Genomic DNA, 57,234 nt, shown 5'->3' with positions numbered 1-57,234 from the left:
CGTCCGCGCAGCGCGGGGTGAGAGGGATGATCCGGACCTATCTGGAGTGGGTCGTGAAGCACCCGGACCGCGCCCGCTTGCTCCACGAGCTGCGGCGCAGCGGGGAGCTGACCGGTGGCCCCGGCCAGTGGGAAGAGGCGAACGCGGAGGGCTTCGCGGAGCTCCGGCGGTGGGTGGAGCGGAGGACCGAGGCCGGGGAAATGCGGGCCATGCCGTTTCCGGTCTGGATGGCGCTGGTCTTCTCGCCGGCGCTGTCGCTCACCCCGCGCTGGGTGAAGCAACCGCGACCGGCCGTCGCTCCCGGGGTCCGTGCGGCGCTGGAGCACGGCGCGTGGATGGCGGTGGCGCCTGAGAGGCGCACTTAGCCATCGATGAAGGCGGCAAGGAGGTGCGCATGTACGTCGTGAATGTCCACCGGAGGCTCTTGCGTGCTTCCCCCGAGCGTGTCGGCGCGCTCATCGATTCACTGGCATCGCTGGAGGACGCGCTGTGGCCGCGCCACGCGTGGCCGCGGATGGAGCTCGACCGGCCGCTCGGCGTGGGCGCGGCGGGCGGCCACGGGCCGATCCGTTATTTCGTGGCGGATCACGCGGAGGGCCGGCGCGTTCGATTCCGGTTCACCGGGCCCCAGGGCTTCGACGGCTGGCACGGCTTCGATGTGCTGGCCGTCGCGCCTGAGCATTGCGTGCTGGAGCATCGGCTGGAGATGCGCGCCGGCGGCGCGTCGATGGGCATGAAAGCCCGTGTCTGGGACGTGCGTTCGGGGCTGCGCCCCTCGCTCAGGGAGCCGGCGCCTCCAGGGGCATGAAGGCCTGGGTGCGGAACGTGCGCTTGCTGAGCTTCCAGCCGGAGGGCGTCCTGACCGCGTCGTTCTCGTAGGTGCCGTGCGCCACCTGGACGCCGCCCAGCGGGTCGGTGATGTGCGTCGCGATCAGGTACGAGGTGATCTTCGCCTGGTTGCCGCCGGGGAGGATGTCGATACGGATGTTGCTGATGAGGTGCTGCGTGCTGACATAACCGGAGTCGGCGAAGAGCACGTCGATGAAGTCGGCCCAGGCCTCGGCGCTGGGCACCGAGACGACGGGCGGATCGCCCGGATCGGCGCCGGCCTCCCAGATCAGGACCGGGGCGTTCGGCGTGAAGCACTCCGAATAGATCTGCTTGCCCTTCACCAGATCGCCGCGGCCGATCGCGTCGGTCCCGGCCGCGTAGCAGTACTCGAGCTGCTCGATCTCGTGCAGCGCCTGGAGCTCCGGCAGGCCGCCAGGGGGCGTGCCCTCCGCCGGTCGCGCGAGCATCACGGTGACGGCGCCCGCCAGCGCGAGCGTGGAGACAACCGGAAAGACACGACGCAGAAAGCTGCTGAAACGACCGCTGTACGCGCTCATGGAAACCGCCTCCTTCGTTGGCGCCCCCCGTGTCGTCAAGGACCAAAGAGATACTATAAATACACGAGCGAGCCCCGTCAAGCGCGGCTACTGGGCCTCGCGGCTCATTGTTTCATCGTTTCATCGTTTCATTGTTTCATCGTTTCATTGTTTCATCGTTCGGATGCAGTGCTCGAGGCCCTGACGCAGCGTCGCGCGCGTCTCGAGCGACGTGAGGTCCACGCCGAGCCCGACGATGGTCTGGGCGATCGCGGGGTTGATCCCTGTGATGATCACGTCGGCCCCGAGGAGCTTGACGGCCCTGGAGAGCTTCAGGACGTGGTCCGCCGTCGCGGTGTCCATCACCTCGATCCCGGTGAGATCGAGGATGATGTGGCGCGCCTGCGTCCGGACGACCTCGCGGAGGACGCCTTCCATCACGTCGGCGGCCCGCACGCTGTCGAACGTGCCCACCAGAGGCAGCGTGAGCACGCGGTCCCACACCTGGATGATCGGCGTCGACAGCGAGCGGATGACCTGCTGCTGCCTCTCGATGAGATCGAGCTTCGCGCGGAGCTCGTGCTCGGTGCGCTTCGCCGCCGTGACGTCGAGGGTGATGCCCGCGACGTGGGTGACCTCGCCCCGCTCGTTCTGGATCGGCAGATACCAGGCTTCCCAGTGGACGCCGTGGACCTCGTTCATGAAATAAGACATCTTGCCCGCGAGCGCCTTGCGCAGCTCCACCGTGCCCTCCGGGGGGTAGATGTCGAACAGGTTGAGGCCCAAGAACTGCCCCGGCTTGAGCCCGGCCGACGCGAGCCCCTTGCCGTCGTGGAGCACGAAGACGCCTCGCTCGTCGATCGCCCACAGGCAGACAGGGAGGTTGTCGTTGATCGCCTTGAGGAGCTTGAGCTGAATCTCGTGCTTGAGCCGCTCCTCGGCGTCGCGGAGCGTCCCATAAACCTCTTCCCTCTCGGGCACCCACCGCGCCGTGCACTGGAAATGCTTGAACGAGCCGTCCGCCGTCTTCAGCCTCAGATCGAGGACCATGGGCTCCGCCGCGGCGCGGAGGCGCCTCCACGCCTCGTCGAACGAGCCCCTGTCGTCGGGGTGCACCAGCGCGGCGAGCCCCGCTCGCTGGGCCGCGTCGTGGAGCTCGGCGCTCATCGCTCGCGTGAGGGCGCGGCTCACGCGGAGCAGCGCGCCGCTCTCTCGCGCCATGAACACCATATCCGCACAGTGCAGGAGAAAGTCGTCGATCGTGCTACTCGAGCTGTCGGGCTGAGTCATGTCCAGGCTGGCAGGTTACATCGCTTGAGCCTTCGGTGTCGAGATGTGGAGCGCCTCGCTTCGCGATCGCCTCCTCCCGAGTTCGCCCCCTGCGCGGCGGCCGCGATCCACGTCGAGCGCCCGGCGAAGCGCCGCGTTCCACCGCGTCGTCGACGAGGGACGCGGGAGAGGGCTTGTCGTCGAGCGACCGTCATCGCAAGGGCGAGGAGGAGAACGGGAGCAGGTGTGACACGCGAGGGGACAACGTCGGAGGCCACGTCCGGAGGAGCGGGGCAGGGGCGCGGGCGCCGGCCCCGGCGCGCGCTCGTGCGGCGGTCGTCGCGCGAGCCGGCCGCCCCTTGCAAGCTGGGCACTCGAGGACATCGACCGCAAATGTGCGGCGCAAGAGCTCGGGCCACGGTCGATTGCCGCCACGCTTGCGTTTCGGAGCGGCGCCGCGCGAGGCGGGCCGTCGCTGCCTCAGCTACAGCTCATACGGTTCAGTGGCAGCCGGGCGACCAGTTGTGGAATCCCCGCGTGCTGCAGGGGCCCGCCGTGGTGGACTGCCACGAATCATTGTAGATCGCGTCCCGCTGGAGCTCGGCGTCGTCATTGCAGTTGTGCTGGTTTTTGCCGCTGTCCCAGCCGTATTCCGTCGAGCAACCGCCGCTCACCTGGCTCGTCGAGCCCGAGGGTTCGGAGTAGAAATAGCGCGTGTGCGTGCCGTCGTCGGTCCGGAACCCGCTCATCGTGCAGTGCGTGTTCATGGAGGACGCGCCGGCGCAGGCGCCGTGATTGCAGCTGGCCGCGGTGAAGACGACGTTGGTCGACGACGACCAGCCGCGGAGCAGGACCGCGGTGTGGTCGCCGAGGCCGAGCGCGACACCCTTGTTCCGGATCTGGTAATCCCAGTTCACGACCGCGCTCCCGCCGAACTCGAGCCCCTGCGGAGCGAGGGCGCCCCCGCCGATCACCGGCGCTTCGTTCGCGGGGATCTCGGCGCCCGGCTTCTCGGAGAGGCCGTCGACGCCGAGGCCGATCTCGATGCCCGCGAGCCGCAGCTCTGCGAGGCCCTCAGCTCGCGCTCGCTCCGGTTGTTGTCCAGTGGCAGCCGGCCGTCGTCGATAGTGCAAAAAGACGTGATCGTGGTCGGCGATGGCGACCGAGAAGTGCCCCCGGCGGCACGCCCCTGGATTCTGCACCAGCACGCCTGTTGCATCGGTGGCGCTCACGGCCGCGTGCGCGATCGCCTCCTGCCGCATCGCCGCGATCACCCTCACGGCGGACTTGTGGCTATCTGGGCGCGAAATGCATTGCCTTCGAGACGCGCTGCCGCCGTCCTCGGCGGCCTTCTGAGCGCGGGGCGCTCCGGCCGCCGATTCAGCGAAGTTGCAGCAGCAGCGCCTCGCGCTCCCGGGCCAGCTGACCCCGAGGGAACTCCATGGCGTGCATGTCGAGCAGGCGTCGGGCCTCGACGTCAGCCCTGGCGTTGTAGGCTTCGATGGCCTTGCGCGCCTGGAGGATCAGGTCCTTCTCGCGCTCGCTCGCGACCGTGCGTACGGCGCGTACGGGCGGCGAGGAACGCGAAGCTGTTGCGGCCCGCGAAACGGGCATGCCGTTCATCGCGGCCGGTGGTTGCCCGCCGGGCCGTGCGACCTCCTGCACTAGGGGCTCAATCGTGGGAGCCGCTGGATGCACGTCCGGCTGACTGACGGGCGGCGCGGGGTCCTGCTCCAGGGGCGTGGCCGCGCCGACGTGGACCGCTGCCGGCCGTACCCGCGGGGTCGTACTGACCGAGCTTGACGAGCGTGGAGCTGTCGCGACGACGGCGCCTGCCAGCACGACGAGCGCCGCCTGCGCGAAGACCGTCGCCCCGACCTTCTGCAGGTGCAGCGCGGTCGTCCACCACGAGCGACGGAACAGGCCGAACGCCACCGGAACGCAGGGCTCCTTGTCCCAGCCCCGGAATTCTTGCTGCGCCATCCAGCGCCGCTTCGCCTCGTCCAGCTGCTCGCGTGCCCTGCGGAGCTGGCTCCTCACGGTGTCCAGCTTGAGCCCCAGCTTGGCGGCGATCTCGGCGAGCGACTTCTCCTCGATCTCGTGCTCGACCAAGAGGTCGCGGTACTTGGGGTCGACCTGCTCGATCAGGTCGCGCATGGTTGCTTCCCGCTCCTGCCTCCGGAGCAAGGCTTCCGGGCTCGGTTGGTCCCCGTGAAAGTCGTGCTCGTCGAACGGGGTGAGGACCTCACCCCGACGGCTCGCATCCCGCAGGTGACTGCGGGCGAGGTTCAAGGCGATGGTGACGGAGTACGGCGCTGGATCCACGCCCGGCTCGAGCCGCCCTCTCGCCTCCCAGTCCCGCAGGAGCGCTTCCTGCGCGAGGTCCTCGGCGTGTCGCGCGGGGACACCGACCCGTCTGATGAGGCGGCGGAAGCGCTCGAAGTGGGGGGGAGTTCGTGCTGGCTTGCCCACAGCTGGTAGCACCCCTGAGCTGGCCGGAAGGGTTCAAGAAAGAGCAGGGTGGGTCAACTTTGGTAGGATAATGTGCGCTTCGTGATCTGCGTACCTGGGCGGCTCCACTGCTCGGAGGGGTCGACGGGCGCCTTTACGTCGTCGGGCCGATCTTTGCCTGGCAAAACGTCCACTCCATGCGAATTTGTCGCGGTTGACGCCGCGCGCCGGGCGTAAGTACCTTCCGCGCATGCGTGACGTTGCGCCTTCGTTGTTGTTCTGCCTGATGCTTGGCGCCGCTGGTGTCTACACGAGCCCTGCCAGCGCCGAGGACATCTATTCGACGCTGGAGCGAAGTGGCAGCTCGACGGTGAAGGACCATGTTCGCCGTGCGCAGATAGCCCGTGACGCAGGTCGGTGGACCCAGGCACACGCGGCCTACAACGCGGCGCTCGATGCGACAGACCCGGCGTCGAACACGGAGAAGGAGCGCGCCGAGATCGCCGGAGAGCTCGGCCTGTGTGAGCTCGAGCTGCGCAAGTACCGTGATGCTGCCGAGCATCTCGCCTGGAGTCTCGAGCAGCGCAACGTCCTGCCCCTTGAACTACAGCTGCGGTTCGAGGCCGGGCAGCGCAAGGCTGCGCCGCATGTCGCGACCCTCTACCTGTCTGTCGACCCGCCCGATGCCGAGGTGCTCATCGACGGCAAGCCCATCAGCGCGCCAGCGCGGACCTACCGGCTGTTCTTGGACCCCGGGCAGCACATGGTGCGGGCCCGGTTGGCGGGTCATGAGGAGGCGTTCGCCTCGTTCGACGCGCAGGCCGGGAAGTCGACGACCCTCTCGCTGCAGGTACCGCGCGCCGCAGCGCCGGGCGCTCCTTCGAAGGAAACCTCGATGCGGAGCTCAGCGCTACCGGTGCAGGCGTCGTCCTCCGTGGAGCCGTCCTCCACGGCGTCGAAGCTGCGCATCGCGGGCGCGGTCGTGGCGGGGGCAACCATGGCAGCCGGCGGCGGGTTGCTGATCTGGAGTGCCTACACAGAGGATGAGCTCCACGATCGAGCTACCGCGCTGCGTGGCGCAGACGGGGACGCGAGCCGATGTGCCCGCCCGAACGCACCGCGCGCGTGCTCGGAGCTGCGCGACCTGCAAGGGAAGCGGGATCTCCTGAAGAAAGCCGGCTGGGTGACCCTTGCGTCCGGCGGCGCGATCGGTGTGCTGACGCTCGCGTCTCTGCTCGTGGGCCAAGCCTCGCCGCCCAGCGATGGCGTGCGTGTCGTTCCGACGGTGAGCGGACAGCACGCGGGGCTGATAATAATCGGTGCATGGTGACGAACGTGGAGCTCCGGGACATGGATACCTCATCGAAAAGTCGGCGCGGGGTGGCTATCATGGTGCCCATCGCGCTCGCGTACGGAATCGCTGCCTTCTTGTGCGGGTGTTCCTCCGGTCCGGATAGGGTACCCGTCTGCGACGATGACCCCTTGGTGAGAACGCCGGAAGACGGATGCGGTATTTTCGTCAGCTCAAGCCTGGGAGACGACGCGAACCCCGGCAGCCGCGCGGAGCCGGTGAAGACCTTCTCGAAAGCCCTCGATCTTGCAGACATGGGCAGTCACCGCGTCTACGCGTGCGCGGAAACTTTCGAAGAAACGCTTTGGTTCTACGGCATAAGCATCTGGGGCGGGTTCGACTGCACGAACGGCTGGCGGCACCTCGGTGCCAGCGCGAGGACTGTCGTTGCTCCAGAGGGGCCCGTCCCGCAGGTGGTGCGGTTTGGCGGACAGGGACTTACGTTTGCCAACCTGCGGTTCCTGGCCCCCGACGGCAACGATGTGGACCACGTCCAAAAAGGCTCCATCGGGATAGCAACCCTCGAAGGGGTCCAGCTCAAGCTCATGGCGAGCGAGGTCATCACCGGGCGTGGTGGAAAGCCGGGCGGAAGCTCGATTCCGATCTACCTCCGTGATGGCAGCGAGATCGAAGTGATCGACAGCCGCATCGTCGCTGGAGACGGAGCAGACGGCGAGCCTGGAGCCGCGGCTGAGGGCGCGGCAGCATCCGACGGAACGCCAGGACGCCCGGGGGCAGACGCGTGTACGGCGGACGCCATGGCAGGGACGCCGGCCGTTACAACCGAGTGCGACGACGGGCGATCGGTCAGCGGCGAGGGCGGCCTCGGGCTCGTGGATCAGGGCTCCGGAGCTGGGAACGGGGAGCCTCTCCCAGATCCCAACCCGACCGGCGCCGGTGCCGGAGGCGTGGGCCAGCTGGGAAGTACGGCGTGCAGCGATGGGCAGCGCGGCCTCGACGGTGCCGTTGGTGCGCAGGGGCAAGGAGGGAGGCGCCCAGGCGCCGTCAGGTGGGGTGTTACTCTGGGTAAGGGACAGGACGGCAAAATCGGGCGCCCTGGCCAGGGGGGCGGTGGGGGCGGTGGCGCGAGGGGGGGTTCCATGGCTTGCGGTGCAGGCCCGATCGGGGGTGCATTCGGCGGTTCAGGCGGCTCTGGCGGTTGCGGCGGCAAGCCGGGGAAAGGTGGCTTTGCCGGGGGCGCGAGCATCGGTATCGCCACGAGGGGGTCCAAGATCAAGATCCGCGGGACGACGATCGAGACGGGACGCGGCGGCCGGGGTGGGGCGGGCGGGGCGGGGCTGCCGGGGGGTAGCGGAGCCCCCGGCGGCGATGGCGGACGAGCGGTGCCTGACACACTTCCAGGGTGCCGCGGCGGCGATGGCGGCAACGGGGGGCCCGGAGGCGGCGGAGGCGGTGGGCTCGGCGGCCATTCGGTCGGCATCGCGTATCTAGGGGCCACGGAGGTGACGCGGGAGGAGGTCGAGGCGACGTTCGCGCTCGGAACCGCGGGCAAGGGTGGACCTGGTGGCGACCCAGACGCCACCGAGAGCGCAGGTGACGATGGCGTGGTAGCCGAGTTTCTTCCCTTCGTTACCGACGATCCGAACGACCCAAACCCCGCTGCGCCAGAGTAAGTGGCATCGATACGAGGAGAGAGGATGATGAGCTCACTGTCGAGGCGCAACCGGTGGCACGAAGCGTCCGAGGAATGGCCTCGGCTGCTTGTTGTCGCCATGTCTGCGGGGATCGGGACGCTCGGGTGCAGTGCTGATCCGGGAGCGTGGGAACCTTGCGAGGAAACGCTCACGTGCACACCGGTGGTAGACTGCAATGCCGATCACGGTATTCCCAGCCGCCCAGTCGACTGCGAGGGTATCTACCTAACCGTGGATGGCCGTGACGATCGTCCGGGCACGCGAGACAAACCCGTGGCCACCTTCGCGCGTGCGTTCGATCTCGCCCGCGACCATGGAATGCGCGTCTACGTGTGTGCCGATAGCTTCAACGTAGAAGTGCGCGTGCCAGCAGGTATGGAGGTATGGGGTGGGCTCAATTGTCGCGATCCCCGTAAACATTGGCCGCTGCATCCGCTCGGCGAGCTCACCACGATCGCTCCAGGACCGAACCGGATCCCGCTCACGGTTGCGGACGACGCGGCCGAGTCCGAACCCCGAAGCTCCGTCGCCACGACGCTCACCAGGATGCGGATGGTCGCGCACGACGCGACGGTTCCGGGCGGCTCTTCCATCGCCATGCGCGCCCTGCCGGGGGTGACGGTGGACGTGCGCCTGAGCGAGATCGTCGCCGGTGACGGCGCGGATGGGGCCGCTGGCGCTGACGGAAGCGCCGAATCAGCACGGGAGGGCGCACCAGGGAACCCGGGAGCCGTGGCGTGCTCTGCGGACGTCGTGACGGGAGGGGCGCGGGTCACCACCGCATGTGACGACGGCGTTTCCTCAGGCGGGATGGGCGGCGTCGGTACCAAGGGCGATGGTAGCGACGGCGAAAGTGGCGACCCTGTGCCAGTCACCAACCCGATGGCGTACGGCTTGGGTGGAACTGGGCAAGACGTCATGTCCTGCACAGATGGAACGCGCGGCTTGGTGGGGGATGACGGCGCGAACGGTAACGGTGCGTCAGGGCAGGGGAGGCTCACAGACACAGGGCTAGAAGGCAGCGCTGGCGAGGATGGCCAGACGGGGCAGCATGGCTACGGCGGCGGCGGTGGGGGCGGCTCGCGCGGCGGAGCCATGTTCTGCGGCACAGGAGCGGCACAGGGCGGCGCTTCGGGCGGTTCCGGCGGTGCTGGCGGCTGCGGCGGCAAGCCCGGCAAGGGCGGCGGTCCAGGTGGATCCAGCATTGGGATTCTGTCTTACCACGCCAGCGTCCACGTGAGTAAAACCAGCATCAACACGGGTCGGGGCGGCAATGGCGGGCGAGGCGGAAAGGGCCAGTACGGCGGCGTCGGTGGGTACGGCGGCACTGGCGGAGGCAACAGGGCCGGGTCGCAGCCAGGCTGCCGTGGTGGTGATGGCGGGAAAGGCGGCAACGGCGGTCGGGGCGGTGGAGGCCACGGAGGACACTCTCTTGCCGTGGCACATACCGCCGACCTGGGCCCCAACGTCGAGCCCGACTCTCCTATCAAGTTCGGCATCCCTGGTGACGGTGGAGGCGCCGGCGATCTGAACGCGAACCCGGGCAAACCCGGCGCCGCAGCTGTCTCGATGGGCTTCCAAGACTAGGGGCTTCCAAGACTGGGCCAATGGCATCCCCAGCATGTCGGCGGCGTTTACCTCCGCGCCGCGCCGAAAGGACCGTCGCCGGTCACGATCCCGCCAGAGGCGATCCTCGCCGAGAGCGGGCTGATCTCCGAAACGTCCCTCCACGTGCAACTGGCCAACGCCTCGCGGCTCAGCCGCGGGGACGTGCGTAGCGCGGCACCGTCGGCCTGCAGCCGCTTGTTAGGCCGCCGTCTAACACCAACGCGATCGACATCCATCTTCGGGCCTACCGCTTCTTCCCCCCGACACCGGGCACGGCCGCGACCTGAATCATCCATGCCGCGATTTGGCGTTCGTCGAGGTCGTCCACTGATTTAAGCTCCACGCCCCGAGTAGATTTGCCCATCGCTACCGGCGTCACTGGCGGTACCGGCTGGAGCGCTGCACCGTTCACGAACATCAGCTTGACGTGGTCGGCGAATCCGCCGCAACAGAAACACCAGCCGTCGCCGACGCCATAGTACGACATGCCCCATTTCACGGAGCGCTGCAGGCCGGGAAGCGTCCTGGCCGCAAGAGCATCGACGCGTTCCGCGATGCTGCGCTGCGGCTGCGGCAGACTGGCGATGTATGCGAGGACCGGCTTGTCGCCGACCGCAGCCTTTGCGGGGCTTGCCTTGCCGGTCACCATGGATTCCGGCAGAGTCGTAGCAGCCTTGCCTGTTGCCGCAGTGCGCTTGGCCGGCTTCCGGCCTGTGAGCTTGGAAGTCTTGTCAGTCTTAGGGGCGGGCATGTCGGTTGCCTGTACCGCAGAAGTGTGTCGGCCTAACGTCGCAATCAGTTGCGTCGCAGGGCCTAGCGGCCGGTTATAGCATGTAGGCGGCGAGGCGCCGCGGCCAATCTCCGTATTCCCGCGAATAGGTCGCGACGCTCTGCGGCATATCTGCGTATTCCCGTGAATAGGCAGCGACTTCCGCGACCTATCTGCGCATCTCCGAAGATAGGCTGCCGCTGCGGAGACCCGGCGAGGGGGGGATCGGCAACCCCGCGGATCCTGCTACCGTCATGCTTGGAGTCCAGAACGTTCGCGAAGATTGACAACGAGACGTCCGTCTCGTTGTCAGAAACCCGGATGGTGCAACGCGGTTGTCGCCGATGCTGAATATCGATCGCTCTTTTGGTGCCGAGCGCGTAAGCTCGGCGGACGAGTAAGGCGCCGCCCGCGGGGGCTGGTAACATCCCGGGCGGAGTGGCCGAACCCCGATCATGCGAGGTTCGACATATCCGTTGTATACTTATGCCCCCTGGTGGGCCAAGGAACCGAGCTGCCTTCAGGGCGGGCCCATCGTCCGTCCGCTTCCTGTTCCGTAGAGTGGCCAGCCGGCCTACGGCTCTCCCTCTACTGCGGCTCCTGCTGCGGCGTGTACACGCGAACCCTGCCCCGCTGGATGATCCAGAGCTTCCCCTCGATGCTGGACTGGGCCAAGGCGTCGATGAGCGTGAGCACCGAATCGGTCAGGTCCTTGGGGCTCGGCCTTGGGGGGAGTCGCAGCACGGCGATGCCGGGGTAGTCGGCAGGTCTGAACCGAACCGGGTTGCTGAAGTCGAGGTCGAGCGTGACCAGGCACCGGCCCTCAGCCTTGCAGACATCGATCACGGTCGGGTCCGAGGCGGAGCACAGCCCCTGCTCGGGCACGGTAGCGACATCGTGCCCGGCTTTTCGGAACAGGTCGGCCGCTCGCCTACCGAGGTTCTCGTCAAGCTTGAACTTCATGCATCCTGTGGCACCCCGACGTCGGCGAACCGCGCCATCTCGGCGCCGTAGGCGATGCAGGCGAGGACGTCGGCCTCCTCGATCCCGTACTCGGCCATCACCTCCTGGACGGACATGCCGCTGGCAAGGAAGTCGAGGACGAGCGACACCCAGATCCGGTGCCCGCGGATGCAGGCCCGGCCGAAGCAGACGTTCGGGTCGATGGAGATCCGGTCCAGCAGCTCGTCGCGGTTCATCGCGGCACCACGGGGAAGGATGTCCCCGGAAGTCGTCAGGTCACACGCAGGTCACACAAAAAGCAGAAGACACGGCTCTCGCCGTGTCTTCTCGGTGGAGGCGCCGGGAATCGAACCCGGGTCCGCAAGGCATCCAGTCTACCTTCGTTCACGTGCGTAGTCGCCATGCGCCGGCGACGGCGTTCGTAGATTCGGCTGCGACCTATCCCTCACTGAATCTCGGCCGCGTTATCGAGGGCGTCCTCACGCGACCCAGCCCTGTGGTTGACACCCTTAGAGTACTAGGACGACCTTCTCCTCGGATGGCTTAGCGGTTATTAGGCCGCGACAGCGTATGCGTTGTCGTTCGCACTTGTAACGTCCCGCTTGATAGGCGGAGCAGGAGCCGCCAGCACGCAGACAGACCTTCAGTCCCCACGTCGAAGCCGATCGCCCCCTCGTGGTTCGTTCAGACGGACCGAATATTGCTAGAAACCGTGCCGCCGTCAACCCTTCGGTGTCAGATCGTTCCGTCGCTGACGCCGTCGCGGACGGCGCCGTGCGCCGGCCGGGGCCGATTCGTCCGACTCTTCCATCTTTCCTGCCTCCTGCTGCCTCCTGCTGCCTCCACGCGCCTCCGCCGGCCTTGCCCGGCTCCAGCTGCCCCAACCTGGTGCCGTCCGCTCGCCCGCCTGGTCTGGTCGGGCCGCTACCTGGTCGCCCCCCCCCCCCGTGGTCGCCCCCCCTCGCTGACCTCGCCTGCGCGCCTGCCGCTCTCGACGGCTCCTCGCAGCTCGGCTAAGAAGCCCGCGAAAAGGAAAAGGAGTCGGGCAACTTATGGCGAGGATGGTCCAGTGCGTGAAGCTCGGCCGTGAGGCGGAGGGGCTGGAGAAGCCGCCGCTGAAGGGCGAGCTGGGCAAGCGGATTTTCGACAACGTCTCGAAGGAGGCGTGGCGGATGTGGCTCGAGCACTCGAAGATGCTCATCAACGAGTACCGCCTCGACCTCATCTCCGAGGCCGGCCAGCGGATCTGGATGACCGAGCTCGACAAGTACTTCTTCACCGGCGGGGACGAGGCCGCGCAGCTCCCGCCCGACTACGTCGCGCCCAAGGACAAGCCGGAGTAGCTGATCGCGACCGCGGTCCCCCCGCGACCGCAGTCCCGCCGCCCTCCATCGGCCCGGCGGCGCTCCCGCCCACCCCATCCGGGAGCGCCCCGGCCCGCTCGCCGCGTGCCGCTCGGCTCGCTCGGCCCGTTCGGCCGCCTGGCCTCGCCCTCCGTCTCCCTCCGCTCACCTCCGCTCGCCCTCACCCCCGCCTCGCCCGCCGCCCCTCAGGGCAGCGGCCCCGGCGCCGGCAGCGCTCCGCCGTTGCGCACGTACGCGATCAGCGCCGCCGCCATCTGCTTGTCGACCTTCTCGCACTTCGCGGTGACCGCCCCCATCGTCGCGCCCTTGCACTCCCTCTTCCGCTCGATGATGAGCTTGCCCGTCTTCTCGTCGGCCAGGAACGCGTCGCGCGTCTTCTGATCGAGGCTCTTCCACGGGATCGCCGCGAACTTCGGCTTCGGCGGCACGTGCTGCCGGACCTCCTCCGCCATCAGCGTGGCGCACGTCCCGTCCCATCGCAGGACCTCGTATCCGCCGCCGGCGCCGCTCACGACCATGCCCCCGGTCTCCGGCTCCCGGTGATAGAGGATCAGCACCTCCTCATCGAAGACCAGCTTGTCGTTCGAGGACGACCCGCCAGAGGCGTTCACCGCTTCGGTGTCCCGCGTCAGGTACCCGCGCGTGAACGGCGACCCCTTCGCGAACAGGGTGAGCGCCACGTCCGGGTGGAACCCGCTGCAGAGCCGCTTCACGAACGCCACCGGCGGCAAACACTCGTTGCCCCGCTGCTCGCACGTCGTCGGGATCTGCCGTGACGCCTCGGCCGCCGCGTCCTCCTCCTTCTTCCCACCTTCACCCTCCGCCGCCTCACCCTCCTTCGCGGCCGGCGCCGCAGCAGCCACCTCGGCCTCCGCACGATCCGGCTCCGACGGAGGAGGCGCCGCGCCACCGCAAGCGGCCAGGGTACCCACCAGGACAAGCGCAAACGAGCTCTGGACAGATCGCATGGCCCACGAACCTACCGGAGCCGGCCCGCCCCTCCGCATGGAAAAATAACGCCGGTCCGCGACGCAATGCGCCAGCACGGCGTCAAAACACGCGCTGCATTGGCAGAAGGCCCGCCGCTGCCCGCGACGCAATGCGCTGCACGCCTCGAATGGTTCAAATTTCCGACAGCGCTTGACATCAGCATCCCATCAGCAGAGTCTGAGCTGATTCCGGCAGGAGGTGGTCGTGCTGGATCTTTCTTCGTAAGCATCCTCGTCATCGCCTGTTGGTGGTTCGCGTAAGTGCAAGTCTCACACGGGGGCTCGTCAATGCGACAGTGGGTGATCGCTGGTCTCGTAGGGTGTGCGATGGTCGTCTCCTGTGCGCTCCTCGCGGGCTGCAGCGCGGCCGGGGAGCAGTTCGATCCGCCGGCGAGCACCGGTGACGTGCTCACGGGCGCGGGCGGCGGCTCCGCCTCGGGCGTCTGGACGAGCTCGTCGGGCTCGCCGGGCGACCCGGGCGAAGCCGGCGGCGGCTGGCCGTCAGGGAAGCTCGGCCCGCCGTATCCCATCGTGTTCGCTCACGGCTTCTTCGGATTCGAGGACTTCGCGGGCGCGGGATACGTCAGCTACTTCTACAACGTCAAAGAGACCCTCGCCGAGAGCGGCGAGACGATCTTCACGCCTGCCGTCGACCCCTTCAACAGCTCCGAGGTCCGCGGCGCGCAGCTGCTCGCGCGGATCGAGCAGATCCTGGACGCGACAGGCCACGAGAAGGTGAACATCATCGCCCACTCGCAGGGGGGGCTCGACGCGCGCGTTGTCGCGCACGACAGGCCCGATCTCGTCGCCTCCATCGTCACCGTCGCCACACCCCACCTGGGCTCGAAGGTCGCCGACGTGGCGCTCGAGCTCGTCGCCCACGAGCGCCTGCAGGACATCCTGGACGATCTCATCAACGCGATCGGCGCGCCGCTCTACGATCAGATAGGCAACGAGACGAGCGTCTTCGCGGCGCTCGAGCAGTTCTCGACGCCGGGCATCGCGGAGTTCAACGCGAGGTTCACCGATTCCCCCGGGGTGTTCTATGCCTCCTTCGGCGGGCGGACGAACCGCGCGCGCGGCGGCAGGGACTGCGCGACGCTCACCCCCGCGCCCTTCGTCGCGCAGTTCGACGACGGGCTCGATCCGGTCCACCCGCTGCTGTCGCTGACCGAGACCCTCCTCGACGGCGGCATCGGCGAGTCGTTCCCGAACGACGGCCTGGTGCGCGCGCGGGACGCGCGGTGGGGGGACTTCTGGGGCTGTATCCCGGCCGACCATTTCGACGAGATAGGCCAGCTCTTCGGACAGAGTCCGGGCGACGGGAACCCCTGGCTCTATATCGACTTCTACCGCTCCGTGATCGCGCGGCTCCGGCAAGAAGGCTTCTGACGAGCCCGCGCTCACCCGCGCTCACCCGCGCTCGATTCATCGAAAACCGCCCCGAGCGGCGCCCTCTCCACTACCATCACCCGCCGATGCCCAAGGCGCCGCTCACCTGCTCGCTCCCGCTGCTCGCCCTGCTCAGCGCGGCGTGCAGCGGCGACGTGCGCCGGTTCCCCCTGCGCGATCCGGTCTGGCGCGACGCCGACCTGAGCCCCGTCTCGCTGCCCTGCCGGCCCGATCCCGAGGCGCCCAGCGACGATCCGCAGCACCGCCTCTGCTCGCCCGCGCCCTACGAGTCCTCGTTCGCGTGGGACGCCGCCGACAACCTCGTCTTCCGCCCGGTGACGCGGTTCTTCGCCGTGGATCCGGGGGGCGAGGCGGCCAACGTGAACAGCGTCGACGAGGTGCCGGACTCCAGCTGGTTCACGAACCGGATCGGCAAGCGGCCGCTCTCCGTCGAGGAGCTGGTGCGCGGGCCGTGCGGCGACAGGACGCTGGATCCCGAGGCGCCGGACGGGTCCTGGGTCATCGACATGGGCAAGCCGAACGGCGCGAACCCCGGCTTCCGGATCAAGGTCGAGGGCGTCGGCAAGTTCATGCTCAAGGCCGACCCCTCGGACCAGCCCGAGCGGGCCACCGGCGCGACCGCCATCGCGGCGCGCCTCTACCACGCCGCCGGCTTCTGGGCGCCGTGCGACAGCGTGGTCTACCTGAAGCCGTCGATCCTGAAGCTGTCGCCCGGGCTCACCGTGACCGACAACAGCGGCGTCGCCAGGCCCTTCGATCAGGCGGCGCTCGACGGCGTGCTCGCCAAGGCCTCGAAGCGCGGCGACCGGGTCCGCATGGTCGCCTCGCGCTGGCTCCCGGGCCGCGCCCTCGGCCCGTTCAGGTACGAGGGGACGCGGGAGGACGACCCGAACGACGTCATCCCGCACGAGGACCGGCGCGACCTGCGCGGGGGGCGCCTGCTCGCCGCCTGGCTCAACCACTTCGACTCGCGCGAGCAGAACTCGATGGATGTCTGGCTCGCCGAGGACCCGGAGGACAAGGACGCGTCGCCGGGCCACGTGCGCCACTACACCATCGATCTCGGCGACTGCTTCGGCAGCGAGTGGGAGTGGGAGGAGATCTCGAAGCGCCTCGGCCACGCCTTCTACTTCGACGCCGGGTACGCGCTCCTCGACCTCGTGACGCTCGGCATCCCCGAGCGGCCCTGGGACCGGGCGAGCCACGATCCGCAGGGCGACATCTTCGGCTTCTTCAGCGATCGCGATTTCCGGCCGGAAGCCTGGCGCGGCGGCTACCCCAACCCGGCCTTCGGGCGGATGACCGAGCTCGACGGCGCCTGGGCCGCCCGGACGCTCGCGCGCTTCACGCCGGAGCTCGTCGAGGCCGCCGTGCGGACCGGCGACTTCACGGCGCCGCGCCACACCGCCTTCCTGATCGGCAAGCTCCTCTCGCGACAGCGCGCGATCATGGCGCGGTACCTGACGCGCCTGTCGCCCATCGCCGACGTGGCCCTGGCCTCGCCGGCGGCGCTGTGCGGCGTCGATCTCGCGCGGCGCACCGGCGTCGCGCGCCCGCAAGACCTCCGCTACGAGGCCGCGATGTACACCGGCGAGGCGCTCGCCCTGCGCGCCAGGCCGGTCGTGCGCCCCTCGCCGGACGGCCGCGTGTGCCTCTCGCTCCCCCACATCGCCGCGGACGGCGGCGCGCCCGACGACGCGCCCTCGCGCTACGCCATCGTCGATGTCCTGAACGGGCAGGCGCCCGGTCCGCTGCGCGCCCACCTCTACGACCTCGGCCCGCGCCGCGGCTACAAGCTTGTCGGCATCGAGCGCCCCGACGACGCCGAGCCGCCCGACTGAGGTCCTCACCCTGAGAAATCCTTCATTTGGGGTGAGAAATTGAACAGGGAGGCATGGAGACGGGGAGATTTTTGGGATTTTACTCCCCGTCTCCCCGCCTCCCTGTGAATTTCCCTGAAAAGTTCGAGGGGATGCTTCAGGTCCCCGCAGGACATTCGCAGCCGCTCGATCAAAAGCCGTGGGTCGCGCCCACCATGAACCGCAGCTCCTGCAGGCCGGCTCCCTGCTCGAAGGTCTCCGTCGCCGAGCCAATCAGGACATCGATGGAGTGGTCTCGCTCACCGCTCGTGCGCAGGCCGAGCACGAACGACATGCGGAGCAGGTCGAGATCGAAATCGCGGAGGTGCTCGCCGAACACGTTGCCCGCGGCGACCTGCACCGTGCCATCGACGAACGCCCAGACAGGATAACGGTACTCGAGCGTCGCCGCGGCGGCGCTCCGGCCGCGGAGGCGCCCTTCGCGGAAACCCCGCATCGGCGCGTCGCCGCCGAGCTCGGCGAGCTCGGTGAAGGGGACCTCCGCGGCGCCGAGCGGGTCGGCGAACGCCGCCGAGAGGACGAGGCTCACGATGCGGTCGTGCCCGGTGAGATCGACGAACCCGCCCAGCGAGCCGCCGTAGCGGATCCACCGGCTCTCCAGCGGCCGCTCCAGGTCGGCGGCGTGCTCTCCGGACAGCTCCAGCCGGACGCCGTGGCCCCGCGCCGGGCGCGGCAGGCGCGAGTCGAGGCCGGCACGGCCCCCGATCCGGTAGGCCGTGGTTCCCGTGTCGTACGACGGCGGCATCGGATAATGGCCGCGCGCGACCCGGAAGCCGACCGTCGGCTTGCAGCAGATGTCGTGGAAGTCGACGGTCTTCGCGCCGGTGGTCGCCTCGACGAAGCTGAACGCGCCGAAATCGGCGTGGAGCGTCGCGGTCCCCTCGACGCTGCGGGCGTTGTAGCGGGCCCAGCTGCGCTCCAGCGAGCGCGGGCCGATCCCGGAAAACAGCCAGTCAGGCCGGGTGTCCGCCTCGCCGCGGAGCTTCAGGTGAGCGCGCCCGCCGAGGGGGATCCTGTCGGCGATCGTGAGCCTCCACCAGTCGACCCCGCCGGTCGCGGCGTGGACGCGGAGCTCGTTGCCGGGGACGAACAGGTCATCATAGAAGAAGTAAACGCCGACGCTCGCGCGAAAGCCGAAGTCGAGGAGCGCCGTCGGGACGACGCCGATGCTGTTGTTCGGCCCGAAGGTGAAGATGTCCTTGAGCTCCTTGATCCACTCGCCCTGCTCCGCCGCGACGGTGAGAACGCCGAGCGGCCGCCGGACCAGGTACTCGCTGGCGAGGTAAGCGGGGAAGAGCACGACGCGCGGCACCCAGAGCAGCGCGTCGCCGGTGCTCGTCGCCTCGTCCGGGCGACCGTCGTAGTCCGGCACAGGGCGCTTCGCGCTGGGCGAAAGCGGCGCCGCGGCGGGAGGCCGTGGCGGCGTAGCAGGCTCTGCCGGCGGCGCCTCGCGCGCCGGCAGAGCCCCCGGGACCATGGGCGGCGGCGCGCCAGCCCCCGCCTGAGGCGCGGCCTGTGCCTCGGCGCACAGCGACAGCGCGGCGCAGCCCGCGAGCGCGGCCGCGCGCCGCCGGAAGGCCGTGCCGAGCGCGCGCGTCGGTCCCTCCTCGTTGGTGCCCAATCCGCCTCGCCTCTCGCACGGAAACACGTCGCGGCGCGGGAGCATAGCGGAGTTCCCGACCCGAGAGACGCCTGTCTGCGCGGCGCGCCTGTCGAGCGTCCACGCGACGGCGCGCCACGCGACGGTGCGGCGGTTCACACGCCCCGCGGCGAGAGGGAGGTTGCCGGCCGGGACCAGGCTCGATAGCCTCCCGCGTTCGGCATCGGTCCTGTGCCGGTGCCGCCAGAACAGCGGTATTCCGGGCATGGAGCGGCGGGTGGCGAGCACAGGCGAGAGCGAGACACGGGCCCGGGGCGTGCTTCACAGGCTCCTTGCGATCTTCGCCGAGGTGAAGCCGCGCGAGGTCTTCAGCGTCCTCGTCCTCACGCTGAACGTGTTCCTCCTGCTCACGGGCTATTACCTCCTCAAGGTGGTCCGCGAGCCGCTGATCCTCGCGGGCGGCGGGCTCGAGATCGGCGGGCGGCGGCTCGACCTCGACGGCGCCGAGGTGAAGGCCTACGCGGCGGCGGGCCAGGCGCTCCTCCTCGTGGGCGTGGTCCGCGCCTATGGCGCCCTGGCCCGGCGCTTCGGGCGCATGCAGCTCACCACGGCGCTCACGCTCTTCTTCGCCGCGAACCTCGTCCTCTTCTTCCTCCTCGCGCGCCTCGGCGTCCCCCTCGGGGTGCCCTTCTATCTTTGGGTGGGCTGCTTCAACCTCACCGTGATCGCGCAGTTCTGGTCCTTCGCCAACGATGTTTACACGCCCGAGCAGGGCAAGCGGCTCTTCGCCATCGTCGGCATCGGGAGCTCGCTCGGCGCCATGTTCGGCGCGCAGATCGCGAAGCGCGTCTACGTGCCGATCGGCCCCTACAACATGATGCTCCTCGCGGCGGGTGTGCTGCTCGCCTGCCTGGGGCTCACCTACCTCGTCCACCGCGACGACCTCGCGGGCTCGAAGGGCGCCGCGGACAAGGCCGACGCGCCGCCCGGGGGCGCGGCGGGCGGCTTCAAGATCATCGCGGGTGACCGCTATCTGCTCCTCATCGCCGGCCTGACGCTCGTCCTCAACTGGGTGAACTCGACAGGCGAGTACATCCTCGATCGCACCCTGATCGAGTCCGCCACGAGCGCGCTCGACCCGGGGAGCGAGCAGCGCGGCGCGCCGGACGCGGACCCCGCCGGCGCGGCCCCGGGCGCGCCGCTCGCGGCGGGCGCGCCGGTCTACCTCGTCGATCCACAGGCGTCGCGCCTGCTCGAAGGGACGATCACCGCCGTCGAGGGCGGCGCGTTCGACGTCGAGGCAGGCGGCAAGCTCGTCGAGGGCGCCGGGGCGGGGCTCGTCCACCCGCGCACCGAGAAGGGGAAAAAGGCGGCGCTCGGCGCGATCATCGGGACCTTCAAGGGTGATTTCTTTTACTGGGTCAACACGTTCGGCGTCGTCCTGCAGCTCTTCTTCGTCTCCCGCATCTTCAAGTACCTCGGCGTGCGATTCGCCCTGTTCATCCTCCCGGCCATCGCTCTGCTCGGCTACGCGTCCCTCGCCGTCCTGCCGGCGCTCGCCGTCGTGCGCGTCGCGAAGATCGCCGAGAACAGCGCCGATTACTCCATCCAGAACACAGCGCGGCAGGCGCTCTTCCTGCCGGTCGGCCGCGACGCCAAGTACAGCGCCAAGGCGGCCATCGACACCTTCGTCGTCCGCGCGGGCGACGTGCTCGCCGCCGTAGGGGTGATCGCCGGCCAGGTGCTCGCGCTCTCCACACGCCACTTCGCGATGGTCAATATCGCCCTCGCGCTCGTGTGGCTCGGCGTCGTGGCCGGCATCGCCCGGGAGCACAGGCGGCGCGCCGCGGACGAGCCGGCGGCGCCGAAGTCCGACGACCTCGAGGCCGCGTAGCCTCAGGGCCGCGCGGCGTTCGCCTTCCAGCCCTCGTAGGCGTCCATCAAGGCCAGGTACAGCCAGCGGCCGATGACCTCGGCCCCCGCGCCCGACGGGTGCGCGAGATCGGCGCCGCCGAGCCCGCGCCGGACCCAGATCCCCATCGAGCCCGAGCCGCCCATCGCGCCGAAGGTGTCGAAGTAGCCGCAGCCGACCTGCCCGGCCACCCTGCGCTGGATCGCCGCGAGCTTCGGGATCACCGGGCGGCTCCGGTACACCTCGCCCTTCTTGTCGGCGCGGTCCATCGGGCCCACGAGCAGGCACGACGACCCGGGCAGCGCCGCCGTCACCTGCTCGAGCACCGCCTTCATCGTCGACTCGTATTGATCGAGCGGGAACAGCTCGCCGTCCTCGCTCTCGTTCATGCCGTAGTGGAACACCGTCAAGGACGGGCTCCGCGCGCGCAGCTGCTCGGCGAAATGGGCGTCGTCGCTCTTGTCGAGGAAGCGGATGCGGCAGCCCTGGATGCCGATGGCGTCGAGCACCACCCCCGGCGTGTCCCGCTCCATCCACACGCCGAACGCCCGCACCCCCGGGCTGTGCGCCCGCACCTCGATGGAGTGCGGCCCGTCCGGGACCTCGTAGGTCGCGATCGCCGAGCCGGCCGCGTCGGCGCGCGTGTCGATCATCTCGCGGCTCTCGCCGTCGATCTTGACCTCCATCCGCCCGCCCTCGGGGTGCTTCAGGTAATCGACGGCGAACCGCGAGACCGCGCGCCCGTAGGTCCCGGACTCCGCGGTGGCGAACCGCGAGAACACCCCCGCGCCCTGCGAGCGGAACGACACGCCGCCGAGCCCGTAGAGCCCGTCCTTGGCGAACGGGCCCACCACGCGGCTCACCTGCCAGCCTGGGCCGGCGAAGCGGACGACGTCGTTGTGGAAATATCCCGGCCAGGCGTTCGCCATCAGCATGAACCCGTGGCCGGCGTCCCCGAACCGCTTCTGCAGCTTGCGCCGCAGCGTCGCCGTCACGAAGTCGCTCGCCACGATGGAGTCGCCGAAGTAGGTGATGCGCGCGATCGACTGCGGCGCCTTGCGCTCCACCGCCGCGAGCGCGCGGAAGAACGGCGTCATCGCCTTGCCGCTCGGGTCCTCGATCGGCCGCGGCGGCTTGCCCTCGGAGGCGACCGCCGCCGGCATGAGCTCGGCGGCCGCGGCCGGCAGCGCGACCTCCTCGGGCTGGCGCAGCTCGGCCTGCTCGGTGGTCTCGGTGACGAGCGTCGTCTCGCCGACCGACGCCACCGGCGCCGGCGTCGGGACCACGACGAGCCCCTCCCCCTCGGGCAGCGGCGTGAGCACCCGCAGCCGCGACAGGCTCGGGTGCGCGTAGGGGACGAGCACGAGCAGGGCGAGCGTCGCCATCGCCCGGGCAGCCGGCGAGGCGAGCCCGTTCCGCGCCGGCGAGCTCACGGTCACGGAGCCTCCATCGCGCCCAGCCGGAGGCCCATCACGCCCGCCCGGCGCGGGCGCCTCGTGGACGTGCGGGACGCGCGCCTCGCGGGCATCCGGCGCGTGGACGGCCGGCTCGTGAGCCCTGGTGCTGCTCCTGGAGGTCATCGACGCACGTGGGAAAGAAGGATGAAGCGGCGGCTACAGGCCCTTCTTGTCGAGCTTGTCCAGGGCCGCCGTCGCCTTGTCGCGGCAGACCGCGTCGCCCTGGTGGATGCAGATCGCGCGCAGCAGCTTGATCTCGCTGGCCGACGCCTTCCCGTTCCAGACCTTGGGCTCGAGCGCCCGCCGCTGCGCGGGGTACGAGCTCGAGTCGAGGCCAGAGCTCGCCGGCGCGGCGCCCGAGGCCGAGGGCGCCGGCGCCGAGGCCGAAGGCGCGGGCACAGGCGCAGGCGCAGGCGCGGGGTGCGGCAGCCAGGGCGCCGGCGAGCCGGCGTGCTGCGGCACCGGCTCCGGCTCCGGCTCCGGCGGCGCCTCCGGGTCGACCTGCCGCCGCACCTCGGCCACCCGCGCGCGGAGGGCCGTCGGGACGCCCGTCGTCTTCGCGATCTCGTTGAGCAACGCGAGCTTGTCCTCCTTGGTCGCGGCCTGCTCGACCTGCCGGAACATCCCCTCCGCCCAGCGCTCCTCGATCTCCTTGAAGCGCGGCGTCTCCCGGACAGGCGACGTCTCGGCGATCTCCTGCAGCTTCCGGTGCGCGGCGTCGATGTCCCCCGAGCGGAGGTGCTCCTGCGCCGCGTCGAGCATCTTCGCGTCGTCGCCCGCCGGCGCCGCCACCACGGGCCTCACGTCCGGCTCGGGCGTCGTGGACCCGTGCGACCGGGCGCGCGTGGCCACGATCACGGCGATGACGACGAGCAAGGCGACCGCGAGCAGGAGCCCCATCGCCTTGCTCGCCCCGCCGAGCGAGCGGGACGACTGCGCGGAGGGGGCCACGCTCCCGTAGGCGCCCGGCGCCACGCCCGGCCCGCCGTCCGGCCCCGCGCGAAAGATCTTGCCGGCAGCGACGAAGCGGAGGCGGACGTCGCCGAGCTCGAGCGCGTCGCCCGCCTCGAGCAGGCCCCGCTTGAGCTCGACGCCGTTGATGCGCACGCCGTTCGCGCTCTGCTTGTCGACGACCTCGTAGCGGCCGCTGCCGAGGCTGATGAGCTCGGCGTGCAGGCGGCTCACGGAGCTGTGGTTGATCGAGATGGTCGCGTCCTCGGAGCGCCCGATCGTGAAGCGCTCGCCGTCGAGCGGGAACTCCGCGCCGGGGGTCGGGCCGACGACCATGACGAGCCGGTTCGGGCGGGTGTGGAGCGGCAGGTGCGCCGTGCTGCGGCTGCCCGGCGGCGGCGTCGGGCTCGTCACGGCGGACGAGAGCGCCTCATCGACGATCTCGATGCGGTAGTCGCCGAGCTGCACGAGGTCGCCGTGGCGCAGGTGCTGCTCGCCGTTGACGCGCCCGCCGTTGACGTACGTGCCGTTGTAGCTGTCGAGATCCCGGATGACCCAGCCCTGGCCGTTCTTGGCCAGCGTGGCGTGGGTGCGCGAGACGTTGCGATCGGTCAGCCGGATCGAGTTCGACTCTCCGCGTCCGAGCGCGTACTCCTCATGGGCGAGGGGGAGCCCCGTCTGTTTCCCCTCGTCATCCTCGATCGTCAGCTTCCACATAGCGGGTTCGGGGTACTCGGGCGGGGCCAGGCTCGCCCCGCGAGCCCCGGTGGATCCGTGGCACCCACCGCTCGCCGTGCGAGCCTCCTCAGCGAGGCGGGACTACTTTAGCGAGTCCGCCTCCGGGAAGGCAATGACGGCGCGCCGGCCCATGGCGGACGGCCGGGACCGCGCCGTCGCCAGCGCCGAAATCCACGAGCGCGTCTCGGAGCGTCGCGCGCGCCGGGCAACCACCGGGCGGGCCAGGCAGGCCGCCCGCCGGCGCGGCGATCCAGGAAGGCCTGGTCGGACCGCCGGCGGCACGAGCTAGTGGCCTCCGCCCACGGGCCGGAACGGATGGAGGAACGCCGAGAGCGCCCCCGGGTTCCGGGTCTGCAGCCAGAGCCTCCCGTGCCCCTGGAACTCGCAGACGAGCCCCTCGCCGGACAGGAACAGGCCCTTCAGGCCGGCCAGCTTGCGCACCTGGTACCTCAGGCCCTCGGTGAACGCGAGCAGATGGGTGTTGTCGCAGAGATATCCCTCGTGCTGGCGGCCGACGTCGATCGCGTGGATACCGCCGTAGCTCGAGAACCAGATCAGCCCTTCGCCATACGCCCGGAGCAGCGACAGGCCGCCGGCGAAGAAGCCCTTGGCCCCCTGCCACGTCGTGTCGAGCGTGATGCCGGGCGTGGAGGCGAGATAGGCGCCCGACTGGAGGAACACCTCCATGCCCGAGCGCAGCACGAGGCGCTCGATCGAGCCCTCGGGGGCCGGCGCGAGCCGCATCGACTGCATGGGCGCCGTCGCCGTGAAGGTGCTCTGGAAGAGGCTCTCTCCGGCCGTCATCCTGCGCTTGAGCGCGCTGGCGAGCCCGCCCTGCAGGCTGGTCTTCATGTCGATGGCCGCGTCGCGCGCGACCATCGCGCCGCTCTCCGCCACGATCTGCTCGCCGGCGTGCTCGAAGGTCACGTGGAGCACGCCGAACTCGGGGTTGCCTCGGATCTCGTCGCGCACGCCGTCCCCCCCGATCTCTAGGGCTGCCGCGGGGCGAGCCGCGCGCCGATCGCCGCGCCGTACCTGCCGGCGTTGCGCGACTGGACCCACAGGCTGCCGCTCCCCTCCACGTGGCAGACGAGGCCCTCGCCCGAGAGCCACGTGCCGAGCCACGTCGACGTGCTCTTGCCGATCCGGCAGGCGAGCGTCGACTCCCACGCTGCGATGTGCCCCGTGTCGATGACGACGTGGCCTCTCACCTCGAGCTCCTCGAGCGCGCCGAACGCGCCGATGATCATCCGCCCCTGCCCCGCCGTCTCCAGCGCGAAGAGCCCCGCCCCCGAGAAGAAGCCGCGCAGGCCGGACGAGCGCGTCCTCACCTCGACATCGGGGCTGGACGCGACATAGGCGCTGCTCTGGACGCACCATTGCCGGTCGCCCACCTCCAGCACGGCCATGTCCCCGGACAGCGGTGTCGCGAACAGCACCTCTCCGCGCCCGCCCTCCGCGGCGAACGCGTTCCTGTAGAAGGACTCTCCGGCCAGCATCCGCTTCAGGCCCGACATGATGCCGCCCGACTGCGTCTCCACGCGCACGTTCGTCGACATGCCCACGAGCGCGCCGCTCTCGGCGAACACGCGCTCGCCCGGGTCGAGCCAGCACTGCGCGAGGGCCTGGGAGGGACGGTAGAGGAGATTCACCTGCATCGGACGTCTCCGCCGCTCCCTCAGGGCGGGAGCAGCGGCGCGAGCCACCCCACGAGCGCGCCGGCGCTGCGCGACTGGATCAGCACGCGGCCGCGGCCCGAGAGCTCGCACACCACGCCTTCGCCAGAGACCATGAGGCCCATGAGCCCGCCGCCAGGGCTCCTGATCGTGAGCGCGAGCGACGCGTCGAACCCGACGAGGTGCCCGCTGTCCACGACGAGCGAGCCGTCGCAGGGGAGCTCCTCGATCGCCCCGTAGCTCGTGATCCAGAGATCCCCGACGCCGGAGGCCTCGATGAAGAAGACGCCCTCCCGGGCGAGGATGGCGCGCAGCCCACCCCAGCGCACCTTGACGTCGACGTCGCCCGCGCTCGCGAGGTACGAGCCCGCGCCGAAGAGCACCGTCTCTCCCTGGAGGCGCACGTGCTTGATGCCGCCGCTGAGCGGCGGGGCGAGCCACACCCACCCGCCCTCCGGCGCCTCGATCCGGTTCACGAAGAACGTCTCGCCCCCCGCGAGCTTCCGGAGCAGCGCGACGAAGAACGCCTTGAGCCGCCCGAGGAGCCCGGCCCCGCGGCCCGCGTTGAGCCGGACCTCCGTCCGCAGGCTCGGCGACCGCGCGACCATCGCGCCCGCCTCCGCGAGCAGCGCCTCGCCCGGATCGAGGCTCACCTCCAGCAGGGAGGACGACGGCTCATGCTTGGTGCGATGCTGCATTCGTCCACCCGCGGAGCGCGTACATATAACGGAGCGACGCCAGGAGCGGAAGCGGGAAGAAGGTATGTCGAGGTGAGCAGGACGCGGCGAATTTCATGTTTTCTGTCCGGTGGTTCGCACGCGCTGACTTCTCCCCTTCAGCGTGGGTAGACTGAGCGGGTGAGCGACAGGCGACTTACGGCCTCCGAGCCGACGCCCCGCAGCGAGCCGAGCCATGGGTCTGGCTTCGTCGCGGCGCCTCAGCGCATCGCCGGGCGCTACGAGATCCTCGGCCTGCTCGGCAGCGGCGGCATGGGCAGCGTGTACCGCGTCCGCGACGTGGAGCTCGACGAGGTGGTCGCCCTCAAGATGCTCCGTCGTGATCTCGCTGACTCCGCCGGCATGCTCGAGCGCTTCCGGCAAGAGGTGAAGCTCGCGCGCCGCGTCACGCACAGGAACGTGGCGCGGACGTTCGACTTCGGCGACCACGACGGCGAGAAGTTCCTCACGATGGAGTGCGTCGAGGGCGAGTCGCTGCACAGCGTTCTCGCGCGGACGGGCCCGATGCCGTCGCAGCAGGCCATCGGCATCGGCTGCTCGCTCTGCGACGGGCTCGGCGCCGCGCACGCGGCGGGCATCGTGCACCGCGACCTCAAGCCCGAGAACGTCCTCATCGACAGGAACGGGCGCGTCGTCATCACCGATTTCGGCATCGCGCGCACCTCGTCCGGGCCGAGCGCCGGCGAGTCGCAGGGCTTCGTGCTCGGCTCCCCCGCGTACATGTCGCCGGAGCAGCTGACCGGCGAGCCCGACCTCGACGCCCGCACCGACATCTACGCGCTCGGCATGATCCTCTTCGAGTGCCTCACCCACCGGCGCGCGTGGCCGGGCGCCGGCGCGATCGCGGCCGCCATGTCCAGGCTCAAGTCCCCGCCGCCCGACCCGCGCTCCGTCCGTCCGGACGTGCCCCTCCCCGTCGTGGACGTCGTCCTGAGGTGCATGGCGATCCGCCGTGAGGACCGCTACGCCAGCGCGGCCGAGGCCCACCGCGCGCTCCTGCTCGCGCGCTCGCGCCTGTCGATCGCCCCGCAGCCGGCCCAGTCGCTCGTGTCCGCCATCGCCGCGTCCTCCGCCATGGCCGCGCCGACGGCGCCGCAGCCGATCGAGCAGAACCCGACCCGGGTCGCCGCGTCGCCGCCGGTCGAGGCGGTGACGGCGCCGCAGCGGCGCCTCAACTCGCCCACGCTGGCGGCGCCCGCGCCCGCGTCGGCGCCCACGCCCGCGCCCACGCCGACGTCGTCGCTGAAGACGGTCGCCGTGCTCCCGTTTCGCAACGTCGGCGCGCCGGACGACGAGTACCTCGCCGACGGCTTCACCGAGGACCTCACCGACACCCTGTCGATGACCGCCGGCCTCAAGGTCCGGCCGCGCGCAGCGGTCTCCCGGGTGCGGCTCGACGGCCGCGATCCCAGGGATGTCGGCCGCGAGCTCGGCGTGCAGGTCGTCGTCGAGGGATCGATCCGCCGCACCGGCGGCGGCGGCTACGCCCCGGATGGGCCGCGCTCGCAGCCCTCCGCGCCGTACTCGCGGCCGGCGTCGCGCGTGCCGCCCGGCGGCGTGCGCGTCACCGTGCGCGTCATCGGCGTCGAGGACGGGTTCCAGCTCTGGGCGAAGCGGTTCGACAGCTCGCCCGAGGCGCTGCTCACGGTGAGCGACGACGCGGCGAGCGCGATCGCCGCGGCGCTCACCGTCGACGCCGCCAGCCGCGAGCGAGAGTCGCCGAGCGACCCGCGCGCGATCGACCTGTACCTGCGCGCGCGCCACCAGATGCGGCGCCTCTGGTACGGGGACGCCGCGCCGGCCGTGGCGCTGTTCGAGGAGGCGCTGTCGTTCTCCCCGAACGATCCGAGCATCCTGTCCGGTTACGCGATCGCCTTCGCGCGGCTGATGGGCGCCCGGGGCGAAGGCGCGGCGCAGTTCGCGAAGGCGCAGCAGGCCGCCGAGCGGGCGATCGCGCTGGCCCCCACGCTCGGCGAGCCGTGGGTGGCCCTCGCCACGGTCCGCTTCAGCGCGGGCGATCCGGTCGGCGCCGTCCCGGCGCTGCGCAAGGCGCTCCAGTGCGCGCCGAGCCTGGCCAAGGCGCACGAGCTGCTCGGCCGCATCCTCCTCGAGGCGGGGCTCGTCGACGAGGCGATGTTCCGGCTCGACACGGCGCTGGCGCTCGATCCGAGCGAGCCGTTCCCGCGCTGGGAGCTGGCGCGCGGCCGCGCGCTGCTCGGCGACTGGCCGGCGGCCGGCGTGCTGCTCGACCTGCCGGCGGAGGACCCGTCGAGCCGCTTTCACAAGGCGGTGATGCGCGCCCGCTTCGGGCTGTGGCGCGGCGCCGCGTTCCCCATCGACGATCTCTCGCTCGCGACGGAGACCATCCCGATCCAGTACGCGCGCATCTACCGCGACGTGCTCGCGACGTCGCGGCTCTCGGACGAGCAGCGGGCGTTGCTGAGCGCGAAGGCGGACAGCTCCGAGCCGGGCAGCCGCCTGCGCCCGCTCTTCTTCCAGATGTACGCCGAGATCCTCGCCTTCCTCGGCGAGGACGACGCGCTCTTCCGCGTGCTCGCCGGCGCGGTGGACGCAGGGCTCTTCGACGCCTTCTGGATGCAGCGCTGCGCGGTGCTCGACCGCGCGCGCGCGGACGCGCGCTTCGCCCCCCTCCGCGTGCGCGTCGAGGAGCGGGCCGCGGCGATCATCGCCGCGTTCCGGGGCTGAGCGCCGCGGCGTCGCGGCGCGCGTCTCGGCGCGCGGGGCCTGCGAGCTCCTCGCGCGCCGCGCTCAGCTCCTGCGCGCGTTCTTGGCCGCCTTGGAGACGGCGGGCATCAGCAGGTCGCCCTCCACGTGGCCGGAGACGTCCAGGATGGTGCGCCCCTCCGCGTCGCGCCCGGGGCGCTCCCGCGTGTAGCGCTCGGCGGGCGCGGCGAGCACCACGCCGAGGTCGCGCGCGGCGCCGGTGAGCTCGGCCGAGAGCGCCTCGTCGACGAGGCGGGCCCGCTCGCCGCTCGACGAGCCGGCGGGGATGGCGACGGCCACCGAGCCCGCGACGACCCCGTCCTTCGCGAGCAGCCCGTGCGGCGAGCCGGTCGTCTGCGCGAGCTTCAGCGCGACGCGCGCCGCCTCGCAGCGGTCGCGCGCGGCGGCGAGCGACGCCGCGCCGCGGCGGAGGATCTCGCGCGCGTCCTCCGCGGGAACGCCGCGGTACGCCTCGGCGAGCTGCGCGTTCTCCTCCCTGATCCGCGTCACCTCGGCCTCGGCGGCCGCGACGTCGGCCTCGTACTGGGACAGATCGATCGAGCTCATGGCGTGTCGTCACCCTCGGTTCGTGAACAGGAGGCTCCCTGCGAGCAGCGCGCCGGCCGCAGCGGCGCCGTAGAGGCAATAGCGCGCGAGCGCCGCCTGGCCAGCCAGGTACAGCTCTAGCCCGGCGAAGCCGGCGGCGATCGCGAGCGCCGCGTAGATGAGCTGGCGCACCCCCGTATAGACGAGCGACGCGGCCTGGGCGAGGCCGCGGATCTTCACCTCGGCCTCGCCGCGGTTGGCGCGCGTGAGGTACTTGCGCAGGTCGTCCGGGATCGTCAGCGCCTTGATCCCCATGTCCTTCGCCGCCTCGAGGGCGATCTGGGCCCAGTCGCGGCTGCCGAGGACGAAGTCCTGCAGGTAGGGGCGCACGACGTCCATCGGGTTCAGGTCCGGATCGAGCTGCGTGCAGACGCCGGTCAGGAGGAGGAGGGTGCGCTCGAGCAGCACGAAGTCGCGCGGCACGTGGAACGCGCCGGAGAGCTCCTTCAGCCCGATGTTCATGCGCCGGAGGTCGATCAGGCTCTCGATGCCCTTCTGCGGGTCGAGCTTGATGTCCTTCAGGTTGAACGACTCGAGCTTCACCTCGTCCTGGAAGCGCTGGTGGAAGAACTCGACGACCTTCTCGCTGACGTCGACGGCGTCCCGCCGCGAGAGGAAGCGCATCTTGCGCAGCGCCTTGATGATCCCCTCCGTGTCGCGGCGGATCACGGCCTCGAGGAACTCGGGGATGCCCTCGCGCATCTCCTGGGAGAGCTCGGCGACCGCGCCGAAGTCGAGCAGGACGAGCTCCCCGCCCGGCCCGACCAGCATGTTCCCCGGGTGCGGATCCGCGTGGTAGATGCCGTCGATGAAGATCTGCTGGCAGAAGACCTGCACGATCTGCCGCGCGAGCGCCTTGCGATCGACGCCGTGCGCGTCGAGCGCCGCGACGTCGCCCACCTTGATGCCCTCGACGAACGTCGTCGTCATCACCCGGCGCGTGCAGTAGGCCTCGATGGGCCGGGGGAACCGGACCTGCGGCTGCTTCGCGAAGTTGTCGGCGATGCGCACGATGTTCCTGGCCTCGCGCACGAAGTCGAGCTCCTCCAGGATCATCGAGCGGATCTGGTGGTGGTAGGCGTCGAGCCCCTGCACGGGGACGAACTGCGCGACGATCGCCATGATGCGGCGGATGGTGCGCAGGTCGAGGCGGACGATCTCGTCGATGTCGCGGTGCTGCACCTTCACGGCCACGCGCGTGCCGTCCATGAGCCACGCCTCGTGCACCTGGCCGAGCGACGCGCTCGCGAGCGGCTCCCTGTGGAAGCGGGCGAAGACCTCGCCGATGGGGCGCCCGAGCTCCTCGGCGATGCGCGCCTCGATCTCCTCGTAGGGGCGCGGCGGCACCTGGTCCTGGAGCCCCTCGAGCCCCGCGCGCAGGGTCGCGGGGACGAAGTTCGCCATGATGCTGAGCATCTGGCCGACCTTGATGAAGAGGCCCTGGAGCTCGACGATCGTGCGCTCGATGCGGCGGGCGTTCTTCGCGTGGACCTCGTCCACGCGGTTGTTCGCCCACGTCTCTCCGAGGAGGCGGCGCAGGAAGAAGAACCAGAGGTAGCTCGCGAGGACGGTGAACGTCGTCAGGTACGCGCGGATGAAGCGGCCGCTCTGCGCGGCGTTCTGGCGCAGCGAGCTGGGCCTCGCGGCGGGGGTCTGCGCGCGCCGCGGCGCCCTGGCGGATCCGGGCGGCGGGGCGTGGTCCGCGTCGGGAGGCCTCGGCGCGCCGTCCGCGTCGCGCGCGCCGTCCGCATCGCGCGCGCCGTCCGCGTCGCGCGCGCCGTCGTGCTCGCGCTGGACCGCGCCGGGGCGCGGCTCGCCGTCCGCGCGCGGCGGCTCTGCGGGCGAGCGAACCAGCCCGGAGGACGGGCCCAGCTCTTCGGGGACGGCGCCGTGTGACACCGCGGCAGCCTAGCATCGCTCCGCGCCGGCCCGCGAAAACGCGGGACCGATGCGGCGCGCCATCCGTCCTCGCGTCATCGCGCCCGCGCCATGGCCTCCGCGATCGCGTCGTAGACGGCGGGCCGCGCGCGGCGGATCGCGTCGGAGGCGCGCGTCGGGTGGACGCGGTTCGTGAGCAGCACGCCGACGAGCTCCGCTTCCGGATCGATCCAGAGGCTCGTCCCGGTGAAGCCGAGGTGGCCGAAGGTCTGCGGGCCGAAGCGCGCGCCGGAGCTCGGCCTCTCGCCGCTCCTGCCGTCGAACCCGGCGCGCAGCGACCCGCCCGGGCGCGGCGCGATCAGCCGCCGGACCTCGTCGCGCGAGAGCCACTCCGGGCGCTCGCCCGCGAGCGCCTCGAGCAGCGCGACCCCGAGCCGCGCCACGGACATGGCGTCGCCGAAGAGGCCCGCGTGCCCGGCCATCCCGTCGCGGGCGATCGTCCAGGCGTTGTCGTCGTGCACCGCGCCGCGGAGCACGCCCCCGCGGAACGCGACGTCCTCGGTCGGGACGGCGCGCTCGTCGAACCGCGGATCGCGCCGCCGGAGCGCGCGGACCGGCGCGACCGCGAGCCCGAGCGGGCCCGTCACCTCCCGCGCGACGACCTCGTCGAGCTCGGCCTCGCCGCGCCGCGCGACCGCCGCGCCGAGCAGCACGTACCCGAGGTCGCTGTACACCGGCGGGAACCCGCCGGCGGGCGGATCGCCCTCGCACGCCGCGCGGCGCCCGTTCGCGCACTCGAGCAGCGCGCCGAGGGGATCGATCGGCGCGTCGTCGCCGGGCGGATGGAGCGGGCGGTGCGCCTCGAGCCCGGCGCGGTGGGCGGCGAGGAGCTCGAGCGGCACGCGCGCCGATCGCGTGCCGGCGAGCTCCGGCAGCACCTGCCCGAGCGGCTCGTCGAACCTCACCTTGCCGGCGCGGGCGAGCCGGGCGAACGCGAGCGCGGTGAACGGCTTCGTCACCGACGCCAGATCGAAGATCGCGTCGCCCGTCGCCGCGGCCGGCGTCGCGCCGCGGGCGCCGGCGGGCGGGCTGTCTTCCAGCCACAAGCGCCCTGCGGCGCCCGCTCCGTACCGGACGTTGTCTCGCGTGCGCACGGCTGCGGCGACGCACGCGCACGGCGCGGCGCGGTGCGTTTCGATCGCGAGCGCTGCGATCGGCGTGAGATCGACGGGGGTCATGGCCGAGGATGAGGAGGGCGGGGCGCCCGTGTCAAACGAGCTCTGGCGGCCGGTCGGATGAGCCGGGCGACGCGTGGACAATCGCGACGCGTTCCCCGAAAGATCGAGCCGCGCGGGCGCTCCTGCTTCAGGATCTCCCCGTGACTTCTCCCGTGGGCACCGAGATACGTGCGGCGGTTGCGCCGCTCGCCGCGCTCGCGGCGAGGTACGACGATCGCCGGCCCGATCGCTGGGAGCCGGTCCCCGAGCGGCTCGACGCGGCCATCGCGTGCGACGTCGAGCTCGCCGAGGCCGGGCGTGTCGCGCGGGCGCCGCTCGTGGCCGAGCTCGCGCGCCGCTTCGAGTTCCTCGCCCACTACCTGGACGCGATCCTGCTCGTGCCGCGCGAGCGCTTCGTCCTGCCGGAGGATCTCGCCGCGTCGGCGGACGACACGCCGTTGCCGCTCGACCGCGCGGGGCACGCGACGGTGAGCGCGCCGCACGCGTACCTGCTCACGTACAGCCTGCTCGATCTCGGTCCGGGCGATCGCCTGCTCGAGCTCGGCACGGGCACCGGTTACGGAGCGGCGCTCGCGCGGCGCATCGTCGGCCCGACCGGGCACGTCGCCTCGATCGAGATCGACCCCGCGCTGCACGCGCGCGCGGTGCGGCTGCTCGGCGCGCGGCCGGATCGCCAGGAGGGCGACGAGGCGCTCGCGGCCAGCGCCGCCGCGCCGTCCGACGAGGGCGCGGGCGTCACGCTGCTGTGCGGCGACGGGCGCGCGCTGGCCGAGCGCGTGCTCGCGGGCGAGCGGACGTCGCCGTCGGAGCGGCCCTGGAAGGTCGCGGTGACGTACGCGCTGACCGAGCCTCCCGCGGCGCTCGAGGCGCAGCTGAGCGACGGGGGCGTCCTTGTCGCGCCGGTCGGCGCGTGGGAGGGCCACCAGGAGCTCGTGCGCGTCGAGCGCCGGCAGGGCGCGCTCCTCCGCGAGGTGCACGGCGCGGTCCGCTACGTGGCGGAGCGCGGGCGCGGGTAGGCTTCTGTACCCGGCCCCGATCTCGGGTTAACGAGAAAGCGGCGATGCTGACGGAAGCAAACTTCAAGAATTTCAAGCTGCTTCGAGACGTGAGGCTGCCTCTCGGACGGCTCAACGTGCTGGTCGGCGCGAACGCCGTGGGGAAGAGCACCGTGCTGGAGGGGATGCACTGCCTGCTCCAGCTCGCCGGCGCGAAGCCCGGGTGGTCCGCGAACATCCGTCCGGGGGCGCTCTTCGGGGGCAAGAGCGCGATGAAAGACCTGGTCGCGAAGCCGGACGCCACCGAGCTCGAGCTGGAAGCCGTCCTGGAGGACGGAAGGCGGTTTGGCCTTCGCGCAGGGGCCGCGAAGGAGAAGAAGACTGAACCTGAGTGGTTGCACCTGTGGTTCGGCAAGGAAGGGCAAGAGACGGAGCTCGGCGTGCCCTGCGACGACCAGGAGGAAGAACGGCGCTTCTTTCAAGGCCCCCGCGAGGCGAAGCTCGGATCGGTCGTCCGGCTCAAGCTGCACGCCGAGACGCTCGCCGCGGAGCACTACTCTGAAGAGGAGATCCCACGCGTCGAACACGACGGTGAGGGTCTGGCTTCCGTGTTGCAATACCTGCAGGGGCTGCGTGACGGAACCCTGGAATCGATCGAACGGGATCTGGCGATCATCGTCCCCGGCGCACGGCGTATCCGCGCGCTCCCCGCCCGCGTCCGGCGCCGCGAGAGGCAGCGGATCTCCGTCGATGGCCAGGACTTCTGGGCCGATCAGGTGCACGACCGCACCGGCGCCCGCGTCGAGGTCGAGTGGGAGGGACTGGGGTGGGTGCCCGCCGACCAGCTCTCCGAAGGGACCCTGCTCACCCTCGGGCTCATCACGGTCGTGCGCTTCAACGCGCCGAGCCTCGTCCTGCTCGACGACCTGGACAAGGCGCTGCACCCAGTTGCGCAGCGCAGGCTCGTCGCGCTCCTCCGTGGCGTCCTCGAGGCGACGCCTGAGCTGCAAATCGTGGCGACGAGCCACTCGCCGTTCATCCTCGATGAGCTGCGCATGGAGGAGGTCATCGTCATGAGCCGCGCCGGTGAGCGGGGTGCGGCCCTGTGCCGGCTCGACGAGCACCCGACAGCGCAGAAGCGGGGCGCCTATCTTCGCCCGGGTGAGCTGTGGAGCCTCGTCGGCGAGGGATGGGTGAGCGAGGCGCGAGAGTGAGCGCTGTCGGCATCGGTATCGCCGCCGAGAGCGCCGGCGATGCGCGGATCATCCAGAAGCTCGTCGACCGCATGCTCATCGACCGGATCGCGTGGGTGAAAGAGACCGTCGAGGCGTGTCAAGGCTCGATGACGGATCCCCTTTCACCGTGCCGGAGCTGGCAGGGGGTGGAGGGCTCTGGCTGGCTCGACCTGCACGGCGCGTGGAAGCGAGCTCGGGAGCGCGGCCTCCGCATCTATGGTTCCTTCGAAGGAGAGCGGGGCGAGGACGACGCGCAAATGCACCGAGCCGCGCTCTTGCTCTTCGCGGAGGAGGACGAGCCCCCGAAGGCCGTGGTGATCGCGCGGGATGTGGACCGCACATCGGAGCGCGTGAGGGGCTTCGCCCAGGCTGTGGCAGACAAAAGGAGGACGTGGCCGTTCGAAGTCGTCGTCGGTGCGCTTCCCGAGCCCGAGATCGAAGCCTGGTTGGTCGCGGCGTGGGTCCCCGAGGACGACGCGGAACGCCAGCGGCTTGATGCGCTCCGCCGCGAGCTCCATTTCGACCCCTGCGTGCAGCCCGAGCGACTCACCTCGAAGAACGAAGCGGACCGCAAGGATGCGAAGCGGGTCCTCGCGGTGCTGACGACCACGGGGCGAGATGCGGACGCGCGCTGGGCCGATGTGTTCATCGAGCGCCTCGAAGCGAGCGGTGCGGCGTGCGGCCTCGCACGCTTCGTGCGCGAGGTGAGGGAGCATCTCGTGCCGGTCGTGGAGCGCGGCGGAGCCTCGGCGTCCGGCCTGCGGTGACCCACCCGGACCAGACGCCCCGTCCTCCGGACAACGGGAGCCATCTCACGATCCCGTGCCGGCGATCCCGTTTCGTCCGATGAACCTGTGCCATGCCCATACGACACACCCTCGTGTCCAGATGGCACACTCTCGTGTCCAGATGGCACACCTGCCTGTCCAGATGACCCACCTGCCTGTCCAGATGGCACACCTTCGTGTCCAGATGACCCATCTTCCTGTCCCGATGACCCGCCATCGTGTCCGTGTGCGAGCGGTTGTGATCCGGGCTCATGGCTCAGGGCCATCGCGATCGGATGGAAGCGGCAGGGCTGGATCGAGGTGAGCGCCGGCGGGGGTCTCCGCGCGGCGGGGGCGGGTGGGCGCGGCGAGCACCGACCGAGGTGCCATCCTGTCTCAGGGAGCGCGACGTCTCAGGCGCGCCTTGTGTGGCGCGCGACGAAACGTTTCAGGTGGCGTGGCCCGAAGGGAGACATGCCGGGTGGTGTTCTCAGCGCAAGCGCTTCGGTCCCCGTCTTGGCGGATGGCCGAGCGCCCGCCCGCCCCCGCCGCGCGGAGACCCCCGCCGGCGCGTGCTGCTCGGCGTGGCGCCCTCTCCCTCCCTCCCTTCCTTCCCCGTCCCGTCGCACCGCCCCCACCGCCTCCACCGCCTCCCTGCCGGATCAGAGAACGCGCCACCGTCTTTGACCCTGGACCGCCTGGAACTTTATCCTGGCCTCCCCGATGCGGGGCCGCCCCTGCGCGTCGGCTAGGCCCGTCGTGGACCAGGGAGAAGACCGGGAGCACTATGGCGGAGTTCGTTTGGGAGGCGCGCGGCCGCTCCGGAGAGATCCGGAAGGGCACCATGGAGGCCGAGAACGAGGCGGCGGTGCAGAACCGCCTCCGCGCTCAGCAGCTCAACCCCACCCGGGTCAAGAAGAAGGGGGCGCAGCTCAGCCTCAGCCTGACCTTCGGCTCGGGCGTCGAGCCGAAGGACCTCGTCAAGTTCATCCGCCAGTTCGCGACGATGATCGACGCGGGCCTGCCGCTGGTCCAGTGCCTCGAGATCCTGGCGAACCAGGAGCCGAACAAGATCTTCCAGGCGGCGCTGAAGGACATCAAGAACACGGTCGAGCAGGGCGCCACGTTCAGCGACGCGCTCCGGCGCCACCCGAAGATCTTCGACGACCTGTTCGTCAACCTCGTCCAGGCCGGCGAGGTGGGCGGCATCCTCGACAGCATCCTGAACCGGCTCGCGATCTACATCGAGAAGCGCGTGAAGCTCGCGCGCCAGGTGCGGGGCGCGCTCGCGTACCCGATCGCCGTCATCGTGATCATGGTCGTCGTCATGGTCGTGCTGATGTCGTTCGTCATCCCGTCCTTCGAGACGATGTTCGCGGAGTTCGGCGCGAAGGACGCGCTCCCGCAGCTCACGAAGATCGTCATCGCCGTCTCGAAGACGTTCGTCACGTACCTCCCGCTCATCGTGGTCGTGGCGGTGGGCGCGGTCGTCGGCGCGACCTACTTCTACCGCTCGCCGTCCGGCAAGCGGATGGTGCACCGCCTCATCCTCAGGCTCCCCATCATCGGCCCGGTCATGCAGAAGATCGCCGTCGCGCGGTTCTCGCGCACGCTCGGCACGCTGCTCGGCTCCGGCGTGCCGATCCTCGACGCGCTCGACATCGTCGCGAAGACGGCCGGCAACGTCGTCGTGGAGGAGGGCCTCATGTACTCCCGCCAGAAGATCTCCGAAGGGAAGAACATGGCCGAGCCGCTCGGCGAGATGCAGGTCTTCCCTGGCATGGTCGTGCAGATGGTCGCGGTCGGCGAGCAGACCGGCGCCCTCGACACGATGCTCAACAAGATCGCCGACTTCTATGAAGAGGAGGTCGACGTCGCCGTCGCCGCGCTGACGTCGCTGCTCGAGCCGCTCCTCATGGTCATCGTCGGCGGCATGGTGGGCGTCGTGCTCATCTCGATGTACCTGCCGATCTTCGATCTCGCCGGCAAGATCAAGGCGGAGTGATGTCGCCCGCGGCCTCCCCGGCGAGCCCGGGCGGCGAGGCCGGGGCGCCGCGAGATCACGCCGAGGCCGCGCCGTCGCGCGGCGCCCGCGCCTCGACGCCGGCGATGCTGCTCCCGTCCGGCGCTCCCGGCGGCGCCGAGGCGCCGCTCGCGAGCCGGCTCACCTGGCTCATCGCGCTGCGCCTCGCGGTGCTCACGGTCTTCCTCGTCGTGACCGCGGCGGTGTACCTCGGCGGCTTCACCCCCGGGAGCTTCTCCAGCAACGTCGCGCTGGTCACGGTCGCCGTCGCGTACGGCGTCTCCGGCGTCTACGCCGTGTTCCTGCGCATGAACCGCGCCCTCCGGGCGATCGCGCGGGCGCAGCTCGTGACCGATCAGATCACCTGGACCGCGCTCGTGTACATCACCGGCGGGGCCTCGAGCGGCGCGACGTCGCTCTACGGCCTCACCTGCCTCACGGGGGCGATCCTCCTCGGGCTCCCCGGCGCCATCGTCGCCGCGGCGTCGGGGGCGGCGGCGTACCTCGTCCTGTGCGCGGCGCTCGGGCTGCACCTCGCCGGGGTGCCGCCGGATCAGCCCGCCGGGGCGTACGCGACGCAGTGGGGCGAGCTGCGGTACCCGATGTTCGTCAACCTGCTCGCGATCGTGGTGGTCACGCTGCTCGCGAGCTACCTGGCGGAGCGGCTGCGCGCGACGGGCGGCCGGCTCGTGCAGGCCACCGCGCGGGCGGAGCAGGCCGAGCGGCTCGCGGCGCTGGGCCGCCTCGCCGCGGGGCTGGCCCACGAGATCAGGAACCCGCTCGGCTCGATCGCGGGATCCATCGAGCTCCTCCGCACGGGCGGCACGCTCTCCGACGAGGACCGCAAGCTCTGCGAGATCATCGAGCGCGAGACCGCGCGCCTGAACGACCTCGTGGGCGACATGCTCGATCTGTCGCGCCCGCGGGTGCCCGCGCTCGAGGGCGTGGACCTCTCGGCCACGGCCCGCGACGTCGTCGTGCTCGCGGGGCGCTCGGGCCGCGGCGTCGACGTCGAGGTGCGCTTCGACGGGCCGCCGTCCGCGCCGGTGACCGCCGACGCGGCCCAGATGCGCCAGGTCGTCTGGAACCTCGTGCGGAACGCGATCCAGGCGAGCTCCGCGGGCGCCGTCGTGACCGTGCGCCTCTGGCGCGACCCGGGCGCGTGGCTCCTCGAGATCCGCGATCAGGGGCGAGGCATCCCCGCGGGCGCCCGCGATCGCCTCTTCGACGCGTTCTTCACGACCCGCACGCACGGCATGGGCATCGGCCTGGCCGTGGTGAAGCGGATCCTCGACGATCACGGCTTCGCGATCGAGGTGGACAGCCGCGAGGGCGAGGGGACCGCGTTCCGGGTGAGGGTCCCGGACCGGGCGCCCGGCCGGGAGATTGCGGCCGAGCCCGCCCCCGCGCGTGAATAGGCCGCCGAGGCCGCCGTCTGCCCCTGGGGAGCGGGCCAGTGAAGGCGGATTGCTGTCTCTTTTCGCGATGTTCATGGAGAGCAGGGGCGGGGCGTCGCCGGGCCACCGGGCCCCGCGTTCGGCCTGGCAGGCTGTTTGCCATGCCGTTTGCGGAGCGACAGGGTGAGCAGTAGAAGCGTCCCGAGGCGCGCTCGCGGCCCGCAGGTACAGAAGGAGAACCAGACGTGACACGCAGGATGAACCATCTCTTCGCGGCGGCGTTCTCGCTGCTCGCGCTCACGCTCGGCCCGGTAGGCCTCGCGAGCGCCGGGACGGCGACGGACGTCGTCAAGGCCAGGCAGACGGCCCTGTTCGACCTCCTGAAGAAGGGGGGGGGCGAGAACCAGAAGAAGGTGGGCGCGGTCTTCGACGAGATGCTCGATTACTCGGCGCTGGCGGAGGCCTCGCTGGGCAGCGAGTGGGCCGCGCGGACCGACGCCGAGAAGCAGCAGTTCAGCGAGCTCCTCAAGCAGCTCGTGCGCAAGGCCTACGAGCGCAACCTGAAGAAGACGCTCGACTTCAACGTCGAGTACCTCAGCGAGACGGCGAGCGGCAGCGCCATCACGGTCAAGACCAAGGCCGTCTCCAGGAAGGACGCGCGCGAGGAGCCGGTCGAGATCGCCTTCAAGCTCGCCGAGAAGGGCGGCGCCTGGCGCGTGCAGGACATCGTCACCGAGGGCGTCAGCCTGGTGGGGAGCTACCGCGCCCAGTTCACGAAGATCATCAAGAAGGATGGGTTCCCGGCGCTCATCCAGAAAATGAAGGACAAGCTCGCCAAGGGCGACGTCTGACCCGCCCCGCCGCGTCTCGTCCGGCGCGATCGCCGTGAACTCGCCTGAAATGCCGCCGGGTTGATACCCTTGGCGGGTATGGCTGCTGGACAGAGGCGCGGCCGGCCGGCGCGCGCGCTGGGCCATGCGCCGTCGATCCGCGCGCTCGCGCCCGGCGGCGGCGCGGCCCCGCGCCCGCCCGACGACCGCCCTGTCCTCCGGCTCGCCGTCAGCAAGGGCGCGCTCGCCATCGAGCTCGGGGAGCCGTTCGCGCTCGGTCCGCTCCGCGTCACCGAGCTCGTGGTGCGGCTCGCCGGGATCCGGTTCCCCGTCGACCTCTCCGGCGGCGTGGCGCGCTTCCGGCACCGGCGTGGCCAGCTCGTCCGGCTCGCCGTCGAGGCGCAGGGGACCGAGCTCGCCGGCTGGGCCGCGCCGCGGCTCCGCGGCCTCCTCGGCGACGGCGCGCCGCAGCTCCTCATCGCGCCCATCGAGGACGGCGCGCTGGTCGCGCTGCGATCCGGCGAGACGGCGCTCGCGTTCGACGTCGCCGTGGCCCCGGGGGAGCGCGCGCTCAGGCTCCTGCCGGCGCGCGCCCGCGGCATCGGCCTCGCCGCCCCGCCGCACGCGCTCGCGCTGCAGGCGCTGTCGATGATGGCGGGCGCGCACGGGCGCCTCGTCGAGGGCGCGATCGTCCTGGACGCCGCGGTCGAGCGGATCGTCCGCCTGCTCCTGCCCGCGGCAGGCGCGAGGGCGCCCGCGGTGGAGGGGGTGCAGTGGGCCGTGGTCACCGCGGAGGCGGGCCGCTTCCGCGCCGAGGGCGCGCTCGGCGCGGCGCCTCCCGCGCTGGGCGACCGAGCGCTCAGGGCGCTCGAGGCGGCCGAGCTCGCGGGCGCGGCTGACGAGCTCGCTTCCGCGGGCGGGCTCGACGAGGCGCGGCGCGCCTACCTCGCCGCGCTGGAGCGCGCCCCGCGGCACCCCGAGATCTCCTCGCGCCTCGCCTGGCTCGACCTCGTGATCGGCGAGCGCGCCGAGGGGGCGCTCTCGACCGTCGTCGATGCCATGCCCGCCGTGGACGCCGGCCTCCTCGGCGGCGCGCTCCTCGAGGCGGTCGGCGATCATGACGGCGCGTTCTCCGCGCTCGCGCGCGCCGCGCACGCGGAGCCTTACGGCCCGCTTGCCGCGCTCGCGTGGCTGCGCGCGGCGGCGCTCGCGGACGCCGTCGACGTACGCCTCGACGCGCTGAACCTCGGCGTCGCGCGCGCGCCCGGGATCGAGGCGCTGCGGTGGGCGCGATTCCACGCGCGGCTCGACGTCGCCGACGTGCGCGGCGCGCTCGCGGACGCCGAGCACCTCGAGGCCTCCGCGCGCGGCGCCGAGGCGCGCCACGCCGTGTCTCGCAGGGCCGCGGAGGCGTTCCTCGCGCGGGGCGACGCCGCCGACGCGCGGGTGCTCTTCGAGCGGGCGCTCCGCTACGCGCCGGAGAGCCCCGACGTGGTCGCGGGCCTGGCGCGCTCGCTGCGCGCGGCCGGGGAGGGGAGGCGCGCGCTCGACCTCCTCGCCCGGGCGCGCGCCCTCGCCGCGCGCAGCGGCGCGCCCGCGTGCGCGCTCGACCTGGAGCTCGGCCGGGGCCTCGCGGAGATCGCGGGGGATCTCCCGGCGGCGATCGCGCGCGTGCGGAGCGTCCCGCCCGGCGTGCCGGAGGCGCTGGAGGCGCGGCTGCTCGAGGGCCGCTGGTGCGCCGGGCTCGGCGATCTCGGGGGAGCGTCGGTCGCGCTCGGGCGGCTGCGCGACGCGGTGGAGCTCGCCCTCCAGGGCCGCGCGGACGACGCGGGCCCCGCTCGCGCGAGGGGAGCGCCGTTCGGCGACGGCGCCGCCGCCGTCGCGGCCCTGCTCGCCGAGGCCGCCGAGATCGAGGAGCGATCCCGGGGGGATCTCCTCGCGGCGCAGCGACAGCTAGGCCTCGCGCTGCGCCTCCGGCCGCGCGATCCGGGCATCACCGCCGCGTTCCGCCGCGTCTCGGGCGAGATCGCGCCGCCGGTCGCGCCCGCCCCGGCGGCGCCGCCCGGCCCGGTCCAGCGGCCCCGCGCGGCCGAGCAGCGGATCGAGGTCCACGTCGCCGCCCCGCGCCGGCGCACGATCCCGCCCGAGCCCGTGGTGATCGCCCCGGCGCCGATCAAGCCTCCCCCTGTCCCCCGCGCGCCGGCCGCCCCGCCCGAGGCCGCGCCGATCGACCCCGGGACCCTCGACGAGATGCCCACGCTCGATGGCACCGACACGTCGACCGACCTCACGGCGCCCATCCCCAGCAGCGTCACGCTGGCGGAGGGGCAGGTGCCGCTGGCCCGCGCGTTCGGCGTCGACGACGAGCTCCTGGCCGAGCGGCTGGCCGATCGGCTGCGCGCCGATCCCGCCGACCAGGGGGTGGCGATGGCGCTCGCCGATGTGCTCGAGCGGCTCGGCCGCGATCTCGATCTCCTCGCCCTGCTCTCGGCGCGGATGGAGGAGGGGGACGACGCCGTCCGCCTGGAGGTCGCGCCGCGGCGGCGGAGCGTGCTCGCGCGGCTCGCCGCCCGGGCGCGGGCCGAGGGGCGCGACTCCGAGGCGGAGCTCTACGAGATGCTGCTCCAGAGCGAGCTCGCCTGAGCGCGCCGCGCGGCCCGCGCCCTCGCGGCGGCGGCGCGCGCTTGGCCCACGCGTCGCGCCCGTGATAGCCCGAGCTCTCGCGCAGCGCGCGCAGCGCTTGGAGGTGCAGCATGGCCGAGCAGCCGTCGAACCGCGCCCAGCAGGAGGGCTCGCCGTGCGAGCCGGGCGCCTCGCCCGCGAAGGCGGGCCGTCCGATCATCGTGCAGAAGTATGGCGGCTCGTCGGTCGCCGACGTCGACAGGATCGGCAAGGTCGCCGAGCGCGTCGTCGCCGCGAAGCGCGCCGGCAACGACGTCGTCGTCGTGGTCAGCGCGATGGGCAAGACCACCGACGGCCTGCTCGCGCTCGCCCGGCAGGCGGCGAGCGCGGCCGCGGATCCTCCCCGGCGCGAGCTCGACATGCTGCTCTCGACCGGCGAGCGCGTCTCGATGGCGCTCCTCTCGATCGCCATCCAGGCCCGGGGCTTCGAGGCGATCTCGTTCACGGGCTCCCAGTCCGGCATCCTCACGAACGATCGCCATTTCGACGCGCGCATCATCGAGGTCCGCCCGTTCCGCATCGAGGACGAGCTCGCGCGCGGCCGCATCGTGATCGTCGCCGGCTACCAGGGGATGAGCTACCGCCGCGAGATCACGACGCTCGGCCGCGGGGGCTCCGACACGACGGCCGTGGCGCTCGCGGCGGCGCTGGGCGCCGAGCGCTGCGAGATCTACAGCGACGTCGACGGCGTGTACTCGGCCGACCCGCGGGTCGTCCCGGACGCCCGTCACCTGCCCGAGCTCGACTGCGCCGTCCTCCAGGAGATGGCCGAGTGCGGCGCGAAGGTCGTCTGCGCCCAGGCGGTCGAGTGGGCGCGGCGCTCCGGCGTGGCCCTGGTCGCGCGGTCGACCTTCGACGCCGGCCCCGGCGCGCGGGAGACGGTGGTGCGCCGGTTCGCGCTGGGCTCGGCGCCTCCGGCGATCGCGGCGCGCGCGATCGTCGCCGAGGGCAACGTCGTCCTCGCGCGGGCGCACGGCGGGCTCCGGCTCGACGAGGTCCTCCGCGCGGCGGGCGAGCTCGGGCTGGGCTTCCGGGATCTCTCCTTCGGTCACGGCGGCGGCGCGTTCGTGATCCCGCTCCTCAACGTGCCCGAGTGGCAGGGGGCCAGGCGAAAGCTCGCCGCGCTGCTGCCGTCGCTCGAGCTTGTCGAGGGGCTCGCGGCGGTCAGCGTCGTCGGCGACGGGCTCTCCGCGACGGCGGAGCCGCTCGCGCGCTTCGCGGAGGTCCTCGCGCGCGCCGGCATCGCGCCTCGGTTCACGGTCGCGGGCCCCCTGCGCCTCGGCGCCCTCGTCGACGCCGCGGACGTCGCGTCCGCGCAGCGCCTGCTGCACGCGTCGTTCGTCGGCGGCTGAGCGCGACGCGCGAGCGCCGGCTCGCCGCGCGAGCGCGTCGCTCGCGCGGCGGAGGACGACCGTCAGTGCTTTCTCTGTCGCGTGAGCGCGACGAGCCCCGCCCAGCACGCGACCCACACGACCTCGCGCGACGCGTCCCAGGCGATCGCCGCCGGTCCGATCGACGCGGCCTCCTCCTCGGGGGCGCCGGGGCGCGTCGCGCCGAGCTCGGCGACGAGCGTCGGGGCGGCGTTCGACGGCACGTGGACCAGCTGCGCCCGGCGCTCGCCCTCGCGCGCGACGAGCGCGAGCAGCGGCGAGGTCGCGTGGTCGCCCGCGAAGGCGAGGGCGACGACCACCGCGAGCCCCTCCAGCACGCGGAAGGTCTCGCCGCCGTTGCGCGACACGCAGAGGAGCCCGGCGCCGGAGATCGCGATCGCGCGCCCGCCGGCCGCCGCTGCGAGCCTGCAGTCGTCGGCCTCGGCCGCGCGCCGCGCCGCCCCCGACAGCGGCACGACCGGCGAGCCTTCGTCGTCGCCGCGGAGCCGCTCGAGCTGCGGTCCTTCGGCCGCGCTCGTGAGCGCGACGATCACCCCCTCGCTCGCGCTCATCCGGAGCACGCCGTCCCGCAGCGCGGGCCCGGGCGACAGGGAGAGCGCGCCCTTCGACGGAGACGGCGCGCCGTCGCGGCGGGGCGAGCCCGCGGCCACGGCGGAGCCGGTCTCCGGCGGCGAAACGACCGCGCCGGCCGCGGGCGACCACAGCGTCTTGCCGGCCAGCACCCACAGGCGCCCCGGCGTCGTCGCGAGCGTCACGGGCGCGCCGCCCGAGCCCCACGCGCCGAGCGTGCTCGCGCTCTTCCCCCGGTCGTCGCTCCGCAGCAGGTTGCCGCGGCGCGTGGCGATGAGGATCGCGCTGTCCGACAGCGCGATCGAGGACGCCGACGTGTCGATGCCGGCGCGGCGCGCGGAGAGCGCCCCCGCGTCGATGACGAGCACGGCCCCGCGCTCGCCGCCCGCCCGCTCCGCGCGGCGCGGGCGACCTCCCGATCGCGCGGCGGGCTCGCTCGTCAGCCCGGGCTCTGCGCCGGCGCTGCCTGCGACGACGTAGCCGCCGGCCACCGCGAGCGTGCTGCACGGGACGGCGGCGCCCGCGTCCTCGACGACGACCCAGGGCAGCGCATCCCAGACGGGGGCGTGATCGTCGGGGAGATCGGGCAGCTCTGCGAGCAGATCTTCGCCCTCGTACGCGCCGTCTTGATCCGCGTCGAGCGCCGGCAGCTCCCCCTCGTCCACGTCGTCCGCCGGGTCCTCTCCCGTCCCTTCCGCGCCGCCGTCGTCGCCGTGCGCCCCGCCGTGATCGTCGAGATCGTCCTGCTCGGCGTCGCTCTGCTCGACGGCCTCATCGGACAGCCATGTGCTCGCGTCGGCCTCCGCGATCCCCTCGTGGAGCGCCCCGACGTCGACGCCTTCTTCCGCCGGCTCGTCCTCCCCGGTCCCGCCGTCGTCCAGAGCGAGCTCGACGCCGATCTCGAGGTCGCTCGCGTTCGCGTCGTCGAGCCCCTGCTCCGCGTCGTCGAGCGTCTGCAGGAGGTCGTCGAAGCCCTCGTCGCCCCCTTCTTCCTCGTCGTGCCCGAGCGGCGGCAGATCGAGCAGCTTGCCGTCGTTCTCGTCGTTCTCGTCGTGCTCGCGCTCGTCGTCGACGGCGGTCTTCGGCTGCGGCGCCGGGCACGTCTCGCGGCGCTCCTCCATTCGCTCGCTGCAGGCTCGTGAGGCTGACATCGGCGGGAGTGTAGCGCCCCTCGCGGCGCTTTCGCCCCGCGCGGCGATCCTCGAGCGCTCCGTGGCCCCAGAGCCCGCCTGCCCCGGCTCGCGGCGGTGGCTCTCGTCGGCCCTCGTCTGGTTCGGGCCCGCGGCCCGTCGCCTCCGGACGACGCCGCCGGCGAGCCGCCAGTGCAAATCATGACGGATGGAGGTGAGCGGCCCGACGATCTCGCGCCGCTTTGGTGAGCTCGAGAACGCCGCGGGGCCCGCGGATCGAGGGAGGGACGCGGCCTCTTGACGCGGCGAGGAGGCTGGCCATCCCCGCCGGGTGTGCCCGCTGGATCCCTCCGGCGAGCGGTGCTTAGCTCCGCCGTCCATGGGCCGGAACGACAGCAATTCCAGGCGAGTCGCGTCCGCGCCTCTGGCCGGCGGGCAGCCCTCGGGGGCCGAGGAGCAGCTCGGGCCCGCGCGCGGCCCCCTCTCGATCGCGGATGCGAGCGCCGGGATGCTGGTGCAGCACGTCCTGGTCCATCCAGCGGACGTCGTGTTCGTGAAGAGCATCGTCGAGGCGAGCGACGGCGTCGCGCTCCTGTTCGCGGAGCGCGGCGGAGAGCTCACGCTCGCGGCGCCGCTCGGACGGGGCGACGAATTCGCCGAGCTCCTGCGCGATCTGGAGCGCGACGTCGGGGCGCGTCGCCGCGACGCGCTGCGCTGAGGGTGGCATGACGGAGCGCCGCGACCCGAGCTCGGTCGATCTCCTCCAGGAGCCCTCGCTGGACGCCGCCGCGCCCGACGGCGCGGCGCAGGGCCTGCCCGCGTCGTCGAGCGCGCTGCTCGACCCGCGTATCCTCGCCGCCTGGCGGGAGTGGCTCGCCGCGCTCGCGACCGACGCCGAGGCGGCCATCGCCGCGGCCCACGTGTACGGGGAGCTCGGCCCCGAGGCGCGCGAGGCGTGGCTCGACGTCCTCGCGGAAGACGCGCCCAAGCTGCAGGTGCCCGCGGTGGCGATCTATGCGCCGCTCCTGTCGGTCGAGAGCGACGCCGGGCGCCGCGAGCGGATCGAGGTCGCGATCGAGGGGGGGGAGCGCGCACCGCGCCCGGCGGGCGGCTTCGCGCTGCGCGGCGTCGCCGCGGGGGGCGATCGCGTGGTGGCGCTGGTGACGCCGCTCTATTTGCGCTTCGTGCGGGTGCTCTGGTGTCGCTATCTCCCCGAGGATGGCATCGCCTGGGCGCGGCACGATCCCATCGTCCGCGCGGAGGACGCCCCGGGTCCGGGGATCCTGCTCGACGGCGCGCAGCTCGAGGCCACGCCGATCAAGCTGGTCATCGAGGAGCTGTGCCATGCCGTCCTGGCGCAGCGGCGCAAGGGCGCCGAGCTCCCACCCTCGCTGCAGCTCTGCGCTGATCTCTTCGACGCCCACCTGGAGGGTGATCCGCTGCCATGAGGTCGCTCGCGCCGGTCTGCACGCCGCTCTTGCTGCTCGCGATCGGCTGCGGCGGGGGCGGCGACGCCGTCCGGGAGCCGGCGGCGGGGCCGCCGGTCGCCGCGCCGGGCCGGGCGCCCGGCCCGGTGCGGAGCTTCTCGTACGAGACCCTCGACGGCCGCGAGCTCTCGACCGGGTCGCTCTCGGGCAGGTTCAGCGTGATCGGGTTCGTCGCGACCTACGATGTGGCGTCTCAGGCGGAGGCGCGGTTCCTCGCGGGGCTGTTCCGCGATCACACGCCGCGCGTCAACGCGGCGCTCCTGGTCCTCGAGGCGAGCGAGAACCGGCCGCTCGTCGAGGCCTTCGTCGCGGCGCTCAAGCTCCCGTACCCGGTGGCGCTCGCGGACGCCCCGACGATCGCCGGAGAGGGGCCCTTCGCCGGGCTGCACCACGTGCCGAGCGTCGTCGTCCTCGACGCAGGGGGCCGGGAGGTCTTCCGGCACGTCGGTCTCATCACCCAGGAAGCGCTCGAGGAGGTCCTCCGCGGCCTCGAGCGCGAGAGCGCGCGGCCCGCGCGGTAGGCCAGGCGCCTGCGTCGCGAAGACGCGGGCCGACGTCGACGCGTTCTACCGGGCCGCGCTCGCCGCTGGAGGCGTCGACAACGGTCCGCCGGGGCTACGGCCGCAGTACCACCCGGGCTACTACGGTGCGTTCGTGCGTGATCCTGACGGGCACAACATCGAAGCGGTCTGTCACGGCGGGTGACGGCTGACGGAGCGCGGCGAGCGCTCCTCTCCGGCGCTCGCCGCCCGCTCCTCCTCGCCCTCGGCGACCGTCCTTATCCTCGTGCTCAGAGCCTGCCGAGGAGCTCTGTCTTCTTCGCAGCGAACTCCTGCTCGGTGATGAACCCCTTTTGCCGCAGATCGGCGAGTCGCTCGATGGCGGAGAAGATATCCCCTTCCTGCGCCGGAGCAGGGCGGGGGAGGGCGGCGTCCGCCTGCGCCGGAGCGGCCGCTTGCGCCGGAGCGGGCGGGGCGATCGGCGCCTGCTTCACGGCAAGGTCGCCGGAGAGGATTGGCAAGCTCAGCACGCTCACCACGCCGTACTGGCTGGTGAACGTCACGGACGCCCCCGACCCTTGCTGCTGCGACACGCCGCCGATCTGATGATCGAGCGTGTCATAGACGCTGACGCGCCCGTCGACCTCGACGGCCAGGCGCCGCGCGCCGGGGAAGTAGGCATATCGGACGTTGTTCTGCGATCCGCTGGAGCTCGGCACGCCGAGCTCCCCGGGCCACCAGCTGCCCGAGCCCCCTCCCGACCCCGGGACGAACAGGCTGACCGGCGAGCCCCCAAAACCTCCACTGCCACCTTGCTGCTGCTGCTGCTGACCGCCCTGCGACGGATAGCTCGCGGGCGCTGGAACGAACGGCTGGCTGGACAGCAGGCTGGACAGCTCGGAGCACAGGCCGTCCACCTTGGCCTTGAGGCCGTTGTTGAACATGTCCCCGACCATGGTCATGCCGCCCAGCATCCACTGCCCGCCGCCGCCCAGCTCGGGGTGGTAGAACTGCGCCATCGTTCCATGGCCGTTCACGAGCGCCTGCAACAACGTCATCACCGCGTCGGTGCTGACGAAATAGCGCTGTGACAGGTCGGAAACTCTCTGCTGACCTTCGAGGGTGAGTTGCTGCATGGTGAGGCGCTCCGAGAAGGAGCGCCCACCCTTGCACTGCGGTGCGTCGATCGCAATGCGGGCGAGCGACGATGACGGCGATGACCGCGATGACGGCGATCAGCCGGCGAGCTTGCGGACGCTCGCGAGCTGGACACAGACCGCGACGACATCCATCGCGACGCGGATCTGATCCAGCGGCGGCATCGAGGGCGCGACCCGGATGTTGCGGTCGCGAGGATCGCGGCCGTACGGGTACGTCGCGCCGGCGCCGGTCAGCTTCACGCCCGCCTTGTTGGCCAGGCGCACCACCTCCTTCGCACAGCCGTCGAGGGTGTCGAGGCTGACGAAGTAGCCGCCGCGCGGCGAGGTCCAGGTGGCGATGCCCTTGCCGCCGAGCTCGCGCTCGAACGTGGACGTCACCGCCTCGAACTTGGGCCGCATGAGCTCGGCGTGCCGCTGCATGTGGCTCAGCAGGCCCTTGAAATCCTTGTAGAACCGCACGTGCCGCAGCTGGTTCACCTTGTCCGGACCGATGGTCTGGATGCCGAGGTGCTTCTTCGCGTCCGCCACGTTCGCGGAGCTTCCCGCCATGGCGGCGACGCCGCTGCCGGCGAACGAGATCTTCGACGTGGAGGCGAAGACGAACGGCCGGTTGGGGTGGCCCGCGGACTGGCACGCAGGCACGATGTTCGCGAGCGGGTCGCCCTCGGCGTAGAGGTCGTGGACCGCGTAGGCGTTGTCCCAGAAGAGGCGGAAGTCGGGGGCCGCTGTCTTCATGGCCGCGAGCCGGCGCACGACCTCGGGGCTGTACGTGGTGCCCGTGGGGTTGGAATACTTCGGCACGCTCCACATGCCCTTGATGGTCGCGTCCTCGGCGACGAGCTTCTCGACCTGATCCATGTCCGGACCGTCGTCGCGCAGGTCGACCGTGATCATCTCGATGCCGTGGTGCTCGCAGATCGCGAAGTGGCGATCGTAGCCGGGGCTCGGGCACAGGAACTTCACCTTGGGCTGCTTCACCCAGGGGCCGCTGCCGTCCGGCACGCCGTGGACGAGCGCGCGGACCACCGCGTCGTGCATCATCGTCAGGCTGCTGTTTCCGCCGACGATGACCTGCTCCGAGGGGACCTCGAGCATCTCGGCGAAGATGGCCTTCATCTCGGGCAGGCCGTCGAGGCCGCCGTAGTTGCGCGTATCCGAGCCGTCCGAGGCGACGACGTCGCCCGCGCCGGGCAGCGCGAGCATGCCGTTCGCGAGGTCGAGCTGCTCGGACGACGGCTTGCCGCGCGTCATGTCGAGCTTGAGGCCGCGGGCTTCAAAGGCAGCAAAACGCGCCTCGAGCTCACGGGTGAGCGAGGCAAGAGCATCGGGAGACAACGAGCGCAGTTCGGTCATGGCGCGCGATATCTAGCAGAATTTCGCGCGTGCGTCGCGGCCGGACGGCGCGCGGCGGGCGGGGCGGCGCGGCGCTCGCGGAGAGGCTGAGGGTGCCGCCGGGCGCAGCTCGCCCGGCGGCGTCCGCCTCGTCCGCCTCACTCCGCGGCGATGGGCTCCACGCTGTTCTCCGCGTGGCTCACGTGGCGCACCTCGGGGTTGTTCTCGAAGTACGCCTTGCCGGCCAGGCGCTTGACCAGCGGGCTGAACCGCTCCGCGGCCTTGCCGCCGACGATGTCGCGGATCAGCGCGACGTCCTCGCGCGCCCGGGCGAGCGTCTCCGGAGCCGTGAGGAACTCCGCCGCCGCCTTCGCCTTGGCCGGGGCGGCCATCACGGCGTCGCGGAGCGCGCCCGCCGCCGCCCTGGCCTTGCCCACGGCGCGCTCGGCGGCCGTCTGCTTGATGAGCGGCGCCACCTCGTAGACCAGGTTGGCGGCCGAGCCGGCGACGCGGTGCGGCGCGTGGTGGAGCGGGCTCGCGTACTTCGGGTTCCTCTCGAGGAACGCGCGCACCTCGGCCTCCGTGACGCCGGCCTCCTCGTAGGCGCGGGTGAGCTCCTGCTCGGCCAGGATGCGCGCCTTGAACATGTACATCTGGATGCGCGAGTAGAAGTTCGTCGCGCCGTCGCCGCTCGTCTCCACCGCGCAGAAGATCGTCCCGGGGTAGCGCGACGTGATCAGCGACTGGACGCCGTCGGAGACGCCCGAGGAGGGCATGCAGCCGAACGGCTTCACGCTCACCGTCACGTGCGCCTTCGACTTCACGGCGTTCACGATGAGCTTGCCGACCTCCATGTGGCCCTCGCCGCCGCGGAGGTCGTTCGAGTAGTAGTCCTTCGCCACCTCCGCCACGAGCTCCATGTCCGGAAGGTGGTAGTCGAGCAGGCCGAGCGGCAGCGCGAACGCCTGGAAGCCGACGCGCAGCGCGCCCTCCGCGAGGCGCATCGTCGCGAGGCGCTTGGCCACGCCGAACTCGTCCAGGCTGGCGAGGCCGTAATTGCCCTCGTCGGCGCCGCGCAGGTCGCGCCGCTCGCGGGTGTCTCGGGCGCACTCCCAGATGTTGTAGAGCAGCCACGCCGTCGTGAGCTGGATGTCGTTCTCGCCGCCCTCGCTCTCGAGGAACTTCTGCAGGGCGTAGTTGCCGTCTCCCTCGGTCGTCATCGCCCAGAACTCGCCGATGATCGACGTCTTCGCCTTGGGCCGGAGCTTGTCCACCCGGACGCCCTCGAACTCCTTGCGCGCCTCGTAGAGCGCCTTGAACACGTTCGTCTGCTCGTAAAGAGCCTTGTAGAGGATGCGCTTCGCGCTCTCCATCGCGCGGTTCGTCGCGCCCGGCTCGACCTCGTAAGGCCGGATCCGGTAGCCCAGCGCGTTCAGCGTGTCGCCGCAGACGATGGCCTTGATGATCGCGATGAAGAAGGCGGGGTTCATCTCGAGCCCGACGTCGTCGCCCGTCGCCTGCGAGAGCCCGCCGGTCTGCTGGAAGAGCATGACCCGGAAGCCGTCGAAGCCGGCGTCCCGGAGCGCCTTCCTGTACTCGGTCACGTACATGCCGAACCGACAGGGCCCGCACGCGCCCGCCGTCAGGAACACGTAGTTCTTGATGATGTCCTCGGTCGACATCCCCTGCTTGTCGCGCAGGTCGATGAGGTGCTTCACGAGGCCGCCGACCGTGAAGTACGTCGGGTTGCACTGGCCGCGGTTGCCGAACTCCTTGCCCGTCTGCAGCCCCGCGCTGTCGCTCATCCCGAAGTAGTGGACGTTGTAGCCGAGGCCCTTCAGCGCGCCCTCGCACAGGAAGTCCTGCGCGGCGGTGAGGCCGCTGATGAGGAGCGTGACGCTCTCGCGCTCCTTCTTCGTCATCTTCGGCTTGAGCATGTTGTCGACCCACTGGCGCCGCTCGGCCTTGAGCCCGAGCCGCTCCCGCTCGGCCTCCTCGAACGCCCTGAGCTCCGCCTCGATGTCGACGTCGGTCTTGTTGGATCGCGCCTCGCCCACCAGAGGAAGGCGCGTCTTCTGCGTGGTCGTCGTGCTCGTATGTTGCATGGCGTGGCTTCCCTTCGCTTGGATGCTGGAAGGGGCGGCCCCGCCGTCCCCCCCTCGACCTTCGACGTGGTTCAGGCTTCCAGGGGGACGACGGTCCCGTCGGACTGCTTCTTCTTGAGCTGCACGAGGCCCGTCTTCGGCACCTCGGGGGGCGAGACCGGCGCGACGTAGCTCCGGACCTTCTCGGCGAGCGCGGCGATCTCCCGCTCGAGCGCGGGATCCGTGATCTTGCGCGCCGCCTGCTGGTCGCGCTTCAGCTGGAGCAGCTCGAGCCGCTTCTCCTCGATGCGCTGGACCAGCTGCGCCTTCTTCTTCGCCGCGTCCTCGAGCGCCTCCTCGTGCAGCTTGAGGCTGTGCGCGTACGTCTTCACGCGGATCTTGATCGACCCGCCCGGCTTGTTGGCGTCGATGTCGTGCAGCGCCGCGTACGGCGTGGCGCTCGAGCTCACGATGCTGTCGATGATCCCGTACGTCGGCGCGTCGTGGCCGCACTTGAAGCTCGAGAGATCGAGCAGGACGACGTTCGGGTGGCGGGCGGCGAACTTGGCCGCCCAGACCTTCTGCGCGCTGTTGGCCGAGTAGTTCTCCGGCCAGACGTCGTTGATGTCGAGCGGGTGCTGGCCGCTCGCGATCTCGTCCTTGAAGTACCGCGCGAGGTACTCCATGTCGCGCGGGATGGACCGCACCGAGAGGATCGGATAACCGAGCACCTGGAACTCCTCCGGGATGCCGTGGTTCAGGCCCGGGTCGGAGTGGTACGGCCGCCCGATCATCAGGATGGCGACCCGGTTCTCGGACTCGACCGTCTCGAGGATCGCCCGCCCCTTGTCCTGGAGGTCGCGCTCGAACTGCGAGAGCGCCCGCATCCCCTCGCGGTGCGCGTGATCGCTCTCGTCCTCGGTGACGCCGAGCCGCGGGCCCCAGGTCTCGAACATCCGGCGCGCCGTCAGCGTCATCTCGGAGAACGTGAGCGCGGGATCGAGGTACTCGATGCCGCGCGTCTTGAAGAAGTCGACCTCCTTCGTGAACGCCGCCTTCATGACGTCCGGCACGCCCGCGACGATCGGGCAGCTCGTCTTGTCCATCACCCCTTCGCCGAAGCTCGGCACATGGGTGAGGATGGGGAAGAAGATGTAATGGAGCTTCTTCTCGTCGCTGTGGTGGTGGAAGAGCAGGTTGTGGACGTGGGCCTGCGCCACCTTGGACGGGAAGCACGGATCGATGGAGCCGTACTTGCCGCCCTCGACCCACATCTCCTCGCTCGTCGCGTCGCTGAAGACGACGTTCTGCTTGGGGACGCCGAGCGCCTCGAAGTAGGCCCGGTAATACGGGCCGGTCGAGTAGATGTTGAGGACGCGCGGGATGCCGATGCGGACGCGGCGGAGGCGCTCCCGCACCCCGGCGCCGCTCCGCCGGAACGGGCGCGTCGTCTCCACCCGGCGGATGCCGAGGAAGCCCTTCTTGACGACCGTGTCCTTCACCGGCGCGCCGTCCTCCGGGAGCGGGGCCGTGTCGTAGAAGTGCCGGAAGGCGAGCTTCGACTCGTAGTCGACGAGGTTCGGGAACTGCTTCGCGATCTTCTTCCGCTCGGCGACGAGCGCGAGCATCGCCTGCTCGCTCTCGACCGTGCCCTTCTCGCACGAGAAGCCCGAGATGTAGCGGCTCGTCGTCCCGTCAGGCCGCTTCGTGTCGATGAAGGTCCGCTTGCACTCGTTCGGGCAGAAGTGGCAGACCGTCTCCTCGTCGTTCTTCGTCGTGTACTCGAGGGCGATCGCCGCGTCGATCCCGATGAACGTCGACCGGCCCTTGCGCTTCACCACCCGGAGCGTCTCGAACGCGGCGCCGAGCGCGCCGGCCTCGCCGGTGTGCGGGTGGACGAACACCTCGGCGCCGGGGACGCGCTCCTTGATGTAATCGACCTGCGCCTTGACCGCCGCGAGGTTGTACTGCGTGCCGCCCTGCAGCACGTAGCGCGTGCCGAGCGCCGCGAGCCGCGGGATCTGCACGACGTACTGCCACACGTTCTTCGGCAGCACCTGGGCGAGCCCGGCGAGCAGCTCCTCCTTCGAGAAGCCCTCCTTCTGGAAGTTCACGCGGTCCGTGTCGAGGAAGACGGCGCAGCCGTAGCTGAACTTCGGCGCGAGCTCGGCGCCGAACGCCGTGTCGGCGTACTCGGTCACCTTCAGGCCGAACTGGTCGGCCATCGCCTGGAGCAACATGCCGTTGCCCGCAGAGCACGAGTTGGAGAGGCGGAAGTTCGCGATATCGCCGTTCTTCATGAACAGGACCTTGATGTCCTGTCCGCCGATATCGCAGATGACGTCGACGTCGCCGAAGAACTTCACCGCGCTCATCATGTGGGCGACGGTCTCGACGATGTTGACGTCGGCGCGCATGCACTCCTGGAGCACGTCGGCCGCGTACCCGGTGCCGCCGAAGCCGAGCACCTCGAGCGTCGCGCCCTGATCGAGCACGTACTGCCGGAGCTGGGCGAGGAGCTCCTTCGCGTCCTGGATCGGGTTGCCCTTGGAGAGCTGGTAGGCCTTGCAGACGATGTTCCCGTCCTCGTCGATGAGCACCGCCTTCGACGAGGTGGAGCCGCCGTCGAGGCCGATGACCCCGCGCACCACCTGGCCGGGCGCGAGCTCCATCGGCCTGAACCTCGGGATGCTGTAGAGCTTCCGGAACTCGTCGACCTCGTCCCGGGTCTTCACGAGCGGCGGGCCCGCGCTCTCGCCGAGCCGGGCCTTCCTGCCGTTCGTCATGTACTCGATGAGCCCCGACTTGCCGGCGTAGCGGCCGACCTCCGGCGCCTCCTTGAGCCCGTACACGCACGCGCCGAACGCCGCGTAGTACTGCGCGTTCGCCGGGACGAAGATCGTCTCCTCGACCGGCTGGTCCTTCGGCCAGCTGTAGCCGCGCTCGTCCCAGGTCTCGGGGATCCGCTTGCGCCAGCACTCCTGGAGGAAGGGGAGGTAGGTGTTGGGGCCGCCGAGCAAGATCACCTTGTGCTTCAGCGTCGAGCCGCGCGTCAGCACCGACAGGTTCTGGAGGACGATCGCGTCGGCGAGCGAGCAGAGGATCTCCGTCGAGGGGATGCCGCTCTTCACGAGGTTCACGATGTCCGTCTCGGCGAAGACGCCGCACTTCGCGGCGACGTGGTGGAGCTTCGAGTCGTCGAAGTGGATCTTCACCACCTCCGTCGACGGCAGGCCCACCTTGATCATGCACTTGTCGATGGTGGCGCCCGTGCCGGAGGCGCACTTGTCGTTCATCGACGGCGCGGCGGTCTTGTCGCCCGTCTTCTCGTCCCGCTGGAAGATGATGATCTTTGCGTCCTGCCCGCCGAGCTCGATGACGCTGCCCACGTCCGGGTGCAGGTTCTCGACCGCGAGCGTGACCGCGTTGACCTCCTGGACGAACTTCGCGCCCAGGCCGGGGCAGAGGGGCGCGGCGCCCGAGCCCGTCATGAACACCCGCCAGCTGTCCCTCGGCGACGCAGGGAACGACGCCTCGATGGTCTCGAGGAGCTCGAGCACCTTCTCCGGCTGCTTCGTCTGATGCCGCTGGTAGTCGCTCCAGAGGATCTCGAGCGTCTGCGGGTCGAGCACGACGGCCTTCACCGTCGTCGAGCCGACGTCGATGCCGACCACGACCGGTTCCTGGATCTGCCTTCCCATCGGGGCTCCTCCCACCGCCGTCGCCGGTCCCCAGCGTCCGACTGACTGGCTGGTCAGTCGTGATGGCTACAACGGGGTGCCTGGGAAATCAAGCAATCCGGTGCGTCTTGGTCGCCGCACGACGCCGTTTTTCGGCCATCTCCGGCCATCGCTGCGTCCAGGGTGCAAGGTTCCGACGTCGCGCTCGGTTGCGACCGGTTGCGTCTGACGGCGCGTGGCGCCCTCCAGCGTCCGCGTGTCGTGCGCTGTGCCGCGAACTTTCCGGGACTTTTCGGGCGGCGGGCCCGCTCGACGCCGGAGGGGAGACATCGGTCCCCAGATGGCGGGCCGGTGATGGTAAAGCGACCGGCCCATGGACAAGGCCGAGCGCCGCCAGGCGCTCCTCCGCGCCGCGCGTACCGTGTTTTCCGAGAAGGGGTATCACGAGGCGAAGGTCGACGACATCGTCGCGCTCGCGAAGGTCGCGAAGGGGACGTTCTACCTCTACTTCCCCGACAAGCGCTCGGTGTTCGGCGAGCTCGTGCGCGGCCTCTTCTCGCGGCTCGGCGGCGCCATCCTGCGCGTGGACCCGTCGGCGGACGTCGAGGCGCAGGTCAAGCACAACATCCGCGCGATCGTGGCCGTCCTGCTCGACGATCCGGCGCTGACGAGCATCCTCCTGTCGCACGCGGCCGGGCTCGACCCGGCGTTCGTCAAGGAGCTGCGGGCGTTCCGCCAGGAGGTGAAGCTCCTGCTGCAGCAGAGCCTCGCGGAGGGGCAGCGGCTCGGCGTCATCGAGCCGGGGGACACCGAGCTGTACGCGACGTTCACGATCGGCGCGCTGAAGGAGGTGCTGTTCGAGAACGCCCTCGAGGAGCAGGCCCGCCCGCGCGAGCGCATCGTCACGGCGCTCCACGATTTCCTGCGGCGCGGCTACCTCCGGATGGACCCCGCGGCCGGGCTCGCGGCGCGGGGCCCGGAGGGCGAGCGCGCCGCGCCCGCGGCGGGGGACGCCCCCGGCGAGGCGCCGGAGCGGGCGAGCCCGTCGCGCGGCCGGCGGGCCAGGCCGAGAGGCGACTGACCGGCGCGTCAGTCAGGGCAGAGACTACCCAGGTCAGGTCGGCGGCGTAGGGATCAGGCGCCGCGCACGACCACGTGCCGGATGAAATTGTGCAGCGTCCGTGTGCCGAGCTGATCCGGCGCGATGGGGGCGAGGAGCGCCGGGACGTCGCGGCCCTCGGCCTGCAGGATCTCGCGCCGCCACGCGATGTAGCCGGCGATGACGTCGTGGTCCATCTCGGGGTGGAACTGCACGCCGTAGCACGTGCTCGTGAAGCGGATGACCTGGTGGTCGTCGAGCTCGGTGAACGCGAGG

Annotated in this window: 46 protein-coding genes, 1 other RNA gene and 1 pseudogene (2 of these 48 only partly in view); 23 read left to right on the top strand and 25 right to left on the bottom strand. The window is 71.3% G+C overall.

Annotation, left to right across the window (positions count from 1 at the left end; all coding sequences use genetic code 11):
- Together WMF27_RS31295 and WMF27_RS31290 are read left to right on the top strand one after the other, a co-directional pair.
- Nucleotides 1-365, top strand: the 3' portion of a protein-coding gene (locus tag WMF27_RS31295; RefSeq protein WP_437765209.1) for a TetR/AcrR family transcriptional regulator. It extends 238 nt beyond the left edge of the window; only the last 365 of its 603 coding nucleotides appear in the window; its start codon lies off the left edge, out of view; the stop codon is at nt 363-365.
- A gap of 29 nt (nt 366-394) precedes the next feature.
- Nucleotides 395-808: an SRPBCC family protein gene (locus WMF27_RS31290; protein WP_437765210.1), complete on the top strand. Its 414-nt coding sequence runs from the start codon at nt 395-397 to the stop codon at nt 806-808.
- On the opposite strand, the gene WMF27_RS31285 is transcribed toward WMF27_RS31290, so the two are convergent.
- The 4 genes from WMF27_RS31285 to WMF27_RS31270 all read right to left on the bottom strand — a co-directional run bounded on the left by WMF27_RS31285 (nt 780) and on the right by WMF27_RS31270 (nt 5,108).
- Nucleotides 780-1,388, bottom strand: coding sequence for a nuclear transport factor 2 family protein (locus WMF27_RS31285; protein ID WP_437765211.1), 609 nt, complete (start codon nt 1,386-1,388; stop codon nt 780-782). The genes WMF27_RS31290 and WMF27_RS31285 overlap by 29 nt on opposite strands.
- Before the next feature lie 144 nt (nt 1,389-1,532).
- A complete protein-coding gene (locus tag WMF27_RS31280; protein ID WP_437765212.1) occupies nt 1,533-2,588 on the bottom strand; it encodes an STAS domain-containing protein in 1,056 nt (351 codons plus the stop codon).
- 548 nt (nt 2,589-3,136) lie between these two features.
- The gene (locus tag WMF27_RS31275; RefSeq protein WP_437765213.1) at nt 3,137-3,916 is read right to left on the bottom strand and encodes a hypothetical protein; all 780 of its coding nucleotides are present in this window, start codon (nt 3,914-3,916) and stop codon (nt 3,137-3,139) included.
- Nucleotides 3,917-4,016: 100 nt separating this feature from the next.
- The gene (locus WMF27_RS31270) at nt 4,017-5,108 is read right to left on the bottom strand and encodes a sigma-70 family RNA polymerase sigma factor (RefSeq protein WP_437943216.1); all 1,092 of its coding nucleotides are present in this window, start codon (nt 5,106-5,108) and stop codon (nt 4,017-4,019) included.
- A gap of 229 nt (nt 5,109-5,337) precedes the next feature.
- Here WMF27_RS31270 and WMF27_RS31265 point away from each other — a divergent pair, with 229 nt between their 5' ends.
- Both WMF27_RS31265 and WMF27_RS31260 read left to right on the top strand, forming a co-directional pair.
- Nucleotides 5,338-6,417: a hypothetical protein gene (locus WMF27_RS31265; protein ID WP_437765215.1), complete on the top strand. Its 1,080-nt coding sequence runs from the start codon at nt 5,338-5,340 to the stop codon at nt 6,415-6,417.
- Nucleotides 6,411-8,072 (top strand): hypothetical protein, encoded by a 1,662-nt coding sequence (locus tag WMF27_RS31260; protein WP_437765216.1) that lies wholly within the window; start codon nt 6,411-6,413, stop codon nt 8,070-8,072. The genes WMF27_RS31265 and WMF27_RS31260 overlap by 7 nt, the downstream gene beginning before the upstream one ends.
- A gap of 1,032 nt (nt 8,073-9,104) precedes the next feature.
- Here the strand turns inward: WMF27_RS31260 and WMF27_RS31255 are convergent.
- Nucleotides 9,105-9,512, bottom strand: a complete 408-nt coding sequence (locus WMF27_RS31255) for a hypothetical protein (protein ID WP_437765217.1) — start codon at nt 9,510-9,512, stop codon at nt 9,105-9,107.
- 18 nt (nt 9,513-9,530) lie between these two features.
- Between WMF27_RS31255 and WMF27_RS31250 the strand changes: the two genes are divergently transcribed.
- A complete protein-coding gene (locus WMF27_RS31250) occupies nt 9,531-9,680 on the top strand; it encodes a hypothetical protein (protein ID WP_437765218.1) in 150 nt (49 codons plus the stop codon).
- 265 nt (nt 9,681-9,945) lie between these two features.
- On the opposite strand, the gene WMF27_RS31245 is transcribed toward WMF27_RS31250, so the two are convergent.
- The 4 genes from WMF27_RS31245 to ssrA all read right to left on the bottom strand — a co-directional run bounded on the left by WMF27_RS31245 (nt 9,946) and on the right by ssrA (nt 12,106).
- Nucleotides 9,946-10,452: a DUF1801 domain-containing protein gene (locus WMF27_RS31245; RefSeq protein WP_437765219.1), complete on the bottom strand. Its 507-nt coding sequence runs from the start codon at nt 10,450-10,452 to the stop codon at nt 9,946-9,948.
- Nucleotides 10,453-11,058: 606 nt separating this feature from the next.
- Nucleotides 11,059-11,433, bottom strand: a complete 375-nt coding sequence (locus WMF27_RS31240) for a DUF5615 family PIN-like protein (RefSeq protein ID WP_437765220.1) — start codon at nt 11,431-11,433, stop codon at nt 11,059-11,061.
- Entirely contained in the window at nt 11,430-11,669 is a 240-nt protein-coding gene (locus WMF27_RS31235) for a DUF433 domain-containing protein (protein WP_437765221.1), read from the bottom strand. Before WMF27_RS31235 ends, WMF27_RS31240 begins: the two co-directional genes overlap by 4 nt.
- 92 nt (nt 11,670-11,761) lie before the next feature.
- Nucleotides 11,762-12,106: a transfer-messenger RNA gene (ssrA, locus tag WMF27_RS31230) on the bottom strand.
- A 379-nt stretch (nt 12,107-12,485) separates the two neighbouring features.
- On the opposite strand from ssrA, the gene WMF27_RS31225 reads away from it, so the two are divergent.
- Nucleotides 12,486-12,776, top strand: coding sequence for an oxidative damage protection protein (locus tag WMF27_RS31225; protein WP_012238889.1), 291 nt, complete (start codon nt 12,486-12,488; stop codon nt 12,774-12,776).
- Nucleotides 12,777-12,982: 206 nt separating this feature from the next.
- Here WMF27_RS31225 and WMF27_RS31220 read toward each other — a convergent pair whose 3' ends face one another.
- Entirely contained in the window at nt 12,983-13,765 is a 783-nt protein-coding gene (locus tag WMF27_RS31220; RefSeq protein WP_437943215.1) for a hypothetical protein, read from the bottom strand.
- A 348-nt stretch (nt 13,766-14,113) separates the two neighbouring features.
- Here WMF27_RS31220 and WMF27_RS31215 point away from each other — a divergent pair, with 348 nt between their 5' ends.
- Complete coding sequence (locus WMF27_RS31215) at nt 14,114-15,178, top strand: esterase/lipase family protein (RefSeq protein ID WP_437765222.1); 1,065 nt, start codon at nt 14,114-14,116, stop codon at nt 15,176-15,178.
- Between the two features lie 86 nt (nt 15,179-15,264).
- Nucleotides 15,265-17,040 carry a hypothetical protein gene (locus tag WMF27_RS31210; protein ID WP_437943214.1) on the top strand — a complete coding sequence of 592 codons (1,776 nt, stop codon included), beginning with the start codon at nt 15,265-15,267 and terminating at the stop codon, nt 17,038-17,040.
- A 169-nt stretch (nt 17,041-17,209) separates the two neighbouring features.
- Here WMF27_RS31210 and WMF27_RS31205 read toward each other — a convergent pair whose 3' ends face one another.
- Nucleotides 17,210-18,700: a BamA/TamA family outer membrane protein gene (locus WMF27_RS31205; RefSeq protein ID WP_437943213.1), complete on the bottom strand. Its 1,491-nt coding sequence runs from the start codon at nt 18,698-18,700 to the stop codon at nt 17,210-17,212.
- A gap of 256 nt (nt 18,701-18,956) precedes the next feature.
- On the opposite strand from WMF27_RS31205, the gene WMF27_RS31200 reads away from it, so the two are divergent.
- Nucleotides 18,957-20,573 carry an NTP/NDP exchange transporter gene (locus tag WMF27_RS31200; protein WP_437943212.1) on the top strand — a complete coding sequence of 539 codons (1,617 nt, stop codon included), beginning with the start codon at nt 18,957-18,959 and terminating at the stop codon, nt 20,571-20,573.
- A gap of 2 nt (nt 20,574-20,575) precedes the next feature.
- Here the strand turns inward: WMF27_RS31200 and WMF27_RS31195 are convergent, their stop codons facing one another.
- The 5 genes from WMF27_RS31195 to WMF27_RS31175 form a co-directional block, all read right to left on the bottom strand.
- Entirely contained in the window at nt 20,576-22,024 is a 1,449-nt protein-coding gene (locus WMF27_RS31195; RefSeq protein ID WP_437943211.1) for a GDSL-type esterase/lipase family protein, read from the bottom strand.
- A gap of 180 nt (nt 22,025-22,204) precedes the next feature.
- Nucleotides 22,205-23,716: an FHA domain-containing protein gene (locus WMF27_RS31190; RefSeq protein WP_437943210.1), complete on the bottom strand. Its 1,512-nt coding sequence runs from the start codon at nt 23,714-23,716 to the stop codon at nt 22,205-22,207.
- Between the two features lie 306 nt (nt 23,717-24,022).
- On the bottom strand, nt 24,023-24,709 hold the full coding sequence (locus WMF27_RS31185) for a TIGR00266 family protein (RefSeq protein ID WP_437765228.1): 687 nt from the start codon (nt 24,707-24,709) through the stop codon (nt 24,023-24,025).
- 17 nt (nt 24,710-24,726) lie between these two features.
- Nucleotides 24,727-25,395 (bottom strand): TIGR00266 family protein, encoded by a 669-nt coding sequence (locus WMF27_RS31180; RefSeq protein WP_437765229.1) that lies wholly within the window; start codon nt 25,393-25,395, stop codon nt 24,727-24,729.
- A gap of 20 nt (nt 25,396-25,415) precedes the next feature.
- Nucleotides 25,416-26,111, bottom strand: coding sequence for a TIGR00266 family protein (locus tag WMF27_RS31175; RefSeq protein WP_437765230.1), 696 nt, complete (start codon nt 26,109-26,111; stop codon nt 25,416-25,418).
- Nucleotides 26,112-26,270: 159 nt separating this feature from the next.
- Here WMF27_RS31175 and WMF27_RS31170 point away from each other — a divergent pair, with 159 nt between their 5' ends.
- The gene (locus tag WMF27_RS31170; RefSeq protein WP_437943209.1) at nt 26,271-28,856 is read left to right on the top strand and encodes a protein kinase domain-containing protein; all 2,586 of its coding nucleotides are present in this window, start codon (nt 26,271-26,273) and stop codon (nt 28,854-28,856) included.
- Nucleotides 28,857-28,919: 63 nt separating this feature from the next.
- Here the strand turns inward: WMF27_RS31170 and WMF27_RS31165 are convergent, their stop codons facing one another.
- The 3 genes from WMF27_RS31165 to WMF27_RS31155 form a co-directional block, all read right to left on the bottom strand.
- The gene (locus WMF27_RS31165; RefSeq protein WP_437943208.1) at nt 28,920-29,441 is read right to left on the bottom strand and encodes a hypothetical protein; all 522 of its coding nucleotides are present in this window, start codon (nt 29,439-29,441) and stop codon (nt 28,920-28,922) included.
- Between the two features lie 9 nt (nt 29,442-29,450).
- A complete protein-coding gene (locus tag WMF27_RS31160; protein WP_437765233.1) occupies nt 29,451-31,379 on the bottom strand; it encodes an ABC1 kinase family protein in 1,929 nt (642 codons plus the stop codon).
- A 74-nt stretch (nt 31,380-31,453) separates the two neighbouring features.
- A complete protein-coding gene (locus WMF27_RS31155) occupies nt 31,454-32,596 on the bottom strand; it encodes a serine hydrolase domain-containing protein (RefSeq protein WP_437943207.1) in 1,143 nt (380 codons plus the stop codon).
- A 140-nt stretch (nt 32,597-32,736) separates the two neighbouring features.
- On the opposite strand from WMF27_RS31155, the gene WMF27_RS31150 reads away from it, so the two are divergent.
- From WMF27_RS31150 to WMF27_RS31115, 8 genes are all read left to right on the top strand, one after another.
- Nucleotides 32,737-33,612 (top strand): protein-L-isoaspartate O-methyltransferase family protein, encoded by an 876-nt coding sequence (locus WMF27_RS31150; RefSeq protein WP_437765235.1) that lies wholly within the window; start codon nt 32,737-32,739, stop codon nt 33,610-33,612.
- 44 nt (nt 33,613-33,656) lie between these two features.
- Nucleotides 33,657-34,805 carry an AAA family ATPase gene (locus tag WMF27_RS31145; RefSeq protein WP_437765236.1) on the top strand — a complete coding sequence of 383 codons (1,149 nt, stop codon included), beginning with the start codon at nt 33,657-33,659 and terminating at the stop codon, nt 34,803-34,805.
- 296 nt (nt 34,806-35,101) lie between these two features.
- Complete coding sequence (locus tag WMF27_RS31140) at nt 35,102-35,593, top strand: hypothetical protein (protein WP_437765237.1); 492 nt, start codon at nt 35,102-35,104, stop codon at nt 35,591-35,593.
- 787 nt (nt 35,594-36,380) lie between these two features.
- The gene (locus WMF27_RS31135; protein WP_437765238.1) at nt 36,381-37,598 is read left to right on the top strand and encodes a type II secretion system F family protein; all 1,218 of its coding nucleotides are present in this window, start codon (nt 36,381-36,383) and stop codon (nt 37,596-37,598) included.
- Complete coding sequence (locus WMF27_RS31130; protein ID WP_437765239.1) at nt 37,598-39,034, top strand: sensor histidine kinase; 1,437 nt, start codon at nt 37,598-37,600, stop codon at nt 39,032-39,034. Before WMF27_RS31135 ends, WMF27_RS31130 begins: the two co-directional genes overlap by 1 nt.
- A gap of 236 nt (nt 39,035-39,270) precedes the next feature.
- On the top strand, nt 39,271-39,864 hold the full coding sequence (locus WMF27_RS31125) for an MlaC/ttg2D family ABC transporter substrate-binding protein (RefSeq protein WP_437943206.1): 594 nt from the start codon (nt 39,271-39,273) through the stop codon (nt 39,862-39,864).
- Between the two features lie 78 nt (nt 39,865-39,942).
- Entirely contained in the window at nt 39,943-42,486 is a 2,544-nt protein-coding gene (locus tag WMF27_RS31120; protein WP_437943205.1) for a tetratricopeptide repeat protein, read from the top strand.
- A gap of 110 nt (nt 42,487-42,596) precedes the next feature.
- Nucleotides 42,597-43,877: an aspartate kinase gene (locus WMF27_RS31115; protein ID WP_437765242.1), complete on the top strand. Its 1,281-nt coding sequence runs from the start codon at nt 42,597-42,599 to the stop codon at nt 43,875-43,877.
- A gap of 62 nt (nt 43,878-43,939) precedes the next feature.
- On the opposite strand, the gene WMF27_RS31110 is transcribed toward WMF27_RS31115, so the two are convergent.
- A complete protein-coding gene (locus tag WMF27_RS31110) occupies nt 43,940-45,637 on the bottom strand; it encodes a hypothetical protein (protein WP_437765243.1) in 1,698 nt (565 codons plus the stop codon).
- 358 nt (nt 45,638-45,995) lie between these two features.
- Here WMF27_RS31110 and WMF27_RS31105 point away from each other — a divergent pair, with 358 nt between their 5' ends.
- The 4 genes and pseudogenes from WMF27_RS31105 to WMF27_RS31090 all read left to right on the top strand — a co-directional run.
- The gene (locus WMF27_RS31105; protein WP_437765244.1) at nt 45,996-46,334 is read left to right on the top strand and encodes a DUF4911 domain-containing protein; all 339 of its coding nucleotides are present in this window, start codon (nt 45,996-45,998) and stop codon (nt 46,332-46,334) included.
- A gap of 7 nt (nt 46,335-46,341) precedes the next feature.
- Nucleotides 46,342-47,064, top strand: a complete 723-nt coding sequence (locus tag WMF27_RS31100) for a hypothetical protein (RefSeq protein ID WP_437765245.1) — start codon at nt 46,342-46,344, stop codon at nt 47,062-47,064.
- Nucleotides 47,061-47,624 (top strand): TlpA family protein disulfide reductase, encoded by a 564-nt coding sequence (locus WMF27_RS31095; protein ID WP_437765246.1) that lies wholly within the window; start codon nt 47,061-47,063, stop codon nt 47,622-47,624. The genes WMF27_RS31100 and WMF27_RS31095 overlap by 4 nt, the downstream gene beginning before the upstream one ends.
- A gap of 7 nt (nt 47,625-47,631) precedes the next feature.
- A pseudogene (locus WMF27_RS31090) lies at nt 47,632-47,808 on the top strand (VOC family protein); the annotation flags it as partial.
- A gap of 85 nt (nt 47,809-47,893) precedes the next feature.
- Here the strand turns inward: WMF27_RS31090 and WMF27_RS31085 are convergent.
- The 4 genes from WMF27_RS31085 to WMF27_RS31070 form a co-directional block, all read right to left on the bottom strand.
- Nucleotides 47,894-48,739, bottom strand: a complete 846-nt coding sequence (locus WMF27_RS31085; protein ID WP_437943204.1) for an SHOCT domain-containing protein — start codon at nt 48,737-48,739, stop codon at nt 47,894-47,896.
- Nucleotides 48,740-48,838: 99 nt separating this feature from the next.
- Nucleotides 48,839-50,116 (bottom strand): aminotransferase class I/II-fold pyridoxal phosphate-dependent enzyme, encoded by a 1,278-nt coding sequence (locus tag WMF27_RS31080; RefSeq protein ID WP_437943203.1) that lies wholly within the window; start codon nt 50,114-50,116, stop codon nt 48,839-48,841.
- Between the two features lie 137 nt (nt 50,117-50,253).
- Entirely contained in the window at nt 50,254-52,200 is a 1,947-nt protein-coding gene (locus WMF27_RS31075) for a 2-hydroxyglutaryl-CoA dehydratase (protein ID WP_437943202.1), read from the bottom strand.
- A 71-nt stretch (nt 52,201-52,271) separates the two neighbouring features.
- Nucleotides 52,272-55,880, bottom strand: coding sequence for a BadF/BadG/BcrA/BcrD ATPase family protein (locus WMF27_RS31070; protein WP_437943201.1), 3,609 nt, complete (start codon nt 55,878-55,880; stop codon nt 52,272-52,274).
- 352 nt (nt 55,881-56,232) lie between these two features.
- Here WMF27_RS31070 and WMF27_RS31065 point away from each other — a divergent pair, with 352 nt between their 5' ends.
- Entirely contained in the window at nt 56,233-56,940 is a 708-nt protein-coding gene (locus WMF27_RS31065; RefSeq protein WP_437765251.1) for a TetR/AcrR family transcriptional regulator, read from the top strand.
- Nucleotides 56,941-56,993: 53 nt separating this feature from the next.
- Here the strand turns inward: WMF27_RS31065 and WMF27_RS31060 are convergent, their stop codons facing one another.
- On the bottom strand, nt 56,994-57,234 hold the end of the coding sequence (locus WMF27_RS31060) for a glutamine amidotransferase (RefSeq protein ID WP_437943200.1). 488 nt of this gene lie beyond the right edge of the window; 241 of the gene's 729 nt are visible here — the last part of the coding sequence; the start codon falls outside the window, past its right edge; its stop codon occupies nt 56,994-56,996.

It is taken from the genome of Sorangium sp. So ce281 (assembly GCF_051527395.1).
Classification (GTDB): domain Bacteria; phylum Myxococcota_A; class Polyangia; order Polyangiales; family Polyangiaceae; genus Sorangium; species Sorangium cellulosum_B.
This window is presented reverse-complemented; position numbering and strand designations above follow the sequence as displayed.

Bases quoted from the DNA above. Each gene is read 5' to 3' on its own strand.
- WMF27_RS31135 (WP_437765238.1), top strand. From the start codon at position 36,381: ATGGCGGAGTTCGTTTGGGAGGCGCGCGGCCGCTCCGGAGAGATCCGG.
- WMF27_RS31215 (WP_437765222.1), top strand. From the start codon at position 14,114: ATGGTCGTCTCCTGTGCGCTCCTCGCGGGCTGCAGCGCGGCCGGGGAG.
- WMF27_RS31145 (WP_437765236.1), top strand. From the start codon at position 33,657: ATGCTGACGGAAGCAAACTTCAAGAATTTCAAGCTGCTTCGAGACGTG.
- WMF27_RS31105 (WP_437765244.1), top strand. From the start codon at position 45,996: ATGGGCCGGAACGACAGCAATTCCAGGCGAGTCGCGTCCGCGCCTCTG.
- WMF27_RS31085 (WP_437943204.1), bottom strand. From the start codon at position 48,739: ATGCAGCAACTCACCCTCGAAGGTCAGCAGAGAGTTTCCGACCTGTCA.
- WMF27_RS31265 (WP_437765215.1), top strand. From the start codon at position 5,338: ATGCGTGACGTTGCGCCTTCGTTGTTGTTCTGCCTGATGCTTGGCGCC.
- WMF27_RS31220 (WP_437943215.1), bottom strand. From the start codon at position 13,765: ATGCGATCTGTCCAGAGCTCGTTTGCGCTTGTCCTGGTGGGTACCCTG.
- WMF27_RS31280 (WP_437765212.1), bottom strand. From the start codon at position 2,588: ATGGCGCGAGAGAGCGGCGCGCTGCTCCGCGTGAGCCGCGCCCTCACG.
- WMF27_RS31290 (WP_437765210.1), top strand. From the start codon at position 395: ATGTACGTCGTGAATGTCCACCGGAGGCTCTTGCGTGCTTCCCCCGAG.
- WMF27_RS31125 (WP_437943206.1), top strand. From the start codon at position 39,271: ATGAACCATCTCTTCGCGGCGGCGTTCTCGCTGCTCGCGCTCACGCTC.
- WMF27_RS31080 (WP_437943203.1), bottom strand. From the start codon at position 50,116: ATGACCGAACTGCGCTCGTTGTCTCCCGATGCTCTTGCCTCGCTCACC.
- WMF27_RS31240 (WP_437765220.1), bottom strand. From the start codon at position 11,433: ATGAAGTTCAAGCTTGACGAGAACCTCGGTAGGCGAGCGGCCGACCTG.
- WMF27_RS31210 (WP_437943214.1), top strand. From the start codon at position 15,265: ATGCCCAAGGCGCCGCTCACCTGCTCGCTCCCGCTGCTCGCCCTGCTC.
- WMF27_RS31115 (WP_437765242.1), top strand. From the start codon at position 42,597: ATGGCCGAGCAGCCGTCGAACCGCGCCCAGCAGGAGGGCTCGCCGTGC.
- WMF27_RS31065 (WP_437765251.1), top strand. From the start codon at position 56,233: ATGGACAAGGCCGAGCGCCGCCAGGCGCTCCTCCGCGCCGCGCGTACC.
- WMF27_RS31165 (WP_437943208.1), bottom strand. From the start codon at position 29,441: ATGAGCTCGATCGATCTGTCCCAGTACGAGGCCGACGTCGCGGCCGCC.
- WMF27_RS31155 (WP_437943207.1), bottom strand. From the start codon at position 32,596: ATGACCCCCGTCGATCTCACGCCGATCGCAGCGCTCGCGATCGAAACG.
- WMF27_RS31130 (WP_437765239.1), top strand. From the start codon at position 37,598: ATGTCGCCCGCGGCCTCCCCGGCGAGCCCGGGCGGCGAGGCCGGGGCG.
- WMF27_RS31175 (WP_437765230.1), bottom strand. From the start codon at position 26,111: ATGCAGCATCGCACCAAGCATGAGCCGTCGTCCTCCCTGCTGGAGGTG.
- WMF27_RS31190 (WP_437943210.1), bottom strand. From the start codon at position 23,716: ATGTGGAAGCTGACGATCGAGGATGACGAGGGGAAACAGACGGGGCTC.
- WMF27_RS31285 (WP_437765211.1), bottom strand. From the start codon at position 1,388: ATGAGCGCGTACAGCGGTCGTTTCAGCAGCTTTCTGCGTCGTGTCTTT.
- WMF27_RS31100 (WP_437765245.1), top strand. From the start codon at position 46,342: ATGACGGAGCGCCGCGACCCGAGCTCGGTCGATCTCCTCCAGGAGCCC.
- WMF27_RS31110 (WP_437765243.1), bottom strand. From the start codon at position 45,637: ATGTCAGCCTCACGAGCCTGCAGCGAGCGAATGGAGGAGCGCCGCGAG.
- WMF27_RS31070 (WP_437943201.1), bottom strand. From the start codon at position 55,880: ATGGGAAGGCAGATCCAGGAACCGGTCGTGGTCGGCATCGACGTCGGC.
- WMF27_RS31235 (WP_437765221.1), bottom strand. From the start codon at position 11,669: ATGAACCGCGACGAGCTGCTGGACCGGATCTCCATCGACCCGAACGTC.
- WMF27_RS31245 (WP_437765219.1), bottom strand. From the start codon at position 10,452: ATGCCCGCCCCTAAGACTGACAAGACTTCCAAGCTCACAGGCCGGAAG.
- WMF27_RS31225 (WP_012238889.1), top strand. From the start codon at position 12,486: ATGGCGAGGATGGTCCAGTGCGTGAAGCTCGGCCGTGAGGCGGAGGGG.
- WMF27_RS31120 (WP_437943205.1), top strand. From the start codon at position 39,943: ATGGCTGCTGGACAGAGGCGCGGCCGGCCGGCGCGCGCGCTGGGCCAT.
- WMF27_RS31075 (WP_437943202.1), bottom strand. From the start codon at position 52,200: ATGCAACATACGAGCACGACGACCACGCAGAAGACGCGCCTTCCTCTG.
- WMF27_RS31095 (WP_437765246.1), top strand. From the start codon at position 47,061: ATGAGGTCGCTCGCGCCGGTCTGCACGCCGCTCTTGCTGCTCGCGATC.
- WMF27_RS31180 (WP_437765229.1), bottom strand. From the start codon at position 25,395: ATGCAGGTGAATCTCCTCTACCGTCCCTCCCAGGCCCTCGCGCAGTGC.
- WMF27_RS31260 (WP_437765216.1), top strand. From the start codon at position 6,411: ATGGTGACGAACGTGGAGCTCCGGGACATGGATACCTCATCGAAAAGT.